The organism is Pseudomonas kilonensis, from assembly GCF_001269885.1.
Classification (GTDB): Bacteria; Pseudomonadota; Gammaproteobacteria; order Pseudomonadales; family Pseudomonadaceae; genus Aquipseudomonas; species Aquipseudomonas kilonensis.
The window spans coordinates 402,549-460,219 of record NZ_LHVH01000017.1 but is presented as its reverse complement, the minus strand read 5'-3'; the positions used below and the strand labels follow the sequence as shown (position 1 = coordinate 460,219).

At 61.1% G+C, this 57,671-nt stretch carries 53 protein-coding genes (1 of these 53 only partly in view); 15 read left to right on the top strand and 38 right to left on the bottom strand.

The window, feature by feature from the left end:
- Positions 1-347: 347 nt before the first annotated feature.
- From AD662_RS08670 to mtnA, 12 genes are all read right to left on the bottom strand, one after another.
- Positions 348-1,418 carry an LPS O-antigen chain length determinant protein WzzB gene (locus AD662_RS08670; RefSeq protein ID WP_053186634.1) on the bottom strand — a complete coding sequence of 357 codons (1,071 nt, stop codon included), beginning with the start codon at positions 1,416-1,418 and terminating at the stop codon, positions 348-350.
- Positions 1,419-1,612: 194 nt separating this feature from the next.
- Complete coding sequence (locus AD662_RS08665) at positions 1,613-1,837, bottom strand: lipopolysaccharide assembly protein LapA domain-containing protein (RefSeq protein WP_018602966.1); 225 nt, start codon at positions 1,835-1,837, stop codon at positions 1,613-1,615.
- Between the two features lie 26 nt (positions 1,838-1,863).
- Positions 1,864-2,160 carry an integration host factor subunit beta gene (gene ihfB, locus AD662_RS08660; RefSeq protein ID WP_003199243.1) on the bottom strand — a complete coding sequence of 99 codons (297 nt, stop codon included), beginning with the start codon at positions 2,158-2,160 and terminating at the stop codon, positions 1,864-1,866.
- A gap of 136 nt (positions 2,161-2,296) precedes the next feature.
- Positions 2,297-2,575 carry a hypothetical protein gene (locus AD662_RS08655; RefSeq protein WP_018602958.1) on the bottom strand — a complete coding sequence of 93 codons (279 nt, stop codon included), beginning with the start codon at positions 2,573-2,575 and terminating at the stop codon, positions 2,297-2,299.
- Positions 2,576-2,805: 230 nt separating this feature from the next.
- Positions 2,806-4,500, bottom strand: a complete 1,695-nt coding sequence (gene rpsA, locus AD662_RS08650; RefSeq protein WP_014337228.1) for a 30S ribosomal protein S1 — start codon at positions 4,498-4,500, stop codon at positions 2,806-2,808.
- A gap of 120 nt (positions 4,501-4,620) precedes the next feature.
- The gene (gene cmk, locus AD662_RS08645; RefSeq protein WP_014337227.1) at positions 4,621-5,310 is read right to left on the bottom strand and encodes a (d)CMP kinase; all 690 of its coding nucleotides are present in this window, start codon (positions 5,308-5,310) and stop codon (positions 4,621-4,623) included.
- Positions 5,307-7,514, bottom strand: coding sequence for a bifunctional prephenate dehydrogenase/3-phosphoshikimate 1-carboxyvinyltransferase (locus tag AD662_RS08640; protein ID WP_053186631.1), 2,208 nt, complete (start codon positions 7,512-7,514; stop codon positions 5,307-5,309). Before AD662_RS08640 ends, cmk begins: the two co-directional genes overlap by 4 nt.
- Before the next feature lie 28 nt (positions 7,515-7,542).
- Positions 7,543-8,655: a histidinol-phosphate transaminase gene (gene hisC / locus AD662_RS08635; protein WP_018602951.1), complete on the bottom strand. Its 1,113-nt coding sequence runs from the start codon at positions 8,653-8,655 to the stop codon at positions 7,543-7,545.
- A 13-nt stretch (positions 8,656-8,668) separates the two neighbouring features.
- Entirely contained in the window at positions 8,669-9,763 is a 1,095-nt protein-coding gene (gene pheA / locus AD662_RS08630; RefSeq protein ID WP_014337224.1) for a prephenate dehydratase, read from the bottom strand.
- The gene (gene serC, locus AD662_RS08625; protein ID WP_053186628.1) at positions 9,763-10,848 is read right to left on the bottom strand and encodes a 3-phosphoserine/phosphohydroxythreonine transaminase; all 1,086 of its coding nucleotides are present in this window, start codon (positions 10,846-10,848) and stop codon (positions 9,763-9,765) included. The genes pheA and serC overlap by 1 nt, the downstream gene beginning before the upstream one ends.
- 307 nt (positions 10,849-11,155) lie before the next feature.
- Entirely contained in the window at positions 11,156-13,825 is a 2,670-nt protein-coding gene (gyrA, locus tag AD662_RS08620; RefSeq protein WP_018602945.1) for a DNA gyrase subunit A, read from the bottom strand.
- A 446-nt stretch (positions 13,826-14,271) separates the two neighbouring features.
- Positions 14,272-15,348: an S-methyl-5-thioribose-1-phosphate isomerase gene (gene mtnA, locus AD662_RS08615; RefSeq protein ID WP_053186625.1), complete on the bottom strand. Its 1,077-nt coding sequence runs from the start codon at positions 15,346-15,348 to the stop codon at positions 14,272-14,274.
- Between the two features lie 106 nt (positions 15,349-15,454).
- Between mtnA and AD662_RS08610 the strand changes: the two genes are divergently transcribed.
- The 5 genes from AD662_RS08610 (at position 15,455) to AD662_RS08590 (ending at position 20,425) form a co-directional block, all read left to right on the top strand.
- On the top strand, positions 15,455-16,786 hold the full coding sequence (locus tag AD662_RS08610; RefSeq protein WP_053186615.1) for a TRZ/ATZ family hydrolase: 1,332 nt from the start codon (positions 15,455-15,457) through the stop codon (positions 16,784-16,786).
- Positions 16,787-16,847: 61 nt separating this feature from the next.
- Complete coding sequence (gene ubiG, locus AD662_RS08605) at positions 16,848-17,546, top strand: bifunctional 2-polyprenyl-6-hydroxyphenol methylase/3-demethylubiquinol 3-O-methyltransferase UbiG (RefSeq protein WP_018602940.1); 699 nt, start codon at positions 16,848-16,850, stop codon at positions 17,544-17,546.
- A gap of 4 nt (positions 17,547-17,550) precedes the next feature.
- A complete protein-coding gene (gene mupP, locus AD662_RS08600; protein ID WP_053186613.1) occupies positions 17,551-18,222 on the top strand; it encodes an N-acetylmuramic acid 6-phosphate phosphatase MupP in 672 nt (223 codons plus the stop codon).
- Positions 18,223-18,403: 181 nt separating this feature from the next.
- Positions 18,404-19,144, top strand: coding sequence for a YciK family oxidoreductase (locus tag AD662_RS08595; protein WP_018602937.1), 741 nt, complete (start codon positions 18,404-18,406; stop codon positions 19,142-19,144).
- Between the two features lie 354 nt (positions 19,145-19,498).
- Entirely contained in the window at positions 19,499-20,425 is a 927-nt protein-coding gene (locus AD662_RS08590; RefSeq protein ID WP_018602935.1) for a GGDEF domain-containing protein, read from the top strand.
- A gap of 284 nt (positions 20,426-20,709) precedes the next feature.
- On the opposite strand, the gene AD662_RS08585 is transcribed toward AD662_RS08590, so the two are convergent.
- The 7 genes from AD662_RS08585 to AD662_RS08555 all read right to left on the bottom strand — a co-directional run bounded on the left by AD662_RS08585 (position 20,710) and on the right by AD662_RS08555 (position 28,770).
- Entirely contained in the window at positions 20,710-21,480 is a 771-nt protein-coding gene (locus AD662_RS08585) for an iron-containing redox enzyme family protein (protein WP_371915888.1), read from the bottom strand.
- 77 nt (positions 21,481-21,557) lie between these two features.
- The gene (locus AD662_RS08580) at positions 21,558-24,017 is read right to left on the bottom strand and encodes an EAL domain-containing protein (protein ID WP_053186610.1); all 2,460 of its coding nucleotides are present in this window, start codon (positions 24,015-24,017) and stop codon (positions 21,558-21,560) included.
- A gap of 190 nt (positions 24,018-24,207) precedes the next feature.
- Positions 24,208-26,034, bottom strand: coding sequence for an ABC transporter ATP-binding protein (locus AD662_RS08575; RefSeq protein ID WP_053186607.1), 1,827 nt, complete (start codon positions 26,032-26,034; stop codon positions 24,208-24,210).
- Positions 26,027-26,629, bottom strand: a complete 603-nt coding sequence (locus tag AD662_RS08570; protein ID WP_174553541.1) for a DsbA family protein — start codon at positions 26,627-26,629, stop codon at positions 26,027-26,029. The genes AD662_RS08575 and AD662_RS08570 overlap by 8 nt, the downstream gene beginning before the upstream one ends.
- A 36-nt stretch (positions 26,630-26,665) precedes the next feature.
- Positions 26,666-27,607: an oxygen-dependent tRNA uridine(34) hydroxylase TrhO gene (gene trhO / locus AD662_RS08565; protein WP_018602926.1), complete on the bottom strand. Its 942-nt coding sequence runs from the start codon at positions 27,605-27,607 to the stop codon at positions 26,666-26,668.
- A 332-nt stretch (positions 27,608-27,939) separates the two neighbouring features.
- A complete protein-coding gene (locus tag AD662_RS08560; protein ID WP_014337210.1) occupies positions 27,940-28,239 on the bottom strand; it encodes a BolA family protein in 300 nt (99 codons plus the stop codon).
- Between the two features lie 12 nt (positions 28,240-28,251).
- Positions 28,252-28,770, bottom strand: coding sequence for a DUF2059 domain-containing protein (locus AD662_RS08555; protein WP_018602923.1), 519 nt, complete (start codon positions 28,768-28,770; stop codon positions 28,252-28,254).
- A 202-nt stretch (positions 28,771-28,972) separates the two neighbouring features.
- On the opposite strand from AD662_RS08555, the gene AD662_RS08550 reads away from it, so the two are divergent.
- Positions 28,973-30,367 (top strand): class II fumarate hydratase, encoded by a 1,395-nt coding sequence (locus AD662_RS08550; RefSeq protein ID WP_014337208.1) that lies wholly within the window; start codon positions 28,973-28,975, stop codon positions 30,365-30,367.
- Between the two features lie 108 nt (positions 30,368-30,475).
- Here the strand turns inward: AD662_RS08550 and AD662_RS08545 are convergent, their stop codons facing one another.
- Positions 30,476-31,438, bottom strand: a complete 963-nt coding sequence (locus AD662_RS08545; RefSeq protein WP_053186603.1) for a DMT family transporter — start codon at positions 31,436-31,438, stop codon at positions 30,476-30,478.
- 190 nt (positions 31,439-31,628) lie between these two features.
- On the opposite strand from AD662_RS08545, the gene AD662_RS08540 reads away from it, so the two are divergent.
- Entirely contained in the window at positions 31,629-31,826 is a 198-nt protein-coding gene (locus AD662_RS08540) for a DUF6316 family protein (protein ID WP_018602915.1), read from the top strand.
- 191 nt (positions 31,827-32,017) lie between these two features.
- On the opposite strand, the gene AD662_RS08535 is transcribed toward AD662_RS08540, so the two are convergent.
- Together AD662_RS08535 and pap are read right to left on the bottom strand one after the other, a co-directional pair.
- Positions 32,018-33,202 (bottom strand): thiolase family protein, encoded by a 1,185-nt coding sequence (locus AD662_RS08535; protein WP_018602913.1) that lies wholly within the window; start codon positions 33,200-33,202, stop codon positions 32,018-32,020.
- Positions 33,203-33,305: 103 nt separating this feature from the next.
- On the bottom strand, positions 33,306-34,823 hold the full coding sequence (gene pap / locus AD662_RS08530) for a polyphosphate:AMP phosphotransferase (protein WP_018602911.1): 1,518 nt from the start codon (positions 34,821-34,823) through the stop codon (positions 33,306-33,308).
- A 229-nt stretch (positions 34,824-35,052) separates the two neighbouring features.
- Between pap and mnmC the strand changes: the two genes are divergently transcribed.
- The 5 genes from mnmC to AD662_RS08505 all read left to right on the top strand — a co-directional run bounded on the left by mnmC (position 35,053) and on the right by AD662_RS08505 (position 42,696).
- Positions 35,053-37,035 carry a bifunctional tRNA (5-methylaminomethyl-2-thiouridine)(34)-methyltransferase MnmC2/FAD-dependent 5-carboxymethylaminomethyl-2-thiouridine(34) oxidoreductase MnmC1 gene (gene mnmC, locus AD662_RS08525; RefSeq protein ID WP_053186601.1) on the top strand — a complete coding sequence of 661 codons (1,983 nt, stop codon included), beginning with the start codon at positions 35,053-35,055 and terminating at the stop codon, positions 37,033-37,035.
- A 284-nt stretch (positions 37,036-37,319) separates the two neighbouring features.
- Complete coding sequence (locus AD662_RS08520) at positions 37,320-39,092, top strand: N-acetylglutaminylglutamine amidotransferase (protein ID WP_046063010.1); 1,773 nt, start codon at positions 37,320-37,322, stop codon at positions 39,090-39,092.
- Positions 39,093-39,095: 3 nt separating this feature from the next.
- Positions 39,096-40,841, top strand: a complete 1,746-nt coding sequence (gene ngg, locus AD662_RS08515) for an N-acetylglutaminylglutamine synthetase (protein WP_053186590.1) — start codon at positions 39,096-39,098, stop codon at positions 40,839-40,841.
- A 206-nt stretch (positions 40,842-41,047) separates the two neighbouring features.
- Positions 41,048-42,238, top strand: a complete 1,191-nt coding sequence (locus AD662_RS08510) for an osmoprotectant NAGGN system M42 family peptidase (protein WP_053186586.1) — start codon at positions 41,048-41,050, stop codon at positions 42,236-42,238.
- A 230-nt stretch (positions 42,239-42,468) separates the two neighbouring features.
- Entirely contained in the window at positions 42,469-42,696 is a 228-nt protein-coding gene (locus tag AD662_RS08505) for a YheU family protein (RefSeq protein WP_003199186.1), read from the top strand.
- Here AD662_RS08505 and csrA read toward each other — a convergent pair.
- From csrA to AD662_RS08490, 3 genes are all read right to left on the bottom strand, one after another.
- Positions 42,685-42,885: a carbon storage regulator CsrA gene (csrA, locus tag AD662_RS08500; RefSeq protein WP_018606525.1), complete on the bottom strand. Its 201-nt coding sequence runs from the start codon at positions 42,883-42,885 to the stop codon at positions 42,685-42,687. The genes AD662_RS08505 and csrA overlap by 12 nt on opposite strands.
- Before the next feature lie 151 nt (positions 42,886-43,036).
- The gene (locus tag AD662_RS08495) at positions 43,037-43,369 is read right to left on the bottom strand and encodes a YnfA family protein (protein ID WP_024618193.1); all 333 of its coding nucleotides are present in this window, start codon (positions 43,367-43,369) and stop codon (positions 43,037-43,039) included.
- A 57-nt stretch (positions 43,370-43,426) separates the two neighbouring features.
- Entirely contained in the window at positions 43,427-44,242 is an 816-nt protein-coding gene (locus AD662_RS08490; protein WP_018606529.1) for an SDR family oxidoreductase, read from the bottom strand.
- A 230-nt stretch (positions 44,243-44,472) separates the two neighbouring features.
- Between AD662_RS08490 and AD662_RS28275 the strand changes: the two genes are divergently transcribed.
- The gene (locus tag AD662_RS28275) at positions 44,473-44,625 is read left to right on the top strand and encodes a DUF3309 family protein (RefSeq protein ID WP_018606531.1); all 153 of its coding nucleotides are present in this window, start codon (positions 44,473-44,475) and stop codon (positions 44,623-44,625) included.
- Between the two features lie 64 nt (positions 44,626-44,689).
- On the opposite strand, the gene AD662_RS08485 is transcribed toward AD662_RS28275, so the two are convergent.
- The 11 genes from AD662_RS08485 to ccmA all read right to left on the bottom strand — a co-directional run bounded on the left by AD662_RS08485 (position 44,690) and on the right by ccmA (position 54,556).
- Entirely contained in the window at positions 44,690-46,783 is a 2,094-nt protein-coding gene (locus tag AD662_RS08485) for an LTA synthase family protein (protein ID WP_053186583.1), read from the bottom strand.
- A gap of 385 nt (positions 46,784-47,168) precedes the next feature.
- Positions 47,169-47,576, bottom strand: coding sequence for a hypothetical protein (locus AD662_RS08480; RefSeq protein WP_018606535.1), 408 nt, complete (start codon positions 47,574-47,576; stop codon positions 47,169-47,171).
- Positions 47,577-47,590: 14 nt separating this feature from the next.
- A complete protein-coding gene (gene ccmI / locus AD662_RS08475; RefSeq protein WP_053186580.1) occupies positions 47,591-48,793 on the bottom strand; it encodes a c-type cytochrome biogenesis protein CcmI in 1,203 nt (400 codons plus the stop codon).
- Positions 48,786-49,259 carry a cytochrome c-type biogenesis protein gene (locus tag AD662_RS08470; protein WP_018606539.1) on the bottom strand — a complete coding sequence of 158 codons (474 nt, stop codon included), beginning with the start codon at positions 49,257-49,259 and terminating at the stop codon, positions 48,786-48,788. Before AD662_RS08470 ends, ccmI begins: the two co-directional genes overlap by 8 nt.
- Positions 49,256-49,792 carry a DsbE family thiol:disulfide interchange protein gene (locus tag AD662_RS08465; RefSeq protein WP_053178514.1) on the bottom strand — a complete coding sequence of 179 codons (537 nt, stop codon included), beginning with the start codon at positions 49,790-49,792 and terminating at the stop codon, positions 49,256-49,258. Before AD662_RS08465 ends, AD662_RS08470 begins: the two co-directional genes overlap by 4 nt.
- Entirely contained in the window at positions 49,789-51,777 is a 1,989-nt protein-coding gene (locus AD662_RS08460; protein ID WP_024618188.1) for a heme lyase CcmF/NrfE family subunit, read from the bottom strand. The genes AD662_RS08465 and AD662_RS08460 overlap by 4 nt, the downstream gene beginning before the upstream one ends.
- A 3-nt stretch (positions 51,778-51,780) precedes the next feature.
- On the bottom strand, positions 51,781-52,236 hold the full coding sequence (gene ccmE, locus AD662_RS08455) for a cytochrome c maturation protein CcmE (RefSeq protein WP_014337191.1): 456 nt from the start codon (positions 52,234-52,236) through the stop codon (positions 51,781-51,783).
- Positions 52,233-52,409, bottom strand: a complete 177-nt coding sequence (gene ccmD, locus AD662_RS08450) for a heme exporter protein CcmD (protein ID WP_014337190.1) — start codon at positions 52,407-52,409, stop codon at positions 52,233-52,235. The genes ccmE and ccmD overlap by 4 nt, the downstream gene beginning before the upstream one ends.
- Complete coding sequence (locus AD662_RS08445) at positions 52,406-53,161, bottom strand: heme ABC transporter permease (protein ID WP_053186577.1); 756 nt, start codon at positions 53,159-53,161, stop codon at positions 52,406-52,408. The genes ccmD and AD662_RS08445 overlap by 4 nt, the downstream gene beginning before the upstream one ends.
- Before the next feature lie 94 nt (positions 53,162-53,255).
- Positions 53,256-53,924 carry a heme exporter protein CcmB gene (ccmB, locus tag AD662_RS08440; RefSeq protein WP_003199151.1) on the bottom strand — a complete coding sequence of 223 codons (669 nt, stop codon included), beginning with the start codon at positions 53,922-53,924 and terminating at the stop codon, positions 53,256-53,258.
- Positions 53,921-54,556 (bottom strand): cytochrome c biogenesis heme-transporting ATPase CcmA, encoded by a 636-nt coding sequence (ccmA, locus tag AD662_RS08435; RefSeq protein ID WP_024618187.1) that lies wholly within the window; start codon positions 54,554-54,556, stop codon positions 53,921-53,923. Before ccmA ends, ccmB begins: the two co-directional genes overlap by 4 nt.
- 198 nt (positions 54,557-54,754) lie before the next feature.
- Between ccmA and fliK the strand changes: the two genes are divergently transcribed.
- A complete protein-coding gene (gene fliK, locus AD662_RS08430) occupies positions 54,755-56,326 on the top strand; it encodes a flagellar hook-length control protein FliK (protein ID WP_053186574.1) in 1,572 nt (523 codons plus the stop codon).
- On the top strand, positions 56,323-56,652 hold the full coding sequence (locus AD662_RS08425; RefSeq protein ID WP_003199146.1) for an EscU/YscU/HrcU family type III secretion system export apparatus switch protein: 330 nt from the start codon (positions 56,323-56,325) through the stop codon (positions 56,650-56,652). The genes fliK and AD662_RS08425 overlap by 4 nt, the downstream gene beginning before the upstream one ends.
- A gap of 331 nt (positions 56,653-56,983) precedes the next feature.
- Here AD662_RS08425 and AD662_RS08420 read toward each other — a convergent pair whose 3' ends face one another.
- Together AD662_RS08420 and AD662_RS08415 are read right to left on the bottom strand one after the other, a co-directional pair.
- A complete protein-coding gene (locus tag AD662_RS08420) occupies positions 56,984-57,379 on the bottom strand; it encodes a DUF2802 domain-containing protein (RefSeq protein ID WP_003183966.1) in 396 nt (131 codons plus the stop codon).
- Between the two features lies 1 nt (position 57,380).
- On the bottom strand, positions 57,381-57,671 hold the 3' portion of the coding sequence (locus AD662_RS08415) for a chemotaxis protein CheW (protein WP_003199144.1). Its footprint extends 195 nt past the window's final position; the window shows 291 of its 486 coding nt (coding positions 196-486); the start codon falls outside the window, past its right edge; the stop codon is at positions 57,381-57,383.

Genomic DNA, 57,671 nt, shown 5'->3' with positions numbered 1-57,671 from the left:
TGGCCACGCGTGAGGGCCTCCCAGGGCAATGGTTACCATAGCCGGAGCCCTCTTTAGCTGGACATTCATCCTTCTTTGATTCAAAGCATTACCGCCGAGCGACCAAAAAAACCGCACTCCAAACTCGGCGTAAGGCGATAAGCCGGTTCGTGACACCAAAAAAATATCAACCAGTAACGCGGAGCTATCAATTGCCAACCCTGACGCGGGGAGCTTTCCTTGAGCATAAGAAAGCCTGTCTGAACTGGGAAATACCCAACACAGACAGGCTCAATAGAAACCAATCAGAGCACTGTTTAACCATGAGCTATAACTATCAATCATGATTTATGCGGATGAAATGGCATCTAACCGCGACTAACTTCCCTACTCCGTTGATCTTCTTGATTGCGCTTAAATACATACCGGACCAAGGCTACAAATCCACCCGATAGAAGCCCAGCCAAAACCCCCAACACCAAGATTAAGCCCTTTCTAGGCCTTATCGGACTCTCCGGTACCTCAACACCACCATCCTGTCGGTACACCGAAACGCGCTCAGAGTCAATATTCAACTTACGATAAAAGTTATAACGCATCTGAAAACTCCGCAAATCCGATATAAACGCGTCATCAGAAGCCCTCGCTTCCAGGGCACCGACTTCAGCAGCCAACGCCTTGCTGCCCCTCTGATAATCCATCTTATTACCGGTATCTACAGTAATATCCACAGCTGCAGAAGAGTTTATGGTTGGCGTAGTCAAGCCAATCGCCTCGGCAATTTTCAGTGCTTCACGCAGTTGCTGAATCCGATCCTCGCGTATCCGCTGCGCGGTCTCACGTAAGCTAATAATGCGCTGCTCAAGGTTGCGAGCTCTTACGGAAGCTTCGGTCGTTACGTTCTTGATCAGCTCCGACTCGGCCGCCTCGCTGGCGCGCGCCACATAGGTCTTTACCCACTCGGTAGCCTTTATTGGATCGCCGCTTTGGACAGTCACAGAGAAACGGTCCGGCGTGTCCTTACCCGGCCCCTTGACTACCAGCTCCCGTGAGAATCGTTCATATAAACGGTCAAGAGCTCCCTTTCGCTGGGCTTCATCAAGCGACGGGAGATAAATTTCATTGAAAAAGTTTTGGCGAAGAGATTCACCTTGCAGATTACGAGCAAATACATCGTATACATGCTTGATAGAATAAGTTTCGAGCTCGTTACTTTTTCCACGACCATAGTTCAACTCAGCAATCTCATTCTGAGTGGGCGGCATGATGAAAAGCTTTGCCTCATAGACGGGCTTGCTGAGAAACGCGTAAGCGGCAGCCCCAGCAGTGACCAACAGGGCAATGACTAAAATTAGCCATTTTTGAATCCAAAGTTCACGAGCAAGGGCTATCAGATCGATTTCATCCTCACCGTACGCTGCAGTATGATTATCCCGCATGGATAACCTCGCTTCCTTTCCTTAACATTGCGCTGATAGGCACACTGGATACGTTAAAAGGCAAGACAGGCCAAACCCCGAAAGACACAGCAGAAAACTGAACTAAGTTAAATTCGAACAAAACGCCCCCCCATAGTCAGAACAAAGTTATTGGCCGTGATCCTTACACCAAGACTACTGGGCTCACACATCCATTATTTCGGCCGTCTACGCATACCTAGAAACCACGCAAGCGACGGCCCGACTACCATACCAGCGAGAAGCGCCAGGATCACAAACACCGAGACAGGAAGCTGCGGAGCTGACCAGCCCAGAAACAGCAGTGCCACTGGCTGGTTGTTTTCAAGCACGAACAGGACGATAGCTGAAGCCACGAGCAACGCAAGTACGACAAGGGCCAGGCGTTTAAAGTTCCGCATGAGAATTCCTTTGTTTTGGCGCTCCGTCAGAGCTCATCCCCCTCCTCCTCATTCACCCGATCCCTAAGCTCTTTACCCGGCTTGAAATGAGGAACGAACTTCCCATCAAGACTGACGGACTGACCCGTTTTGGGATTGCGCCCCACCCGCGGAGCGCGGTAATGCAGGGAAAAGCTGCCGAAACCACGGATTTCGATACGATCTCCCGTAGCCAGGCATTGGGACATTTGTTCAAGCATGGTCTTGATGGCCAGCTCCACATCCTTGGATGAGAGTAGCCCTTGATGGGTGACAATTCGTTCGATCAACTCCGACTTCGTCATATTTTTCCCTTCTTTTTCAAGCAGCTAGGAAAATCGCTTGAAAAGGTTTTAGCATGACCGGAGGGATTTGAACAGCCCAAGTATTGACATTCTTCCTGACTCCCCTACCACCTCTTTCCGCGCAAGCAGGGAGATGCTATCGACAGATGACCAGCATCGTTCGAGTCACATAGCCAGCCGGATTGAAACCAAAGGGGTACCAATCTTCGTCCTTCGCGTCGTCGGATCGGGTAATCACCTTGTAGCCAGCACCTTTACACTCCCTTGCAGCTCTCTTATGGCACTTCTCCCAGCCGGAACCCAATCCCGAGCAGTCGACCTCGATACCGCTGACACCACGCACTGCGTGGGTCTTGGCGCTTGTAGAGCAACCCGCCAGCATCAGGACGACCAACACCAGAAAGAACTTGTTCATTCAGATCCTTTAGGTAGAGAGCCTGGACCCATTACGCACACAAGCCGGAACTCCCTTGGATAGATTATTGATCTGCTTCATAAAAGAGACACTCCGGTTGAGGGGTTGGTTTCGTAGCATCTCGAATGGTCGCACTTTGGCGGCGCTTATGGGAGTCGGAAAAATCTGAAAATATCGCAGGCACAAAAAAGGGCGACCGAAGTCGCCCTTTTTCTATGGTCTGACAGAACTCAGTTCTGTTTTTCCATTTGTGCACGCAGCAGGTCGCCCAGAGTGGTAGGACCAGCAGCAATGTCAGAGGTAGCTGGCTTGTCGCGCAGGCTCTGGATTGCTTCTTTCTCTTCAGCATCGTCTTTCGACTTGATGGAGAGCTGGATTACGCGGCTCTTGCGGTCAACGCTGATGATCTTGGCTTCTACTTCTTCGCCTTCTTTCAGAACGTTGCGCGCGTCTTCAACGCGGTCACGGCTGATTTCGGAGGCTTTCAGAGTCGCTTCGATATCGTCGGCCAAGGTGATGATGGCGCCTTTGGCGTCAACTTCTTTCACGATGCCCTTAACGATTGCGCCTTTGTCGTTCTCTTGAACGTACTCGGAGAACGGATCGCTTTCCAGTTGCTTGATACCCAGGGAGATGCGCTCGCGCTCTGGGTCAACCGACAGGATAACGGTGTCCAGCTCGTCGCCCTTCTTGAAACGACGTACGGCTTCTTCGCCCACTTCGTTCCAGGAGATGTCGGACAGGTGAACCAGGCCGTCGATGCCGCCGTCCAGACCAATGAAGATACCGAAATCGGTGATCGACTTGATGGTGCCGGAGATTTTATCGCCCTTGTTGAACTGGCCAGAGAAGTCTTCCCATGGGTTGGACTTGCACTGCTTGATGCCGAGGGAGATACGACGACGCTCTTCGTCGATGTCCAGAACCATGACTTCCACTTCGTCGCCGACTTGTACGACTTTCGAAGGGTGGATGTTCTTGTTGGTCCAGTCCATTTCGGAAACGTGTACCAGGCCTTCAACGCCTTCTTCCAGCTCAGCGAAGCAGCCGTAGTCGGTGAGGTTGGTAACACGAGCGGTGACGCGGGTGCTTTCTGGGTAACGGGCTTTGATAGCGACCCATGGATCTTCACCCAGTTGCTTGAGGCCCAGGGAAACACGATTGCGCTCGCGATCGTACTTCAGAACCTTGACATCGATCTCGTCGCCAACGTTGACGATTTCCGAAGGATGCTTGATACGCTTCCAGGCCATGTCGGTGATGTGCAGCAGGCCATCGACGCCACCCAGATCGACGAATGCGCCGTAATCGGTGAGGTTTTTGACAATACCCTTGACCTGCTGGCCTTCCTGCAGCGATTCCAGCAGAGCTTCACGCTCGGCGGAGTTCTCGGCTTCCAGGACACTGCGACGGGAAACGACAACGTTGTTGCGCTTCTGGTCCAGCTTGATGACCTTGAATTCCAGCTCTTTGCCTTCCAGGTGCGTGGTATCGCGCACTGGACGGACGTCAACCAGGGAACCTGGCAGGAACGCACGGATGCCGTTAACGTCGACAGTGAAGCCGCCTTTAACCTTACCGTTGATAACGCCCTTGACCACTTCCTCAGCTGCGAAAGCCGCTTCCAGAACGATCCAGCATTCAGCGCGCTTGGCTTTTTCACGGGACAGCTTGGTTTCACCAAAGCCATCTTCAACCGAGTCCAGCGCAACGTGAACTTCGTCACCGACGTTGATGTTCAGTTCGCCAGCGTCGTTGTAGAACTGCTCAAGCGGGATGAGTGCTTCAGACTTCAGACCAGCGTGAACGGTTACCCAGCGAGCTTGGTAATCGATATCAACGATAACACCGGTGATGATGGAGCCTGCCTGAAGGTTCAGGGTTTTCAGGCTTTCTTCAAAGAGTTCCGCAAAGCTTTCGCTCATTTTAATTCCTGTTGATTAGGGCGAAGAATACGCCCGCCTCCACATCCCAGACGATGTGGGTTAGTTTCATATAAAAGAAGCATCGCAGGACTATGACTGGTCCCCTGCGAAGCTTCCTGGTCACCCGGCGATATCGCGAATGGCGATCTCGCTCATGATGCGTTGCAGCACCTGATCGATGGACAACTCCGTGGAATCCAGCTGTATCGCGTCGGCCGCCGGCTTGAGCGGGGCTACTGCGCGCTGGGTGTCACGCTCATCGCGTGCACGGATCTCATCTAGCAGACTCGACAGACTAACATCCTCGCCCTTGCCCTTCAACTGCAAATATCGACGACGCGCCCTCTCCTCCGCACTGGCGGTGAGGAAAATCTTCAACGGTGCATCGGGGAAAACCACCGTACCCATGTCGCGACCGTCAGCCACCAGCCCCGGCGGCTCCTGGAAGGCGCGCTGGCGCTGCAGCAAGGCTTCGCGCACTGCCGGCAGCGCGGCGACCTGGGAGGCCCCGGCACCCACGCTTTCGGTACGAATGACGTCGCTGACCTCATCGCCTTCCAGAATGATGCGCTGGAGCTGACCGTCGGTCGCCGCAATGAATTGCACGTCCAGATGAGCGGCCAGTGCCTTGAGCAGTTCTTCGTTGGTCAGGTCGACGCCGTGGTTGGCGGCGGCGAACGCCAGCAGACGGTACAAGGCACCCGAATCAAGCAGGTTCCAGCCCAATTGCCTGGCCAGGATCCCGGCGACGGTGCCCTTGCCCGAACCGCTTGGGCCATCGATGGTGATGACCGGTGCCTTGATATTCACGACTGTGCCTCTTGCGCTACTCGGATACCGACCTGTGCACACAGCGCCAGGAAGTTCGGGAACGACGTCGCGACGTTGGCGCAATCATGGATGCGAATCGGCGCGCTGGCGCGCAAAGACGCCACACTGAAGGCCATGGCGATACGGTGATCACCGTGACCATGGACTTCGCCGCCGCCGATCTGGCCGCCGTCGATGATGATGCCGTCTGGCGTCGGCTGGCACTTGACGCCAAGGGCGAGCAAGCCATCTGCCATCACCTGGATGCGATCCGATTCCTTGACCCGCAGTTCTTCGGCGCCCGTCAGTACGGTGCGCCCTTCTGCACAGGCGGCCGCCACGAACAGCACCGGGAACTCGTCGATGGCCAGCGGAACCAGCGCCTCCGGAATCTCGATACCCTTGAGTTTAGCTGCTCGTACGCGCAGGTCCGCCACGGGTTCGCCGCCGACTTCACGCTGGTTTTCCAGGGTGATGTCAGCGCCCATCAAGCGCAGGATGTCGATCACGCCGGTACGGGTCGGGTTGATGCCGACGTGCTCGAGCACCAGGTCGGAACCTTCGGCGATCGAGGCGGCCACCAGGAAGAACGCCGACGACGAGATGTCGCCCGGCACTTCAATGTGAGTAGCAGTCAGCTTGTTGCCGGACTCGACGGACGCCGTGGCACCATCGACCGTGACCGGGTAGCCGAAGCCGCGCAGCATGCGCTCGGTGTGGTCGCGGGTCGGGGCCGGTTCGGTGACGGTGGTCTTGCCTTCGGCGTAGAGACCCGCCAGCAGCAGGCAGGATTTCACCTGGGCGCTAGCCATCGGCATGGTGTAGGTCAGGCCCTTGAGCTTGTTGCCACCACGGATGATCATCGGTGGACGACCGTCGGCGGCAGTCTCGATGACCGCGCCCATTTCCCGCAACGGGTTGGCGACGCGATTCATCGGGCGCTTGGACAGCGAGGCGTCACCGGTCAGGGTGCTGTCGAAGTCCTGCGCGGCCAGCAGGCCGGACAACAGGCGCATCGAGGTCCCGGAGTTACCCAGGTAGATTGGCCCCGGGGCAGGCTTGAGACCATGCAGGCCGACACCATGGATGGTCACGCGACCGTGGTGCGGACCTTCGATGACCACCCCCATGTCGCGAAACGCTTGCAGCGTCGCCAGGGCGTCTTCGCCCTCGAGGAAACCTTCCACCTCGGTCACGCCGTCGGCCAGGGAGCCGAGCATGATCGAACGGTGGGAAATCGATTTATCGCCCGGTACACGAATACGCCCGCTCAGGGAGCCACCAGGTTGTGCCAGGAAAATCAGATCGTTGGAGTTCATAGCGTCCACATAGGCCCGACGGGCCAGGATTTTACTGAAATGCTCGCGGGCCACCCTGGCGCGTGTGAAAACGCCCAGCAATTGGTGCCCGTCCCCTGCATCGACCGCGTCGCGCAAGGCGTCGAGGTCGCTGCGAAATGTATCGAGTGTGCGCAAGACAGCTTCGCGGTTGGCGAGGAAGATGTCGTGCCACATGACCGGGTCGCTTCCAGCGATTCTCGTGAAATCGCGGAAACCGCCGGCAGCGTAACGGAAGATCTCAAGATTTTCATTGCGTTTGGCCAACGAATCCACCAGGCCGAACGCCAACAGGTGCGGCAAGTGGCTGGTAGCCGCCAACACTTCATCGTGACGCTCGACCTGCATGTGCTCGACATCGGCGCCCAGTTCGCGCCACAAACGGTCCACCACCGCCAGCGCGGCTGGATCCGTCTGGTCCAGCGGCGTGAGGATCACTTTGTGGCGACGAAACAGTTCGGCGTTGGAGGCTTCCACCCCGCTCTGCTCGGAACCGGCAATCGGATGGCCGGGCACGAAACGCGCCGGCATCCCGCCGAAGGCCTCGGTGGCCGCACGTACGACATTGCCCTTGGCGCTGCCGACGTCGGTCAGGATCGCTTGCCCCAGACTCATGGTGGCCAGGCGCGCCAGCAGTTTTTCCATGGCCAGGATCGGCACCGCCAGTTGGATCACGTCCGCGCCCTGGCAAGCGATCGCCAGGTCATCCTCGCAGCGATCGACCACCCCCAGCTCCACGGCCAGCTTGCGCGACTGCGGATCCAGGTCGACGCCGACCACCTCGCGGCACAGGCCGCTTTCACGCAAGCCCTTGGCAAACGAACCGCCAATCAACCCCAGGCCGACCACCACCAGGCGACCGATCATAGGGGCAGCAGGTTGCAGCGAAGTGACATCAACCACGAGCCAGAACCTTGCTCAACGCCTCAAGGAAACGGCTGTTCTCCGCTGGCAGGCCGATGGTGATGCGCAGGTGGTTCGGCATGCCGTAGTTGGCCACCGGGCGCACGATCACGCCTTCGCGCAGCAGCCCCTGGTACACCGGCGCGGCGACACGCCCCAGGTCGACGCAGATGAAGTTGCCCTTGGATGGAATCCAGCTCAGACCCAGCTCCCGGAACCCCACTTCCAACTGCTGCATGCCGGCCGCGTTGAGGCGACGGCTTTCAGCCAGGTAGGCCTCATCCTGCAATGCGGCGCAGGCGGCTGCCAGGGCGAAGCTGTTGACGTTGAACGGCTGGCGCACGCGGTTCAGCACATCGGCCACCACGGCGGTGGACAGGCCGTAACCAACCCGCAGCGAGGCCAGGCCGTAGGCTTTCGAGAACGTGCGCGAAACCAGCAGGTTCGGGTAGGCCGCGAGGAAATCCAGGCCATCGGGCAAATCGCTGCCTTCGGCATACTCGATGTAAGCCTCGTCCAACACCACCAGCACGTGCGCGGGCACGTCTTGCAGGAAGTCGTCCAAGGCCTGGGCGTCGAACCAGGTGCCAGTCGGATTGTTCGGGTTGGCGATGAAAACTACGCGGGTGTTGGCGTCGATGGCAGCCAGCATGGCCGGCAGATCGTGCCCCCAGTTCTTGGCGGGAACCACATGGGCATCGGCGCCGACGGCCTGGGTCGCGATCGGGTAGACCGCAAACGCGTGCTCGCTGAACACGGCGTTGAGACCTGGTGCCAGGTACGCGCGCGCCACCAACTCAAGAATGTCGTTGGAGCCATTGCCCAGCGTCACTTGGTTGAGCTCGACACCACAGCGCTCGGCCAGCAGGCTTTTCAGCGCAAACCCATTGCCATCGGGGTAACGGGTCAGCTCGGCCAGTTCGTCGCGGATCGCCGCCAGCGCCTTGGGGCTCGCGCCCAACGGGTTTTCGTTGCTCGCCAACTTGACGATGCTGGCCGGATCCAGGTCCAGCTCGCGGGCCAGTTCGTCCACGGGCTTGCCCGGAACGTAAGGCGAGAGTTGTTGCACGCCTGGCTGAGCCAGAGCGAGGAAGTTGCCACTCATTTGCTATCCGCCCTTAAAGAACTGCCTTGGGGTAGGAACCCAGCACCTTGAGTGCCACTGCTTCCTGACTGATTTTCTCCAGCACACCTTTTACCAGCGGATCGCGGTGGTGGCCGACAAAATCGATGAAGAACACGTAGGTCCATTTACCGCTGCGCGACGGACGGGTCTCGATCCGCGTCAGGTCGATACCGTTGTCGTGGAACGGCACCAGCAGTTCATGGAGCGCACCGGGCTTGTTGCTCATGGAGACGATGATCGACGTCTTGTCGTCGCCGGTCGGCGGTACTTCCTGGCTGCCGATCATCAGGAACCGCGTGGAGTTGTCCGGGCGATCCTCGATTTTCTCGGCCAGGCGAGTCAGCCCGTAGAGGCCGGCCGCCATATCGCCAGCGATCGCCGCCGAGTTCCACTCACCCTTGACCCGCTTGGCCGCTTCGGCGTTGCTCGATACCGCCACGCGCTCGACATTCGGGTAATGGGCGTCCAGCCACTTGCGGCACTGGGCCAACGACTGGGCGTGGGAATAGATCCGGCTGATGCTGTCGGTCTTGGTGTTCTCGCCGACCAGCAGGTGATGGTGGATGCGCAGCTCGACTTCGCCGCAGATCACCATGTCATGCTCGAGGAAGCTGTCCAGCGTGTGATTGACCGCGCCTTCGGTGGAGTTTTCCACCGGCACCACGCCAAAATTCACCGCGCCGGCGGCGACTTCACGGAAGACTTCGTCGATGGCAGCCATCGGCTTGCTGATCACGGCGTGACCGAAGTGCTTCATGGCCGCTGCCTGGGTGAAGGTGCCTTCCGGGCCCAGGTAGGCGATTTTCAGCGGCTGCTCGAGCGCCAGGCACGACGACATGATTTCGCGGAACAAGCGCGCCATCTCTTCGTTGCCCAGCGGCCCCTTGTTGCGCTCCATGACACGCTTGAGCACCTGAGCTTCACGCTCAGGACGATAGAACACCGGCACTTCGCCTTCGGCCAGGGAGGCCATCTTCACCCGGGCGACTTCCTGGGCGCAGCGCGCGCGCTCGCTGATCAGCTCCAGGACCTTTTCGTCCAGGGCATCGATGCGCAGGCGCAGCGCCTTGAGTTCTTGCTCAGACATCAGCCATGTTCCTTCTCGAACTCTGCCATGTAGGCGATCAACGCATTGACGGCGTTGATGTCGACGGCGTTGTAGATGGAGGCACGCATGCCACCGACCGAACGGTGGCCCTTGAGGTTCAGCAGGCCACGCTCGTCGGCACCGACCAGGAACGGCTTGTCCAGACGGTCGTCGGCCAGGCGGAACGGCACGTTCATCCACGAACGATCGGTCTTGTTGATCGGGTTGCTGTAGAGACCGCTGGCGTCGATGAAGTCATACAGCGTGCGCTGCTTCACTTCGTTGAGCTTGCCAATGGCTTCGACACCGCCCTGCTCTTTCAGCCATTCGAACACCAGGCCGGACAGGTACCAGGCCAGGGTCGGCGGGGTGTTGTACATCGAGCCGTTGTCAGCCGCGACCTTGTAGTTGAGCATGGTCGGGCACAGGGAACGGGCACGCCCCAGCAGGTCTTCACGGATGATGTTGACCAGAATGCCGCTTGGGCCGATGTTTTTCTGGGCGCCGGCGTAGATCATGCCGAAACGGGAGATATCCACAGGGCGCGAGAGAATGTCCGAGGACATGTCGGCCACCAATGGCACGTCGCCAGTTTCCGGGATCCAGTTGAATTCCAGGCCACCGATGGTTTCGTTCGGCGCGTAGTGAACGTAGGCCGCGTCCTTGGACAGGCTCCATTCGTTCTGGCCGGGAATCGCGAAATAATCGTAGGGCTTGGCGGTGGCAGCCACGTTGACGTGACCGTAGCGCGAAGCTTCTTCGATGGCTTTCTGCGACCAGATACCGGTATCGATGTAGTCGGCCTTGCCACTTTCCGGCAGCAGGTTCAACGGGATCTGGGCGAACTGCTGGCTGGCGCCGCCCTGCAGGAACAGCACCTTGTAATTGGACGGGATGTTCAGCAGATCACGCAGGTCCTGCTCGGCCTTGGTGGCAATGGATACGAACTCATCGCTGCGATGGCTCATTTCCATGACCGACAGGCCCTTGCCGTGCCAGTCGAGAAGTTCACCCTGGGCACGCTTCAGGACCGCCTCAGGAAGCGCCGCCGGGCCGGCACAGAAGTTATAGGCTCTCTTGCTCACATCCAATCTCGCTCTGATCTGGTGGTTCACGCAATTAATACGGTATCAGGTGGTGCGCATTGTGGACCTAGGGCGAGAGAGCAAAGGTGTGGGAGCAAGGCTTGCCCGCGATAGCAGACTGTCATCCAACATTGATGTTGACTGGTCTACCGCCATCGCGGGCAAGCCTTGCTCCCACACAAGCCTTGCTCCCACAAGCCTTGCTCCCACACAAGCCTTGTTCTCACAAAGCTGCAATTTGATACGAAATTTCAAACGAGACAAACAACAAGGGGGCGAATCTTCATCCGCCCCCCCGCGTGTCCGCTTAGTCCTGCGGTTCTTCTTCGTCTGCGGCAGCGTCGAGCGGTTGGTCGCCGGTCACGTCGTCGACATCGGCACCCAGGGTGCCGTCGAATGCCGTGCCTTCGCCTTCCTCGCCTTCCAGCTCCTCGCCTTCGACTTCCGATGGCTCCTGCACCCGCTCAAGCCCTACCAGCGTTTCATCGCTGGCCAGCTTGATCAGCGTCACGCCCTGGGTGTTACGGCCCAGGCTCGACACTTCGGCGACTCGCGTACGCACCAGGGTGCCCTGGTCGGAGATCAACATGATCTCCTCGCCATCGAGCACCTGGACAGCGCCGACCAGACGACCGTTACGGTCGTTGCTGACCATGGCGATCACACCTTGGCCGCCACGCTTGTACTCAGGGAACTCGCTGATGGCCGTGCGCTTGCCATAACCACGCGCCGAAGCGGTGAGGATCTGGCTGCCTTCTTCGGGGATCAGCATGGAAATCAGCTTCTGGCCTTCCGGCAGGCGCATGCCGCGCACACCACGGGCGGTACGGCCCATGGCACGCACGTCGGATTCCTTGAAGCGAGTGACCTTGCCACCGTCGGAGAACAGCATGACCTCACGCTCGCCGTCGGTGATGGCGGCGGAAATCAGCACGTCGCCTTCGTCCAGCTCCAGGGCGATCAGGCCGACGCTGCGCTGGCGACTGAAGGATTCCAGCGGGGTCTTCTTCACGGTGCCGTTGGCGGTCGCCATGAAGATGTAGTGACCTTCGGTGTATTCCTCCACCGGCAGCATGGTGGTGATGTATTCACCATCGTCCAGCGGCAACAGGTTGACCAGCGGACGACCACGTGCGGCACGGGAGGCTTCCGGGATCTCGTAGGTCTTGAGCCAGTACACCTTGCCTTTGCTGGAGAACAGCAGCAGCGTGGTGTGGCTGTTGGCGACCAGCAGGTGAGCGATGTAGTCCTCGTCCTTGACGCCGGTCGCCGACTTGCCTTTGCCGCCGCGACGCTGGGCCTGGTAGGCGGCCAGCGGCTGGGTCTTGGCGTAGCCGCCGTGGGAAATGGTCACCACGCGCTCTTCTTCCGGGATCATGTCACCCAGGGTCAGGTCCAGGCGCGCATCGAGGATCTCGGTGCGGCGCACGTCGCCGTATTCGGCGCGGATCACTTCCAGCTCTTCGCGGATCACTTCCATCAGGCGCGTGGCGCTGTTGAGGATGCGGATCAGCTCGCCGATCTGGTTGAGGATCTCCTGGTACTCGGCCAGCAGCTTCTCGTGCTCCAGGCCGGTCAGGCGGTGCAGGCGCAGTTCCAGGATGGCTTGCGCCTGTTCCGGGGACAGGAAGTACTTGCCTTCGCGCAGGCCGTATTGCGGGTCGAGGTTCTCCGGGCGGCACGAGTCGGCGCCAGCGCGCTCGACCATTGCCACCACCGCGGAGGACTCCCAAGGGGTGCTGATCAGCGCTTCCTTGGCTTCCGACGGCGTTGGCGAGGCCTTGATCAAGGCGATCACCGGGTCGATGTTCGACAGGGCAACGGCCTGGCCTTCGAGAATGTGACCACGCTCGCGAGCCTTGCGCAGTTCGAACACGGTACGGCGGGTGACCACTTCGCGGCGGTGACGGACGAAGGCTTCCAGCAGGTCCTTGAGGTTCAGGATCCGCGGACGGCCGTCGATCAGCGCAACGATGTTGATGCCGAACACGCTTTGCAGTTGGGTCTGGGCGTAGAGGTTGTTGAGGATCACCTCAGGCACTTCGCCACGACGCAGCTCGATCACGACGCGCATGCCGTCCTTGTCGGACTCGTCACGCAGCTCGGTGATGCCTTCGAGCTTCTTCTCTTTCACCAGCTCGGCGATCTTCTCGATCAGGCGAGCCTTGTTCAGCTGGTACGGCAGCTCGGTGATGACGATCTGCTGGCGGCCACCCACCTTGTCGATGTCTTCGACGGTGGAGCGGGCGCGCATGTAAATGCGGCCACGGCCGGTGCGGTAGGCTTCGATGATGCCGGCGCGACCGTTGATGATCGCAGCGGTCGGGAAGTCCGGACCCGGGATGTATTGCATCAGCTCATCGACGGTCAGCTCGGGATTGTCGATGAGGGCCAGGCAACCGTCGATGACTTCACCGAGGTTGTGCGGCGGGATGTTGGTCGCCATGCCCACGGCAATACCGCTGGAGCCGTTGACGAGCAGGTTCGGGATACGGGTCGGCATGACCGCCGGGATCATTTCGGTGCCGTCGTAGTTCGGCACCCAGTCCACGGTTTCCTTGTGCAGGTCGGCCAGCAGTTCGTGGGCCAACTTGGTCATGCGCACTTCGGTGTATCGCATGGCTGCGGCGTTGTCGCCGTCCACGGAACCGAAGTTGCCCTGGCCGTCTACCAGCAGGTAGCGCAAGGAGAATGGCTGCGCCATACGAACGATGGTGTCGTACACGGCAGTGTCGCCGTGGGGGTGATACTTACCGATCACGTCGCCGACGACACGGGCAGATTTCTTGTACGGCTTGTTGAAGTCGTTGCCCAGCTCGCTCATCGCGAACAACACGCGCCGGTGCACGGGCTTCAAGCCATCGCGCGCATCCGGCAGCGCCCGCCCGACGATTACGCTCATTGCGTAGTCGAGGTAGGACTGTTTCAGCTCGTCTTCGATATTGACCGGGAGGATTTCTTTGGCCAGTTCGCCCATGAGAAGCCTGATTCCTTTTTCTGGTGAAACCTCGTCACATCCAGATGGGACGAACGAAGCTCGCCGCTGCAGAACAAGTGCCGTGCAGCGACTTACGACAAATCAACGAGTTATGCCATGGATCTGCGCAGTAAAGGCCACCTCGCGAGGCAGCCTTGGAAACCGCCGGATGTTATCACAAGAGCCGCCACGCACCTATCCCCCAGACGCGCATGGTGCGTAGTTAGTTGACCGGTGACAGGCTGATATGGGATCAGAGGGGCTTAGGAGCGCTGCGGATGGAGAATCAGGGGCCAAATGCAAGGAATTTATTGCCTTTAAGGGCCCATTCGCGAGCAAGCCCGCTCCCACAGGGGATTTTTGTGTGCCTGAGATATCAGCCACAACACATTCCACTGTGGGAGCGGGCTTGCTCGCGAAGGCAATGGATCAGGCAGCCCCAATCTTCAATGCAACCGCTTGCGACACATCAACTGCGCCAGCTTGGCGGTGTCCGGGCGCTCGATGATGCCCTTTTCCGTGACGATGACGTCGATCAGGTCCGCCGGGGTGACATCGAATACCGGGTTGAAGGCGTCCACATCTGCGCCGAGCCACTTGCCGCCGATCTCCAGCAGTTCGCGCCCGCCGCGCTCCTCGACCGGGATGTCATCACCACTGGCCAGACTCATGTCGATGGTCGAGCTCGGCGCCACCACCATGAAGCGCACGCCATGGTGCATGGCACAGACCGCCAGTTGATAGGTGCCGATCTTGTTCCCCACGTCACCATTGGCGGCGATGCAATCGGCACCGACGACCACCCAGGTCACACCTTTGGTCTTCATGATGTGGGCAGCGGCGGAGTCGGCGTTGAGGGTCACCGGGATGCCCTCGCGGGCCAGCTCCCACGCTGTCAATCGCGAGCCTTGCAGCCATGGACGGGTTTCGTCGGCATAGACGCGCTCCACCATGCCTTCAATATACGCGCCACGGATGACGCCCAAGGCCGTGCCAAAGCCACCGGTCGCCAGGGCACCCGTGTTGCAATGGGTCAGGATGGCCTGGGCATTGCCCTGGTGCTTGCGGATCAGGTCGACGCCCAACTGAGCCATGGTCAGGTTGGCTTCGCGGTCACTCTCGTGGATCGCGATGGCTTCAGCCTCAAGCACCGCCAGCGGCTCGGCGTGTTCCTTCAAGCGCCCCAACCGGTCGCGCATCCGATCCAGCGCCCAGAAGAGGTTTGCCGCCGTCGGCCGAGCCTCGGCCAGCAAGGTAAAATCCGCCTCCAGCGCCGCTTGCCAGTCACCGCCTTCGACCATCCTGGCCCGCGCTGCCAGCACGACACCATAGGCCGCACTGATGCCGATGATCGGTGCGCCGCGCACTGCCATCGAGCCAATGGCCTCGGCCACATCGGCGGCACGGGTGCAGGCGATCCAGCTTTCCTCGAACGGCAAGACACGCTGATCCAGCAGGTACAGGACGCCATCGCGCCAATCGATGGCCTTCACCTTCTCCGCAGCCAATAGTCGATCGCGCATCCTTCACCCCGTACTCATGAACAAAAGCCGCCGATTATAGCGATCCCTCCGCGAAGACGCTCGGGTATACTTCGCCATCCTTTATACCCCATGGAACCGTTCCACGATGCCCAAGCCTGCCGTTGCGCTCGACTTATTATTGCTGCCGACCTGGTTGGTGCCTGTCGAACCCGCCGGTGTAGTGCTCAAGGATCATGGTCTGGGCATTCGCGACGGTTGCATCGTGTTCATCGGCCCACGGGCAGAAGCCCTGAAGTGTGATGCCGCCCACGTCCGTGAACTGCCCGGCATGCTGCTCAGCCCCGGCCTGATCAACGCCCACGGCCACGCGGCCATGACCCTGTTCCGCGGCCTGGCCGACGACCTGCCCTTGATGACCTGGCTGGAACAGCACATCTGGCCGGCCGAGGCCAAATGGGTCGATGAAGATTTCGTGCGCGATGGCACCGACCTGGCAATCGCCGAGCAGATCAAGGGCGGCATCACCTGCTTCTCCGACATGTATTTCTACCCCAAGATCGCCAGCGAGTGTGTTCACGACAGCGGTATTCGTGCACAAATCGCGATTCCGATCCTCGACTTCCCGATCCCCGGTGCCGCCAGCGCCGACGAAGCCATTCGTCAGGGCATCGAGTTGTTTGGCGACCTCAAGCACCACCCGCGGATCAAAGTCGCATTCGGCCCGCACGCACCCTACACCGTGGGCGACGAGAACCTGGAGAAAATCCGCGTGATCGCCGAGGAACTGGACGCGGCCATTCATATGCACGTTCACGAAACCGCCTTCGAAGTGCAGCAGGCTGTGGATAACACCGCTGAGCGACCAATGGCTCGCCTGGGACGCCTTGGCCTGCTGGGGCCACGCTTTCAGGCCGTGCACATGACTCAAATCAGCGACGAAGACCAGGCCTTGCTGGTAGAAAGCAATTGCAGCGTGATCCACTGCCCGGAATCGAACCTGAAACTGGCCAGTGGTTTCTGCCCGGTGGAGCGCCTGTGGCAGGCCGGTGTCAATGTCGCCCTAGGCACCGACGGTGCGGCGAGCAACAACGACCTGGATCTGCTCGGCGAAACCCGCACCGCTGCCCTGCTGGCCAAGGCCGTCGCCGGTTCGGCCACGGCTCTGGATGCCCATCGGGCGCTGCGCATGGCCACGCTCAATGGCGCCCGGGCGCTGGGCATCGAAGCGACAGTCGGTTCGCTGGAAGTCGGCAAGGCCGCCGACCTGGTGGCCTTCGATCTGTCGGGCCTGGCCCAGCAGCCGATCTACGACCCGGTGTCGCAACTGATTTATGCCACCGGGCGCGATTGCGTAAAACACCTGTGGGTGGGCGGCAAGCCGCTATTGGAAGATGGCCGACTGACCCGCATGGACGAATCAAGACTGATCGCCACGGCCCAGGCCTGGGGTCGCCGCATCAGCGGCCACAACGAATGACCACGCCCCTTGAGCCGCGGCTCGGGGCACCTGATTTTTCAAGCTTTTCGAGGATCTGCACATGAGCAACGTCGACCACGCCGAAATCGCCAAATTCGAAGCCCTGGCCCATCGCTGGTGGGACCGTGAAAGCGAATTCAAACCGCTGCACGACATCAACCCGCTGCGGGTCAACTGGATTGACGAACGGGTCAACCTGGCTGGCAAGAAGGTGCTCGACGTCGGTTGTGGCGGCGGCATTCTCAGCGAAGCCATGGCCCAGCGCGGGGCGACGGTGATGGGTATCGACATGGGCGAAGCGCCACTGGCGGTTGCACAACTGCATCAACTGGAGTCGGGCGTCAGCGTGGAATACCGGCAGATCACCGCCGAAGGCCTGGCCGAAGAAATGCCTGGTCAATTCGACGTGGTCACCTGCCTGGAAATGCTCGAGCACGTGCCGGACCCGTCCTCGGTCATCCGTGCTTGCTTTCGCATGGTCAAGCCGGGCGGGCAGGTGTTTTTTTCCACCATCAACCGCAATCCGAAGGCCTACCTGTTCGCCATCATCGGCGCCGAATACATCATGAAGCTGTTGCCGCGCGGCACTCACGACTTCAAGAAATTCATCCGCCCTTCCGAACTGGGCGCCTGGAGCCGTGCGGCCGGGCTGACCGTCAAGGACATCATTGGCCTGACCTACAACCCGCTGACCAAGCACTACAAGCTGGCCGCCGACGTTGACGTCAACTACATGATCCAGACCCTGCGCGAGGAGTAAGTCGATGCGTCTCAAAGCGGTTCTTTTCGACATGGACGGCACGCTGCTCGACACCGCGCCGGACTTCATCGCCATCTGCCAGGCCATGCGCGCCGACCGTGGCTTGCCACCGATGAACGCCCAGCACATTCGCGACGAGATTTCCGGCGGCGCCCGGGCGATGGTCGCGGTGACCTTTTCCATAGACCCGGAATCACCGGGGTTCGAGGAACTGCGCCAGGAATTCCTCGACCGCTACCTCAAGGATTGCGCGGTCCACAGCCACCTGTTCGACGGCATGGCCGAGGTGCTGGCCGATATCGAAGCGGCCAACCTGATCTGGGGCGTGGTCACCAACAAGCCGGTGCGTTTTGCCGAACCGATCATGCAGCAACTGGGCCTGGCCGAACGCTCGAAAGTGCTGATCTGCCCTGACCACGTGAAAAACAGCAAGCCAGACCCGGAACCGCTGACCCTGGCGTGCAAGCTGCTCGACCTGGACCCGGCCAGCGTGCTGTTCGTGGGTGATGACCTGCGGGACATCGAGTCCGGTCGCAGCGCCGGCACCAGGACGTGTGCGGTGACCTACGGCTACATCCACCCGGACGATAACCCCCGGCACTGGGGCGCGGATGTGGTGATCGATCACCCCTCGGCGTTGCGCGAGGTGCTGGATAACGCGTTGTGCAGTTGCTGATGTGACTGTTGTTGCAGTGAAGGGAGTGATGTGGGAGCAAGGCTTGCCCGCGATGAAGGCGATGCGGTCTTTCAGGAATCGAGGCGCCTGTTTCGCGAGCAAGCTTTGCTCCCACATTGCGGAGATAAATCTCCTCGCCACAACAGCTTCTGCCAACCGATTGATTTGTTGAGGTTCTTTTATGTTTGATTATTCCGCCCGCCCCGACCTGCTCAATGGCCGGGTGATCCTGGTCACCGGCGCCGGTCGCGGGATCGGTGCCGCTGCGGCGAAAGCCTACGCCGCCCACGGTGCCACCGTGCTGCTGCTGGGCAAGACCGAAGCCAACCTGACCCAGGTCTACGATGAAATCGAAGCGGCCGGTCATCCGCAGCCGGCGGTGATCCCGTTCAACCTCGAAACCGCGCTGCCTCATCAGTACGATGAACTGGCGGCGATGATCGAAACCGAGTTCGGTCATCTGGACGGCCTGCTGCACAACGCCTCGATCATCGGCCCGCGTACGCCGCTGGAGCAGTTGTCCGGTGAGAATTTCATGCGGGTGATGCACGTCAACGTCAACGCGATGTTCATGCTCACCAGCACCTTGCTGCCCCTGCTCAAGCTGTCCCAGGATGCGTCCGTGGTGTTCACCTCCAGCAGCGTCGGGCGCAAGGGCCGGGCGTACTGGGGCGCCTACGGCGTGTCCAAGTTCGCCACCGAGGGGCTGATGCAGACCCTGGCCGACGAAGTCGACACCGTTGCCGCCGTGCGCGCCAACAGCATCAACCCCGGCGCCACCCGCACCAGCATGCGCGCCCAGGCCTACCCGGGGGAAAACCCGCTCAACAATCCGACGCCCGAGGAGATCATGCCGGTCTACCTGTACCTCATGGGCCCGGACAGCACCGGCGTCAATGGCCAGGCGTTCAACGCGCAATAATGAGCCCGACCGGTGTCGCGACGATTTCCCGTCGCGACACCGGCCCAAGTCGATGCCCAACGAGGCGAACCGCCAACTCCACGTCGCCGAGTCTGCCATAACTTGCTGACAAGCTATTGATTTACAATCGGTTTTTATAGAAGTGAACCGAATGGCACGACTTTCGCTCTAAATATCCTCAAACACGCCATGTTCGGCGGGTAACGGACATCGAGACGAGATTTATGCCTGACAGGGAAAGCGGACTAAACTTAGCTCAATGGTCCTACGGGACTGAAGGACCAGTACGACGCGCAGCCCAAAGCCGCCACACCCAACCTGCCAGGACAGATTTAGCTTAGGGGCTAACGCCATATGAAAACGCCCACCCAGATCAACGCGATTGACTTCGACAGCGCCAAATTGCAGCGTCTGGGTCTTGGCCAGCCATCGCCGCTCGCGGCACGCTCCGTCAGTCTTTCGCAATTGCGCCAGCAACTGAGCCAGCAATTGCAGACCAGCCTGGAGCCACAGCGCATCCTTGGCCTGTTTTTCCGGGAAATCCAGCGGCTGGTACCCCTGGATGCGTTGGCCTATCAGCATAAGGCCAGTGACCTGCGCCTGGAGTTCGGACAACGCGGGCATCACACCCTCAGCTATAACCTCAGCCATGAAGGCGAACACCTGGGTGAACTGGTATTCCGTCGCAACCAACGCTTCACCGAGCCGGAACAGAGCGACCTTGAATCCATCATGTCGACGCTGCTGTACCCTCTGCGCAACGCGCTGCTCTACCGCGCCGCCACCCAAAGCGCCCTGCGCGATCCGCTGACCGGTACCGGCAACCGCATCGCCATGGACCAGACGCTGATGCGTGAAATCGACATGGCCAAGCGTCATTCCCAACCCTTGTCAGTGCTGATGCTCGACATCGACCATTTCAAGCGCATCAACGATAGCCATGGTCATGGCGTTGGCGATGAAGTGCTCAAGGCCGTGGCCGAGTCGATCAAGAGCCAACTGCGCAACGTGGACATGGTGTTCAGGTTCGGCGGTGAAGAATTTCTGATCCTGCTGGCCAATACCAGCCGGGATGCTGCAGCCATGGTCGGTGAACGGCTGCGCTACGCCGCCCAGGCCCAGGATTATTTCGCCGCGAGCACAAGGATCGAGCTGACGGTCAGCCTGGGGTGCGCCACCCTGCTACCGGGGGAATCATCGGAAAGCCTGCTGCGCAGGGCCGACAGCGCGCTATACGTGGCCAAGCGCGAAGGCCGTAACCGACTGGCAATGGCCGGCTGAAGCAACGAAAGAATATAAGAACACCGACATCTTTGTGGGAGCGGGCTTGCTCGCGAAAGCGGTGGGTCAGCCTATGAATATGTTGAATGCACCGAAGCCTTCGCGAGCAAGCCCGCTCCCACAAGGTCTTGCAGCGACCACAAGCCAGCATTCACCCAAAAACAACTGTGGGAGCGAGCCTGCTCGCGATAGCGGCTTTGCAGTCAACCTCCCCGTCGACTGTCAGACCGCTTCGCGAGCAGGCTCGCTCCCACATGGGTTGTGGCTATCTGTTGGGGTAGAAATCAGCTCTCCGCCAGTGCCAGGCGCTCGCGGGTGGATGAAGACTTGCTTACCGTCTCCGAGTGCTCCAGTTGCATGCAACGCTCCAGGAACAGGTACATATAGTCATAGCTCTTGCACACGGCCTGGCGCAGCTCCGTTTGCAGGGTCTTGCTTGGGTTCATCCCCGCCAGCGTACAGATGATTTCCAGCGCTTCCCAAGGATGGGCATCGTCGTACTGGGCATGCATCTTCAGCCATTTCATCGCCCGCTTGCGGTCTTCCTCGGCGAAAGCGGCCGCGTAGACACCGCTGGAACACACCAGCGCCGACCACTCTCCCGTGGCCCCCTCAATGGCATAGTTGGTCGCGGCAATGGCCACGATCAGCGAATCCGAGGAACTGGTGTGCCAGCACCAGTGGCTCAAGGCATGCAGCTCAGGCGGCACATGCTGGGCTTGCAGGTCTTCCAGGGTCACGCCATGGGCGGCGCTCCAATTGACCCAGTAGTCGGCATGGTTGAGTTCGACACGAATGTTGCGCATCAGCCAGCGACGCGCCATGTCCTCGCCGGGGTGGCGGGCAAAGCGGGTCTTGGTGAGGTTCTGTGCCATGTATAAAGCGAACTGTTCGACGACCGGCCAACCACCAATGAGGTAGTGGCGCATGGTCCTGGCGCTGAGCTTGTTGTCGCGCATGCGCTGATACAGTTCGTGTTCGACAACCCGGCGCTTGCTCTCGCTGCAATCGGTAATGAGCTGCTGTGCCCATTTCGGATAGCTCGTGGCGTCCATGAGCGGGCCTGTTCGGTTGAATATGTCGATCACTGTCGGGCTCCTTTTGATTGTGATTTTCCAGATCAACAAGAGGTTCAGCGGAACGTGCCGGGGGCCTTGAATAACAACGGCTGGGGCCTGGCCGGCCGACATTGCAACGTGTCACAGGTAAACAATTGCGGGCGTTCGATCACATACCCCTGAGCGTAATCCACCCCTATTTCCAGCAATGCCTGCTCGATCTGGGCGGTTTCAACAAACTCGGCAATCGTGCGCTTACCCATGACGTGGCCGATGTGATTGATCACTTCGACCATTGCACGGTTAATCGGGTCGTCCAGCATATCCTTTACGAAACTCCCGTCGATCTTCAGGAAGTCTACAGGTAAATGTTTCAGGTAAGCGAATGAAGACATTCCGGCGCAAAAGTCATCCAGCGAGAAGTAGCATCCCAAGCCCTTGAGTTCATTGATAAAGCGAATTGCACTGCCCAAATTCGAAATAGCGCTGGTTTCTGTAATTTCAAAACAAATCATTTCTGGCGGAATCGAATAAGCCGCGAACTGTTTACGCAAAAAGTCGAGGAACGCTTGATCTCCGATCGTTGTGCCTGACAGATTGATCGCACACATCGCCATGGGCCCCGGTCGCGAATCATTCAGGCACTGGCGGATGATCTTGAAGACATTCTCCACCACCCAACGGTCCAGGGAGGTCATCAGGCCATAGCGTTCCGCTGCGGGAATGAAGCTGTCCGGCAGGATCATCCGCCCGGCTTCGTCATGCAGGCGCAACAGGATTTCAATGTGTCCACCGCCATGATCGCCCGGGCCCAGCGCGGCGATTTCCTGGGCGTAGAGGCAGAAGCGGTTTTCCTCCAGGGCCATGTGCAGGCGCTGGACCCAGGCCATCTCGCCAAAGCGCAGGGACAGCTCCGAGTCGTCGGCATGATAGACCTGGACCCGGTTGCGGCCCTTTTCCTTGGCCATGTAGCAAGCCATGTCGGCAGCCCGCAGGGACGCCTCCAGGGTCGTCGGCGTCTGGGCGATATGCACCAGGCCGATACTGACGGTGGTCACGAACGGCCGGCCCTTCCAGACAAAGTGAAGGTTCTGCACGGTCTGGCGCAGCCCTTCGGCGATTTTTTCCGCCGCGTCCGGCGAGCAGTTCTCCAGCAGGATCCCGAACTCATCCCCGCCCAGCCGGGCCAGGGTGTCGTTTTCCCGCAGCCCTGATTGCAACAAGGCGCAGATATGCCGCAGCAATTCGTCGCCTGCTGCATGGCCGCAGGTATCGTTGACCAGCTTGAACTGGTCCAGGTCGAGAAACATCAAGGCATGGCGCCCGAACTGGCGAGTGAGGTTGTGCAAGGCCTGCTCGAGGCGATACTCGAACTCCCGACGGTTGGCCAGGCCAGTCAGGGCGTCATGGGTGGCCTGCCACGACAGGTTGGCGATGTATTGGCGTTCCTGGGTCATGTCATGCAACACCAGCACCGCGCCGCTGACCTTGCCGGCATGGCGGATCGGCGCGCCCACCAGGGTGACCGACACGGTGCTGCCATCCAGGCGCTGGATCAGTTTCGAATGTTCGCTGGCGGCGCTGAGCCGGCCGCTGAGGATGTGCTCGATCAGGGTCAGCCCCTCAGTCTGGGCGTTGTCATCGAGCAAATTGAACAGCGCGGCCAGGGGCAAGCCCGAGGCGTGCTCGGCCTTCCAGTGGGTCATCGCTTCGGCAGCGGGGTTCATGTAGGCGATGGCCCCTTCGACGTCGGTGGTGATGACCCCGTCGCCAATGGATTGCAGGGTGATCTGCGCCCGCTCTTTCTCCATCTGCAGCGCATTGGCAAACACCTGCCGCTGGGCCAGCAGTTTATGGGTCCGCAACAACGCCAGGACGATCAGCCCCAGGGCGGTGGCGAAATTGGTCACCAGCAAAAGCCGCAGAATGAACCGCGAGCCCTCGCCCAGTGCGTCGCTGAATGCCTTGGCGGCCGGGGTGACGGAATCGTTGATCGCAAAGATCTGGGCCTTCCAGCCGCGGATATCCACCTCCGTCGCCTGGCCTGCGGTAATGCTGCTGTGCATCTGCCGGGCGACGCTATCCAGCTCGATCAGGTAGCCGTCGCCCACCGTCCAGAGATCGATGGCTTCTTCCAGGTAACTGAAGTGACGGAAATTGAGGTACAACCAGATCACGCTGGACACGTCGTCAGGATGGTTGCCGCCTTTGAGAATCCCGACCCGTGCCGCTTCCAGGTCCGGCGGTTCGCGGTCCAGCGCCACCCGTAGTTCATGGCCGCCTTCAGGTACGGCGATGGCTTGCTGGTACTTGCGGAAAATCGCCTCGTCGCGGCTGTCGGCGTAGAGGTTGAGGTAATAGATGGCGTCTTTCTGGCCCTTGGACCAGAGACTCTCCCCCGCCACGTAGCCGCGAACGGCGGACAGCACGTAAAGGCTGACGCCGCCAAGCAATGCCTGAAAGAGCACGACGGCGATAAAGGGCCAGACGATGCCCAGCAGCCGTGGTGTTGCGAGAGTCTGCTTTTGCTTCATGAGGTCCCTTGCACAGGTATTGCTGGACGAACACCCGCCAGAATTCCGCTCCTGACTCAATAGCCTAGGCTAGTTTTCACCCCTTCGAATGAATGGATGAACAGATCGACAGGCTTTGCGTGGAATTCGGAAAGATCGGCGTGTTTGCCTGCTTTTTTTCCGATACTAAGCGCAGAAAAACTCGGGAAACTCAAGGCTGCTGTATCTGTTGCAAATGACCGTAGAGTCGAGCGTAGAGGCCTCCTTCGGCAATCAACTGCAAATGGTCACCGTCCTCAGCGATTTGCCCTGCGTCGAACACCAATACCCGATCGGCCTGCTTCACCGCCGAGAGCCGGTGGGCGATGATCAGCGTAGTGCGTGCGCTCAAAAAGCGCGCCAGTGCCTGGTGAAGGTTGTACTCGGTGGCAGCGTCCAGTGCCGAGGTGGCTTCGTCGAGAATCACCACCCGTGGGTCGGCCAGTACCATGCGGGCGATGGCCAGCCGTTGACGCTGCCCGCCCGACAGCCGCACCCCGGAACGTCCAACGACGCTCTCCAGGCCCTGGGGCAGCGCCCGTACGGTAGCATCGAGCTGGGCGATTTCCAGTGCTCGCCAGCAGTCGTCGTCACTGCACTCACGGCCCATGGCGAGATTGGCCCGCACCGTGTCGTTGAACAGCGCCGGATGTTGCAACACCACTGCAACATTCTCGCGGATGGTCTCCAGGCCGATCTCCTGCTGCGTGGCGCCGCCGAAACGAATGCTGCCCGATTGTGGCGTGTAGAGCCCCAGTAACAACTGCATCAGGGTGCTCTTGCCGCCGCCGCTGGCACCAACAATGGCGACTTTCTCGCCCGGCGAGATGGACAAGTTCAACTGGTTGAGCACCAGCTCCTCGCCGTAACCGAAACTCAACCCCTGGATATCGATGCCCACGGTGTCACGGCCCTTGAACGGATCGACGCCGCCCGTGTACTGCGGCTCGTCGGCCCGGGCCAGCAGTTCATTGATTCGACTCAAGGCGCCGCCGGCAGCGTAATAGGCGTACTGCAAGTTCAACAGTTGCTCGACCGGCCCGATCATGAACCAGAGGTAGCTGAACACCGCCAGCATCTGGCCGATGGACAGGTCGGAGAACACCACGGTGAGCATGGCCGCTGCGCGAAAAATATCGATGCCGAACTGAAACAGCAAACCACTGGCGCGGTTCGAGGCGTCGGTTTTCCACTGCGAACTCACGGCGTAATCACGGACCTCCTTGGCACGCATCCCCAAACGACCAAGGAAATAACCCTGGCGGTTACCGGCGCGCACTTCCTGGATGGCATCCAGGGTTTCGGTCAAGGCCTGGGTGAAGCGTGAGGTGCTGTCGTTCTCCAGTTTCTTGAGGTGCTTGACCCGCTTGCCCAACTGCACCGTGGCATAGATCACCAGCGGGTTGAACAGCAGGATCAGCAGCGCCAGCTCCCAGTGCATCCACACCAGGATCCCGGCGGTGCCCACCAGGGTCAACATCGCCACCAGGAAACGGCTGAGGGTTTCGCCGATGAATTTGTCGAGGGTGTCCAGGTCAGTGACCAGGTGGGCCGCCACGGTGCCACTGCCCAGGCTTTCGTACTCGCCCAGGGAAATTCGCTTGAGCCGTTCGATCAAGCGGATGCGAATGCGATAGACGATGTCCTTGGCCAACCGGGCGAACAAGCGCGCCTGCAGCACGTTGAACAGCAATGCGCCACAGCGCAGGGCCAGGGTCACCAGCAACATCAGCCCAATGTAGCCAGCCGCGCGCTGCCACTGCGTGGGCAATGCCTGGTTCATGACTTTCAGGGCCGCATCGCCATGCCCCAGCAGCACTTCATCCACCAGCAGCGGTAACAGCAACGGGATCGGCACGCTGCACAGTGTCGCCAGCACGGCCACACCGTTGGCGATCCACAGGGCTTTTTTATGCTTGAGGGCCAGTCGACGGATTTGTGCCCAGCTCAACCGGTCGATGCGCTGCGAAGCCGATGTATCTGGCGGCCAGTCAGGCACAGGCCGCGCGCTCCAGCCAGCGGCCAAGCAAAGGCGACAGTTGGCTCAGGGGCTGGTAACCGTTGGTCAGCAAGGCCAACTGGCCATCACGCTCGGCCAACAGTGTGGGGAACCCGGCAATGCCCAAGTCCTGTACCCAGGTGAAATCCGCAGCGGTGGCCGCATGTTGATCGGCGCGGTCGAAGGCCGCAGCGAATTCGATGCGTGGCAGCCCGGCCTGTTCGGCCAGCTCCACCAGCACGCTGGCGTGAGTGACGTCACGGCCTTGCACATAAAAAGCCTGCTGGATCAGCTTCACCAGCTTCCAGGCCAGGTCTGGAGCCAGGCTGCGGGCCGTCACCAGTGCCCGGCAGGCAGGCTCGGTGTCATAGACGAAACCGTCCGGCAACGCGCCTTCAAGCTTGAAGGGCTGGCCGGTGGCCTGGGTGACCGCCTGCCAGTGTTCAAGAATGTAGCGCCGGGTGGTCGGCTCCAGCGCCGAACCGCTGCCGGTGCGCAAACCGCCCACCACCAGGTGCAACTCCACCCCTGCGGCCTGCGCCTGCTCTACCAACGCCTCGGCCACCGGCGCAAAGCCCCAGCACCAGGAACACATCGGGTCCATCACATAGAGCAGGCGTGACGCCATGGTTCAAGCCTCGGAAGATGTTTGCTTGTAGTTGTAGCCGATCGGGTGCGGCATGTTGCGCGCCTTGGCCAACTCGATCTGCTTCTGCCGGTCGATGGCGCTGCGACGGGTCTTCTCGCTCAGTTTATCCCAGCAGTGCGGGCAGCTGATGCCAGGCACATAGTGCTCCGAGGCGCGGTCTTCTACGCTTACCGGGGTACGACAAGCGTGACATTGATCGTAGTCCCCTTCGCTGAGGTCGTGGCGAACAGTTACGCGGTTGTCGAACACGAAGCAGTCGCCGCGCCACTTGGTTTCTTCCTGAGGGACCTCTTCGAGGTATTTCAGGATGCCGCCCTTGAGGTGATAAACCTCGTCGAAACCCTGGCCGAGCATGTAGCTGGAAGCTTTTTCACAACGAATGCCGCCGGTGCAGAACATCGCGACTTTCTTGTGCCTGGCCGGGTCGAAGTTGGCCTTGATGTACTCGGGGAACTCACGAAAGCTGGTGGTCTTGGGGTCAATGGCGCCTTCGAAGGTGCCAATGGACACTTCGTAATCGTTGCGGGTGTCGATCAACAACACTTCCGGATCGCTGATCAGCGCGTTCCAATCCTGTGGTTCGACATAGGTGCCGACCTGCTTGTTCGGGTCCACGCCTTCGACGCCGAGGGTGACGATTTCTTTCTTGAGCTTGACCTTGGTGCGGTAGAACGGCTGCTCATCGCAGTACGACTCTTTATGGTCGATGTCGATCATGCGCGGATCGTTCTTGAGCCAGGCCAGCAGGCCGTCGATGCCTTCGCGAGTGCCGGAGACCGTACCGTTGATGCCTTCGTCGGCGATCAGCAAGGTGCCTTTGATGCTGTTGTCGAGCATGGCCTTGAGCAAGGGCTCACGCAGTTCGACGTAATCTTCAAGAGTGACGAACTTATACAGTGCCGCCACGACAATGGGTTGTGCCATGGGTGTTTCTCCAGGTGGCTACCCTCGTAAAGGGTGAACCGGATGCGAAAAAAAACGCGCCGGGTGAGCGGCGCGTTACGGATTCTAACAAAAAACAGGGGGGTTGCAGACAGCGATTGCTGTGGACAACAGTGCCGTGAGGATCACGCTGTGAGAGCAAGACCCTGTGGGAGCAAAGTTTGCTCGCGATGCAGACACCTCGGTTTTTGAGAGACCGCATCAACTTCATCGCGAGCAAGCTTTGCTCCCACAGGGGCTCACTCCCACAGAGCCTTGCTCCCACAGGGCTTTGCTCCCACAGATTCAAGACTTTGCCATCCACCGCAGCCCAATCAGTGCTTGCTGCCACCGGCACACGTCGGCGAAGCCGGGGCCGCGTCGATCTGCGCCCATTCTTCGGGGGTGTAGGTGTGCAGCGCCAACGCATGGAACTCACCCATCAGCTCGCCCAGCGTGCCGTAGACCTTCTGGTGACGCTTGACGCGATTGAGCCCTTCGAACTGCTGGCTGACCACCACGGCCTTGAAGTGGGTCTGCAGGCCACGGCTGTGCATGTGGCTTTCATCCAGCACTTGCAAGTGCTCGGGCTGCAGGAGCCCGAGTGTCGATTCGATGCGTTGTTGCATGCTCATACCAGGCTCCGCTTACGGCTTTTTCTTGGCTGGGGCGGCTTTTGGCTCGAGCTCGGCCGTCATGTCCGCGAGCAGTTTGTTGACCACCGGGACCGCGCTTTCAAGCTTGGCCTGGGTCAGTTGGGCCGATTGCTGGGTCAACTGCGGCATTTTCTCGAGGACTTTCTTGCCCAATGGCGATTGGTAGAAAGCGACCAGGTCCTTGAGCTCCGATTCGCTGAAGTTGCTGGTGTAGAGCTTGACCATGTCCGGCTTGAGCTTGTTCCAGCCGATGGCTTGGTCCAGCGCGGCATTGGCCTTGGCCTGGTAGGTTTCCAGGGTGGCTTTTTTCGACTCAGGGGCCTTGGTCTGTTCAAAGCGCTGGGCAAACATCTGCTGCACTTGCATGTACACCGGAGTGCCCAGTTTGTCAGCGTGCGCCAGGGTCAGGAACGCTTCGGCGCTGGCGTTGTGGCTGGCGGTATCGGCGAAAACAGGGCCGCTGGCACACACCAGAGCAACTGCGGTACAGATGGCACGAAGACGGGTCATCGAGTTTCCTTTCATTACAGGCGAGGTAAAACCCCAAGGGCGACCATTCTGCGCCTAAAAAACGCCGGGCCTCAACCCCGGAGCTTGTCGGGTCCGATTGACGGGCCGAACCCACCGCTCCTGGATTGAGGAATGATTGAGGGAACCGGAACCGCCCATCTGGGCCTAAACTGCGCATTCAGCCCTTAAGGAGTTTGACCCGATGAGCCGTATCGAAACCGACAGCCTTGGCCAGGTTGAAGTCCCGGACGATGCCTACTGGGGCGCCCAGACGCAGCGTTCCATGATCAATTTCGCCATTGGCAACGAACGCATGCCGCTGTCGGTGTTGCACGCCTTGGCACTGATCAAGAAAGCCGCCGCGCGGGTCAATGATCGCAATGGCGACCTCCCCGTCGACATCGCCCGCCTGATCGAACAGGCCGCCGACGAAGTGCTGGCCGGCCAGCATGACGACCAGTTCCCGCTGGTGGTCTGGCAGACCGGCAGCGGAACCCAGAGCAACATGAACGTCAACGAGGTGATCGCCGGGCGCGCCAACGAACTGGCCGGCAACCCGCGCGGCGGCAAGAGCCCGGTGCACCCCAACGACCACGTCAACCGCTCGCAGAGCTCCAACGACTGCTTCCCCACCGCGATGCACATTGCCGCCGCCCAGGCCGTCCACCAGCAATTGCTCCCGGCCATCAGCGAGCTGTCCGGCGGCCTGGCGGAACTGGCGGCGCGCCACATGAAACTGGTCAAGACCGGCCGCACCCACATGATGGATGCCACGCCGATCACCTTTGGCCAGGAATTGTCGGCGTTCATTGCTCAACTCGATTACGCCGAACGAGCGATCCGCGCCGCGCTGCCCGCAGTCTGCGAACTGGCCCAGGGTGGCACGGCGGTCGGCACCGGGCTCAATTCACCGCATGGTTTCGGCGAAGCGATTGCCGCTGAACTGGCGGCGCTGTCGGGCCTGCCGTTCGTCACCGCACCGAACAAGTTTGCCGCGCTGGCCGGCCATGAACCCCTGACGTCCCTGTCCGGCGCGCTGAAAACCCTCGCCGTGACCTTGATGAAGATCGCCAACGACCTGCGCCTGCTGGGCTCCGGACCCCGGGCCGGGTTCGCCGAGGTGAAACTGCCAGCCAACGAACCGGGCAGCTCCATCATGCCCGGCAAGGTCAACCCGACCCAGTGCGAAGCCTTGTCGATGCTGGCCTGCCAGGTCATGGGCAACGACGTGACCATCGGTTTTGCCGCCAGCCAGGGGCATTTGCAGTTGAACGTGTTCAAACCAGTGATCATCCACAACCTGCTGCAATCGATTCGCCTGCTGGCCGACGGCTGCAGCAACTTCCAACAGCACTGCATCGCCGGGCTCGAGCCGGATGCCGAGCAGATGGCCGCGCACCTGGAACGTGGGTTGATGCTGGTGACGGCGCTGAACCCGCACATCGGCTACGACAAGTCTGCAGAAATCGCCAAGAAAGCCTACGGCGAAGGGCTAACCCTGCGTGAGGCGGCGCTGCAACTGGGGTACCTGACCGATGAAGAGTTCGATGCCTGGGTGCGGCCGGAGAATATGCTGGAGGCGGGTAGCCAGGGTTAAACGCCATCCCCCCTGTGGGAGCGAGCCTGCTCGCGATGAGGCCGGCAGGCTCGACATCTCTATTGCCTGTCAGGCCGCCATCGCGAGCAGGCTCGCTCCCACAGCGGGCTAACGCCCGACAGCCAAACGCTCGTGCCGGGCCCTGAGCCCGGCGATCAGCGACGGGCCCAGGGCAACCAGCGCCGACCCCAGCACCACCAGCACCGCCCCGCCATACCCCAGCAGATTGATCTGCTCGGCATGGACATAATCAGGCCACCACCAAGCCGCCATCGCCACTGCGGCGAACGTCACCAGCGGCGTGATCGCCAGCGTCGCGCTGACACGCGAAGCTTCCCAATGGGCCAAGGCTTCGGCAAACGCGCCATAGGCAATCAGCGTGTTGAGGCAGCATGCGAGCAACAGCCAGCCTTGCAACGGGCTCAATTGCAGCGCCTCCAACGGATGCACCCAGGGCGTGAGCAGCAACGCGCAGAACAGGTAGATCACCATCATCACCTGCAACGAATTCCACACCGTCAACAATTGCTTCTGGCCCAGGGCATAAAACGTCCAGACCGTCGACGCCAACAACACCATCAAGACCCCGGCGGTGTAGTCGCTCAGGGACGTCAGCAACTCGCCCAGGCGCTGGTTGAAGAACAGCGCGAAACCGATCAGCAGCACCAGCAGGCCGATGCCCTGCCCCACACTGAACCGCTCCTTGAACACGAACAGGCTGGCGACCAGCAACATGATCGGCCCCATCTGCACCACCAATTGCGCGGTGCCGGGGCTCAGGCGGTTCAGGCCCATCAGGTAAAACACGTAGTTGCCCACCAGCCCGAGCACCGCCATCGCCACCAGCCAGCCGCCGCGTGGGCCAAGGACCTTGCAACTGGGCAGGCGCCGGGTGGCCGCCAAATAGATGAACAACAAACCGCCGGACACCATCAAGCGAAACCAGGTCACGGTGACCGGGTCCATCACTTGCAGCACTTGCTTGAGCTTGATCGGCAGGATTCCCCAGAGCAGGGCAGTCAGCAGGGCGAGGAACAGACCGTAGACCCAGCGACCGGACGATATGTGCATACAACCCTCGAAGCCCAAGACAAAGGACGTTCATTCTAGGCGTCTATTGCGTCACGACACAGGGACAGTTGGGCAGAGGCCGCCCATGGGATTGTAGGGGTCGTAGCCGTCGATCGGCTGGACAGGCGGGAATCAGGGACAACACATATGCTCATTTTAAACAGACCTCGCTGTACTCTGGAGACCCGACATGCTTGGAAAACGCGCCTTGGATCCTGCCCCTACGACTATTTTTCGCAGTGATCGGATCTGCCGGGTTAACGGCGAGTTTTATTTCAATACACGTGAGGGCACCCAGGAGGGTCCGTTCGCCACCCGCGAGGCGGCAGAAATGGAGATCGAAGCGTATATCCAGCGGATGCAGCAGCTGACTCAGGTTGCCAGCTAAACACTCTCACGGCTGGCGCAGCTCCTTGTGGCGAGGGGATTTACCTGTGGGAGAAACGCCCTGTGGGAGCAAAGCTTGCTCGCGATGCAGACACCTCGGTTTGAGAGACCGCATCAACTTCATCGCGGGCAAGCCTTGCTCCCACAGAGATAAATCCCCTCGCCATAAATAATCCCCTCGTCAGCGCCCGGTTATCTCACCGCCTCAAACAACCCCGTAGCCCCCATCCCGCCGCCCACGCACATGGTCACGATGCCGTAGCGCAGGTTGCGCCGCTGCAGCTCGCGCACCAGATGCCCCACTTGCCGCGAGCCGGTCATGCCGAATGGATGGCCGATGGAGATCGAGCCGCCGTTGACGTTGTACTTTTCGGGATCGATTTCCAGCCGGTTGCGGCTGTACAGACACTGGGAAGCAAACGCCTCGTTGAGTTCCCACAGGTCGATATCGGCGATCTGCAAGCCCTTGGCCTTGAGCAGCTTGGGCACTGAAAACACCGGGCCGATGCCCATCTCGTCCGGCTCGCAACCGGCCACGGTGAAGCCGCGAAAAAACGCCTTGGGCTTGAGCCCCAGCGCTAAGGCTTTTTCCAGGCTCATCACCAAGGTCATCGAGGCCCCGTCGGACAACTGCGACGAGTTACCCGCCGTAACCGAACCGTCTTCGGCGAACACCGGTTTCAGGCCTGCCAGGCTTTCGTAGGTGGTGTCCGGGCGATTGCAATCGTCGCGATCGACCACACCGTCGAGGATCTGCACAGCGCCAGTGTTCTTGTCCTCGACCCGGTACTTGACCGCCATCGGGATGATTTCGTCATCGAACAACCCGGCCGCCTGGGCCTTCGCGGTGCGTTGCTGGCTCTGCAAGGCGTAGCGGTCCTGCTCCTCGCGGCTGACCTGGTAACGACGGGCAACGATCTCGGCCGTCTGGCCCATGGGGAAATAGATCCCGGGCACCTGCTCCTTGAGCAGCGGGTTGATCAGGTTGTCGGTGTTGACGCTTTTCATCGTCAGGCTGATGGATTCCACGCCGCCCGCCACGATGATGTCGCTGCAACCGGAAGCGATCTGGTTGGCGGCGATGGCAATGGCTTGCAGGCCCGAGGAGCAGAAACGGTTGAGGGTCATGCCGGCCGTGCCGATGCCCAATTGCGAGAGCACCGCCACGTTGCGCCCGAGGTTGTAGCCCTGGGCACCTTCATTGGACCCGGCTCCGACGATGCAGTCCTCGACACTGGCCGGGTTGATGTCGTTGCGCGCCAGCAAGGCATCGACACAATGGGCCGCCATGTCGTCTGGACGGGTCATGTTGAACTTGCCGCGAAAGGACTTGGCCAGGCCGGTCCGTACGCTGTCGACGATCACCACTTCACGCATGGCTGTACCTCATTGTTGTAGTCGGTTGAGAGTGAATCGAGCATAAATCCACTGCATAACCGACTGCGACAATCATTCACCCCGCGTATGCGCCCCCATCGCCCTAGCCCTTCTTGTTCTTGCGAGCCTGCTTTGCAGTCCGCTCGAAAGCTGCCTCCAGCGCCTGGTTGAGGGTGCGCAACACCTTGACCCGCGCCCAGCGCTTGTCGTTGGCTTCCACCAATGTCCAAGGGGAAATCTCGGTGCTGGTGCGGTCGACCATGTCGCACACCGCCGCGCGGTAGGCGTCCCACTTGTCGCGGTTGCGCCAGTCATCCTCGGTGATCTTGAAGCGCTTGAACGGAATCTCCTCACGCTCCTGGAAACGCTCCAGCTGGGTTTCCTTGTCGATGGCCAGCCAGAACTTGACCACCACCACGCCGGCATCGGCGATCTGTTCCTCGAAGTCGTTGATTTCACCGTAGGCCCGCAGCCAGTCGGCCTGGCTGCAAAACCCTTCGACCCGCTCCACCAGCACCCGGCCGTACCAGGAGCGGTCGAACATGGTGAACTTGCCCCGCGCGGGAATATGCCGCCAGAACCGCCACATGTAGGGGTGGGCGCGCTCTTCTTCAGTGGGCGCGGCAATCGGCACGATGCTGTATTGGCGCGGGTCCAGGGCCGCCGCAACCCGTCGGATCGCCCCGCCCTTGCCTGCCGCGTCATTGCCTTCGAACACCGCCACCAAGGCATGCTGGCGCATGCGTTTATCCCGCAGCAGGCCGGCGAACCGCGCCTGCTCGGTGATCAGTTGCTCTTCGTAGTCGGCCTTGTCCAGGCAGCGAGTCATGTCCAGGCTGTCGAGCAGCGTGACCTGGCCGTCCAGCGCAGGCAACGGCGCCACGTTGACCTTTTGCGGCTTGATCTTCGACCGGTCCAGGGCCTGTCGCAAGCCGTCGAGCAGGATCCGCCCGACGGTGAGGCTGCGATAACAGCTGTCCATGCCTTCGATGACATGCCACGGCGCGTAATCGCGACTGGTGCGGCGCAGCACACGCTCGCCGTATTTGACGAACTTGTCGTAGGTCTGGGACTGCTGCCAGTCCAGCGGGCTGATGCGCCAGCTGTGCAGCGGGTCATCCTTGAGCCCCTTGAGCCGGGCCTTCATCTGTTTCTTGGAGAGGTGGAACCAGAATTTGAAGATCAGCGCGCCTTCATCGCAAAGCATTTTCTCCAGGCGCTCGGCACCGGCAATCGCCTGGTCGAGCCGCGGGTCCTTGAACTCGCCATGGACCCGGCCCTGCAGCATCTGGCTGTACCAGTTGCCGAAGAAAATCCCCATGCGCCCCTTGGCCGGCAGCATCCGCCAGTAGCGCCATGCCGGAGGCCGCGCCAGTTCCTCGTCGGTCTGTTGGTCGAAGGTGCGCACTTCGATCAGCCGCGGGTCCATCCACTCGTTGAGCAACTTCACCGTCTCGCCCTTGCCCGCGCCTTCGACGCCGTTGATCAACACGATGACCGGAAACCGGCCCTGCTGCTGCAACTCGAATTGCGCCTCCAGCAGCGCTTCACGCAGGGCCGGCACCTCGGCCTCAAAGGTGTCTTTATCGATGACATGACCGATTTCAGCGGATTCAAACATGGGCAGCTCCTTCCAAGGATGGCTCAAGACTAGCGGATTGGACGCGGCCCGGCGTAGTGATCGTTCCAACGCTCCGCGTGGGAATGAAGCCAGGGACGCTCCGCGTCCCAAAAAAGCCGAACGCGGAGCGTCCGTAGAGGCATTCCCACGCGGAGCGTTGGAACGATCGACAAGCAGACGAGGTAATCCAATCGGCTAGAATGGCCGCTCAGTTTTGACCGAGCCAGCCATGACGCCCATCCAGCAACACGCCCAACTCGACTGGGATGATCAGGGTCGCCCGCGTTCGCGGGTGTTCGACGATGTGTATTTTTCCGACCAGTCGGGGCTGGAAGAAACCCGTTATGTATTCCTTGAGCAGAACAACCTGGCCGAGCGTTTCGCGACCCTGGCCGATGATGGGCGGCTGGTGATCGGCGAAACCGGATTTGGCACCGGCTTGAATTTCCTCTGCGCCTGGCAACTGTTCGAACAGTGTGCACCGGCAGGCGCTCGTCTGCATTTTGTCAGTGTCGAGAAGTACCCCTTGAGCCCCGAGGACCTGCGCCGAGCGCTGGCCTTGTGGCCGCAACTGAGCCTTCAGGCGGAGCAATTGCTTGAGCAGTACGTGGCGATCCATCAGGGTTTCCAGCGCCTGGTCTTGGCGGACGGACGGGTGACGCTGACCCTGTTGATCGGCGATGCCCTGGAGCAGTTGCCGCAACTGGACGGGCAGATCGACGCCTGGTTCCTCGACGGTTTTGCGCCGGCCAGGAACCCCGAGATGTGGACCGCCGAGCTGTTCGCCGAACTGGCCCGGCTGGCCGCGCCCGACGCCACCCTCAGCACCTTCACCAGCACCGGTTGGGTCCGGCGCTTGCTGAACGCGGCAGGCTTCAAGATGAAGCGCACGCCGGGCATCGGCCATAAGTGGGAAATCCTGCGCGGTGTGTTTCTTGGCTGGCCGGAGCAGACGCCGGCGCCGTCTGCAGCAAAACCCTGGTACGCCCGCCCCGTGCTGCCAACCGGCGAACGCCGGGCCCTGGTGATCGGTGGCGGCCTGGCCGGTTGTGCCAGTGCCGCGAGTCTCGCCGCGCGTGGCTGGCAGGTGACGCTGCTGGAGCGTCATGCCGGGTTGGCCGAGGAAGCTTCCGGCAACCCCCAGGGCGTGCTGTACCTCAAGCTGTCAGCCCACGGCACCGCGTTATCGCAGATGATCCTCAGCGGCTTCGGCTACACCCGGCGTGTGCTGGAGCAACTGCAACGCGGCATTGACTGGGACGCCTGCGGCGTCTTGCAATTGGCCTTCAACAGCAAGGAAGCCGAGCGTCAGGCGCAACTGGCCGAGGCGTTCCCGAGGGATTTACTGCATACCCTCGATCAGTCCGAGGCCCAGCTTCGGTCCGGCATCGGCCTGGCCTGTGGCGGCCTGTTTTACCCCGAGGGCGGCTGGGTGCATCCGCCGGCGTTGTGTCGCTGGCAAGCCTCGGGCACGACGATTGACGTGCAGCACCATCATGAAGTGTTGTCACTGCGCCGCGTGGACGGCCAATGGCAGGCATGGGACGGCGAACGCTGCCTGGCCAGCGCTCCGGTGGCGATCCTCGCCAGCGCCGCCGAAATCAAACGTTTCGAACCGGCCGCCGACTTGCCGCTCAAGCGCATTCGCGGGCAAATCACCCGACTGCCGCAAACCAGCCGCAGCCAGAGCCTGGCGACCGTGGTGTGCGCCGAAGGCTATGTGGCTCCGCCGCGACTGGGCGAGCACACCCTGGGCGCCAGTTTCGATTTCAACAGCGACGACCTGACGCCCACGGTCGCCGAGCACGCCGGCAACCTGCAGATGCTCGAAGAAATCTCCCAAGACCTGGTGGACCGCCTGAACGCTGGCAGCCTGGACCCGGAACACCTCGAAGGTCGCGCGGCGTTCCGTTGCACCAGCCCGGACTACCTGCCGATTGTCGGACCGTTGGCGGACCGCCAGGCCTTTACCGAGGCCTATGCGGCCCTCGGCAAGGACGCCCGCCAGGTGCCGGACACTGCCTGCCCGTGGCTCGACGGCCTGTACATCAACAGCGGCCACGGCTCCCGCGGCCTGATCACCGCCCCGCTGTCGGGCGAACTGATCGCCGCCTGGCTGGACAACGAACCCCTGCCCCTGCCCCGCAGCGTGGCCGAAGCCTGCCATCCGAACCGGTTCGCGTTGCGGGCATTGATTCGGGGTAAGGCCTAACACCGATTATTGACCCGCCACTAACCCTGTGGGAGCTGAGCTTGCTCGCGATGGCGTTGGATCAGCCTACTTAGATGCCGACTGATCCACCGCCATCGCGAGCAAGCTCAGCTCCCACAGGTTCGCTTATCTTTGAAATCCCGTGGCAGACTAGCCCCCTACCCCGCCGGCTTATAACGCATCGATCTAAAACTCACAGCAATCCCTCCGGTCAGTTTCAGGGTACCCGCCCTTTTGGCGGGTGCGGCTTGACCCCTCCCCAACGGAAAAACCGGTAAGGACTTATGTGCGGATTAGCTGGAGAGTTACGTTTCGATCAACAACCTGCGGACCTTGCGGCCGTAGAGCGAATCACCCATCACCTGGCCCCTCGCGGCCCCGACGCCTGGGGTTTTCATAGCCAGGGGCCGATTGCCCTGGGCCATCGGCGCCTGAAAATCATGGACCTGTCGGACGGCTCGGCCCAGCCGATGATCGACAACCAACTGGGCCTGTCCCTGGCCTTCAACGGCGCGATCTACAACTACCCGGAACTGCGCAGCGAACTCGAAGGCCTGGGCTACAGCTTCTATTCCGGTGGTGACACCGAAGTGCTGCTCAAGGGCTACCACGCCTGGGGCGAAGCGCTGCTGCCCAAGCTCAACGGCATGTTCGCCTTCGCCATCTGGGAGCGCGATGCCAAGCGGCTGTTCATCGCCCGCGACCGCCTCGGCGTCAAGCCGCTGTACCTGTCACGCACCGGCCAGCGGCTGCGTTTCGCCTCGGCGTTGCCGGCGCTGCTCAAGGGCGGCGACATCAACCCGATGCTCGACCCGGTGGCTCTCAACCATTACCTGAATTTCCACGCGGTGGTCCCGGCGCCCCGCACCTTGCTGGCCGGTGTTGAAAAACTGCCGCCCGCCACCTGGATGCGCATCGAAGCCGACGGCAGCACCGAGCAGAAAACCTGGTGGACCCTGCCCTACGGCCCTCGAGCCGACGAACAGCACCTGAACCTGGAAGACTGGATCGATCGCGTGCTCGACAGCACCCGTGAAGCGGTCGCCATTCGCCAACGCGCCGCCGTGGATGTCGGCGTACTGCTTTCCGGTGGCGTGGATTCGAGCATGCTCGTGGGCCTGCTGCGGGAAGTCGGTGTAGAGGACCTGTCGACCTTCTCTATCGGTTTCCAGGATGCTGGCGGCGAGCGCGGTGACGAGTTCCAGTATTCGGACCTGATCGCCAAGCACTACGGCACCCGCCACCACCAACTGCGTATCGACGAAAAAGAGATCATCGAGCAACTGCCGGCAGCGTTCCGTGCCATGAGCGAACCGATGGTCAGCCACGACTGCATCGCCTTCTACCTGCTGTCGCGGGAAGTGGCCAAGCACTGCAAAGTGGTGCAAAGCGGCCAGGGCGCCGACGAGCTGTTCGCCGGTTACCACTGGTACCCGCAGGTCGATGGCGCCAGCGATCCGTACGCGGCCTATCGCGCCGCGTTCTTCGACCGCAGCTACGAAGAATATGCCGCCACCGTGCAGCCCAAATGGCTGACGGCCAACGACGCGGCCGGTGACTTCGTCAAAGAACATTTCGCCCAGCCCGGGGCCGATGCGGCGGTAGACAAGGCCCTGCGCCTGGACAGCACCGTGATGCTGGTGGACGACCCGGTCAAGCGTGTCGACAACATGACCATGGCCTGGGGCCTGGAAGCGCGCACGCCCTTCCTGGACTACCGCCTGGTGGAACTCTCGGCGCGGGTCCCAGCGAAGTTCAAGCTGCCCGATGGCGGCAAGCAGGTGCTCAAGGAAGCCGCCCGGCGGGTGATCCCCGGCGAGGTGATCGACCGCAAGAAAGGCTATTTCCCGGTGCCAGGCCTCAAGCACCTGGAAGGCAACACCCTGGCCTGGGTTCGCGAGCTGCTGCTGGACCCGAGCCAGGACCGCGGCCTGTTCAACCCGGCCATGCTCGACCGCCTGCTGACCGACCCCAACGGCCAGCTCACGCCATTGCGCGGCTCGCGGCTGTGGCAACTGGCGGCGCTGAACCTGTGGCTCAGCGAGCAAGGAATCTGATCGATGAAACCTCACGCAACCGTTCACAACCAACGCCTCTTGCGCGGCCAGGCGCCCTCCTACGAACGCCTGCAGGCACGCCTGGCCGAAGACGGCAGCGAATTGGGCGCCGACCCGATCGCGGTGCATTGCGGCTGGGGCCGACTGTTGATCGGCCATACCTTCCCGGACCCGGCAAGCCTGGCCCAGGAACTGCTCAACGAACAACCCGGCGAACGCGACATTGCCTTGTACGTGGCCGCGCCCCAGCAAGTACTGGGGCTGGAACCGGCACAACTGTTCCTCGATCCGTCCGACACCTTGCGCCTGTGGTTCAGCGACTATCGCCCGTCCACCCGGGTGTTTCGCGGTTTCCGGATTCGCCGGGCCCAGAGCGAGACCGACTGGCAGGCCATCAACCAGCTCTACCAGGCCCGGGGCATGTTGCCCATCGACCCGCTGCGCCTGACCCCGCGCCATGAGGGCGGCCCGGTCTACTGGCTGGCCGAAGATGACGACACCGGTGCGGTGATCGGCAGCGTCATGGGCCTGAATCACCAGAAGGCCTTCAACGACCCGGAAAACGGGTGCAGCCTCTGGTGCCTGGCCGTGGACCCGCAATGTCCGCGGCCCGGTGTTGGCGAAGTGCTGGTGCGTCATCTCATCGAGCATTTCATGAGCCGTGGCTTGAGTTACCTCGACCTGTCGGTGTTACACGACAATCGCCTGGCGAAGAACCTCTACGCCAAACTCGGCTTTCGCAATCTTTCGACCTTCGCCATCAAACGCAAGAACGGCATTAACCAGCCGTTGTTCCTGGGGCCAGGCCCCGAAGCGCAGTTCAATCCTTATGCGCGAATAATTGTCGAAGAAGCTCACCGCCGAGGCATTGACGTGCAGGTGGACGATGCCGAGGCCGGCTTGTTTACCCTGGTCCATGGCAGCCGCCGGGTCCGATGCCGCGAATCCTTGAGCGACCTGACCAGCGCCATCAGCATGACGCTGTGCCAGAACAAAAGCCTGACGCACAAAGTGCTGAAAAACGCCGGCCTGAACCTGCCGGCCCAACAGTTGGCGGGCAATGCCGATGACAACCTGGCGTTTCTCGACGAGCACGAACGGGTGGTGGTCAAGCCGCTGGACGGTGAACAGGGCCAAGGCGTGGCGGTGGATCTGCGCACCATCGAGGAGGTACAGAACGCCATCGAAGCGGCCCGGCAGTTCGATAGCCAGGTCTTGCTGGAAAGTTTCCACGAGGGGCTGGACCTGCGCATCCTGGTGATCGGTTTTGAAGTGGTGGCGGCGGCGATCCGGCGCCCGGCGGAGGTGATCGGCGATGGCCGGCACACCATCGGTGCGTTGATCGAAGCCCAGAGCCGCCGACGGCAAGCGGCCACGGGCGGCGAAAGCAAAATCCCGATGGATGCCGAGACCCTGCGCACGCTCAGCGCGGCGGGGTTCGACTACGACAGCGTGCTACCCGCTGGGGAACACCTGTTCGTACGGCGTACGGCGAACCTGCATACCGGCGGCGTGCTGGAGGATGTCACCGGCATCCTGCATCCGACCCTCGCTGATGCGGCGGTACGCGCCGCACGGGCGCTGGACATCCCCATGGTCGGCCTCGACCTGTTGGTGCCGGCGGCCGAGCAACCCGAGTACGTGTTCATCGAAGCCAACGAACGCGCAGGCCTGGCCAACCACGAACCACAACCCACCGCCGAGCGCTTTGTGGATTTGTTGTTTCCCCATAGCCAGCCGGTGGCTTAGCCCTGCTTCTGTGGCCAGAGATTGCTCGCGCTGGACTCTGTAGGAGCTGGCGAAGCCTGCGATCTTTTGATCTTTCACCTGGGACTCAAGTGTTTGGGGAAAGATCGCAGCCTCGCTTCGCTCGACAGCTCCTACAGAGCCCAGCGGGAGCAATCTCTGGCCACAAGGTTTCCCTATTTCAACTTAATGTTCCGTGAGGAGTTTCCATGATCAGCAAAATTCCCGAACCGGATCTCGAATACCTGCAAAAGGTCCTGCTGGAGATGCTCGCCATTCCCAGCCCTACCGGCTTTACCGACACCATCGTGCGCTACGTCGCCGAGCGGCTCGAAGAGCTGGGTATCGCTTTTGAAATGACCCGCCGTGGCACGATCCGCGCCACGCTCAAGGGGCGCAAGAGCAGCCCCGACCGGGCCGTGTCGGCGCACCTGGATACCATCGGTGCCTCGGTGCGGGCCATCAAGGACAACGGCCGCCTGACCCTGGCGCCGGTGGGTTGCTGGTCCAGCCGTTTTGCCGAAGGCAGCCGGGTCAGCCTGTTCACCGACACCGGCGTGATCCGTGGCAGCGTGCTGCCGTTGATGGCATCCGGGCACGCGTTCAATACCGCCGTGGATGAACTGTCCATCAGTTGGGACCACATCGAGCTGCGCCTGGACGCTTATTGCGCCACCCGCGCCGATTGCGAAACCCTGGGGGTGGGCATCGGCGATTACGTCGCCTTCGATCCCTTGCCGGAATTCACCGAAAGTGGCCATATCAGCGCCCGGCACCTGGACGACAAGGCTGGGGTCGCGGCGTTGCTGGCGGCGCTCAAGGCGATTGTCGACAGCGGTGAAGAACTGCTGATCGATTGTCACCCACTGTTCACCATCACCGAGGAAACCGGCAGCGGTGCGGCCGCCGCACTGCCCTGGGATGTCAGCGAATTCGTCGGCATCGACATCGCGCCCGTCGCCCCTGGCCAACACTCAAGCGAACATGCAGTCAGCGTGGCGATGCAGGACTCCGGAGGCCCTTACGACTATCACCTGTCGCGACACTTGCTGAAACTGGCCAAGGAAAACGACGTACCGGCACGCCGCGACCTGTTCCGCTACTACTTCAGCGATGCCCATTCAGCCATTACCGCCGGCCACGACATTCGCACCGCCCTGCTCGCCTTCGGCTGCGACGCCACCCATGGCTACGAACGCACCCACATCGACAGCCTGGCCGCCCTCAGTCGCCTGCTCGGCGCCTACATCCTCAGCCCGCCGGTGTTCGCCAGCGACGCGCAACCGGCCCAAGGCTCGCTGGACCGCTTCAGTCATCAGATCGAACACGATACCCAGATGGAAAGTGATACTCGGGTGCCATCGGTGGATAGCTTGGTGGGGCAGCGCTCCGATAACTGATCCAGCTCGCGATACCGGCTGACAGCATGACTCCCTCGGAACACACACAATCCAATTGTGGGAGCGGGCTTGCTCGCGAAAGCGTTGGGTCAGTCAGCATAAGTGCTGAATGTACCGCCGCTTTCGCGAGCAAGCCCGCTCCCACAAGGATTTGCAATGGCCATAAAACCAGGCTAGCCGCAAAAGCCCATTGGCCGTAGCATCGCCCCATTGTCTAGCCGAGGTACTCCATGCTCATCCCCCACGACCAACTCGAAGTCGACACGCTCACCCGCCTGATCGAGGACTTCGTGACCCGCGACGGCACCGACAATGGTGACGACACGCCCCTGGAAACCCGGGTTCTACGGGTCAGGCAAGCCCTGACCAAAGGCCAGGCGTTGATCGTCTTCGACCCCGAAAGCGAACAGTGCCAACTGATGCTCAAGCACGACGTGCCCAAGCACCTATTCGACTGAACAGGCCTTGCGAGTGGCCTGGGCCTTTTTCCTCTGGATCTTGTCGTAGATTTCGGAGCGATGGACATCGACGTGCCGTGGCGCTTCCACGCCAAAACGCACGGTACCGCCGCTGACCGACAGCACACGGACGGAAATATCGTCACCGATGGAAATCAACTCACCTACAGCGCGGCTTAATACAAGCATGGTTCTTGTCCTTAAGAATGTCTGGACCCTGACCATGCCCGGCCTGTTTCCCGTTCTCAAGACACCCAAGAGAATTCAGTAAGGCCCTACAAGCAAAGTTCTCGTGACTGACGGAAATTTCCTGCAAAACCCTGTCGGATCGCCGGTTATTTCAGGGTGCCGAGAACCGCGGACCGAATAGAATCACACTCGCCCCCAACACGCAGAGCGCCACGCCAATCCAGTCGGACCCCAGTGGTCGCACTCGCTCGACCATCGCCAGCCAGCCGATCGAGGCAACGATATAGATGCCGCCATAGGCGGCGTAGGCGCGCCCGGCATACGTCGCTTCGATGCGGGTCAGCAACAGGGCGAACAACGTGAGGCTGAGCAACGCCGGAACGATCCACCAGGCGCTCTTGCCCTGGCGCAACCACATCCAGAAGGCGTAGCAGCCCGCGATCTCAAACAGCGCGGCGAGAAAAAACCACAGGTAATTGAGCATGCAAATGTCCATCAGGAAGGCCGAATGGCGCCATCCTGAGGACATCGGGCACCCAGGTCAATTGAGGTTTTGCCGGGCCTTGGCGCGCATCTTGTCGGCCATGACGGTCATTTCGTCGTACAGCAACTGCGGATTCTTCTGCTTGAGCGCCCAAGCCATGCGTCCCTGTTCGTGGGGCAGGATCATGAACTGGCCCTGGGCGACCTGCTGGTAGATGTAGTCGGCAATATCCGTGGCGCTGATCGGTGAGCTTTCCAGCAACTTGCCAACCTGGGCCTTCATGGCCGGGGTCGGGCCGCGGAAGGAGTCCAGCAGATTGGTCTGGAAGAACGACGGACACACCACGTGTACACCGATCTCCTGCTGCGCCAGTTCCACCAGCAGGCTTTCCGACAACGCCACGACGCCAGCCTTGGCTACGTTGTAGTTGCTCATGGCCGGCCCCTGCATCAGGGCTGCCATGGAGGCGATGTTGATGATCTTGCCGCGGCTTTTTTCCAATAGCGGCAGGAACGCCTTGCAGCCCTTGACCACCCCCATGAGGTTGATCGCGATCTGCCAGTCCCAATCCTCCAGCGAGAGTTCACTGAAGAAGCCGCCCGAGGCCACGCCGGCATTGTTGACGATGATATCGATGCCCCCGAGCTTCTCTTCGCAGGCCTGGGCGAACGCAGTCAATTGACTGTAGTCGCGCACATCGCAGCGCTGGATGAAGCCGTCGCCACCGGCGGCGCGCACGAGTTTGAGGGTTTCCACAAGGCCTGGCTCGCTGACATCCGACAAGGCCAGGCGCCAGCCTTCGCGAGCCCAGCGCAGCGCGATTTCGCGACCCAGGCCAGAGCCGGCACCAGTGATCATCATGCGATTTTGCATAGCAAACAGCCTTGTTGTTCCGGGAGAGATAGGCCGAGTGTAGCGAAGGCGTTCGACGGACCAAGCTCCATCAGATTGCTGAATGGCAAGGGCAAACCGTAGACGTATAAAAACTTTGAATTTTCTACAAAGCGCTACGGTCAGATTTATTAAGCCGCCCGGATTTAACGCATGCGCGCTGGCAGTTGAAAGTTGTATCACTCCAGAACTGACCAATAAGGAAATCTACAATGGGCACAATTCTCATCATTATCCTGATTCTCCTGCTGATCGGTGGTCTTCCGGTCTTCCCGCACTCCAGAAGTTGGGGTTACGGCCCGTCCGGTATCATCGGTGTCGTGTTGGTGGTGCTGTTGATCCTGCTATTACTGGGCAAAATATAAACCACTAAGTAAGTGCCAAAAAAAAGAGGCCTTTTCAGGCCTCTTTTTTATGCTCGCCGTTTTATCAGTCCGGTTTGCCGTCAACGACGCCAGCGGTGTTATCCAGCAGGCTCTTGGTCGCGGTTTGCAGGAAAGCTTCGAGCTTGAGTTTCATCTCGGCAGCGTCAGATGCATTCTGGATAATTTGCTCATGCGGTTTGGCGCCCAGCTCATAGCGATACATCTTCGGCGCCATTTCCTTTTCCTTCGGAAGCATCAGGACGGTGTCACCATGGATAATCGCGGTGGTCTGATCACTGCCTGACGGCTTGATCACACCAAAACCGGGATCGCCTTGCGGCAGGTTCAGAAGATCACGGCCCCAGCACTGGTTACGCACCTGCCCACCGATACGGCCCATGATGGTCGGCACGATGTCGACTTGAGTGCCCACGGTGTGGCTAAGCTGGCCGAATTTTTCCTGGACGCCCGGGCCGATCAAGAGCATCGGCACGTGGAAACGGCCCAGGTCCATCTCGGTGATCTGGCGTTCGTTGCCAAAGCCATGGTCGCCGACCACCACGAACAGCGTTTCCTTGAAGTAAGGCTCTTTACGCGCCTTCTCGAAGAACTGGCCCAGCGCCCAGTCGGAATAGCGCATGGCGGTCAGGTGTTCGTTCAGGCTGCCACGGTCGGTGACCCGCTCGACCGGCAACGGCGTCGGCAACGCATAAGGGGTGTGGTTGGACAGGGTTTGCAGCAAGGCATAGAACGGCTTGCCGTTTTCCCGCGCCTTGAGCTCGATCAGGCCTCGGTCGAACATGTCCTGGTCGGACACGCCCCAGGTCGGATCGGAGAACACCGGGTTCACGAAGTCGTTACGCCCGATGAACGTGGTCATGCCCTGGCTGCCGAAGAAACCCGACTGGTTGTCCCAGGCGAAATCGCCGTTGTAGACGTACACATCGTCGTAGTTACGAGCGCTGAGCAGTTGCGGCAGCCCCGACAGCTTGTGGCTGCCTTCCGGCGTCTGCATCAGGTATTCGAAACCCGGCAGGTTCGGGAAGCACGCCATGGTGGCGAACATGCCTTGGTGGGTGTGGGTACCGTTGGAGAAGAAACGGTCGAACAACAGGCCTTCCTTGGACAGTTTGTCCAGGTAAGGCGTGATGTTGCCCGGCGCGCCCAGGGCTCCCACCGAGTGACCGGCCATGCTTTCCATGAGGATCACGACCACGTTCTTGATCGGCAGGGTTTTGTCCGCCGGCGGCGTGTAGTCGCGGCGCACGGCGGCTGTCGCGGTGTCCACCAGTTTATCGTCAGGCATCACCAGCATGTCGCGCACGGTCTGCTGTGCCAGCGGTTGCTCAAGGGTGGCTTTCCAGATGTTGTCACGGTCTTCGGACATCCGGCTCTTGGCCGCGGCCACCAGCGACAAGGTGCCGTTGAGGCCCAACTGGTTGGCGAAGTTCGAATCGGTGGTGTAGACGTCGCCCCAGCGCAGGGGCGGCCCTTGGCGCAAGGTGCCACGCGCAGCGGCCACGGCCACCAGCAGGCAAACCATGAACACCGCGACCCGCCCATACCACGGGGCGATCTGGCGGGTGCCGATGGTGCCGCCACTGAACGGCCCACGGGGACGCGTGGCGCGGTCGGCGCCCTTGAACGCCAGGCTGAGGACGATGGTGCCGCCGACCCAGGCCAGCAAGTAGCGCACCACCGGGAAACCGTACCAGAGCATGCTCATCACGGTTTTCGGGTCTTCCTTCACATACTGGAAGACCAGGCCGTTGAGGCGCTGGTGGAATTCACGGTAGAAATCCATCTCCATCAAGCCCAGGAACAGCGCGATGCTGGAAGTGACAGTCAGCCAGAAACGAAAGAACCCACGGGCCGCCATGGCCCTTGCGCTGAACAACGCCAGCAGCAACGGGATGCAGAGGTAGACCACCAGGCGCAAGTCCAAACGCAGGCCGTTGACGAAGGCTTCAACGAAGGTCGAAGCCGGCGTGTCGAGGATCATCTCGCGGTTATAGACCAGCAGCGCCAAGCGCAGCAGGCTGAACATGACCATCATCACCAAGGCACAAAGCAACGTGTAGGCCAGGTGCGATTTGACGGTCGGTTGCAGCAGGCGATGCGTAGTACGCTGCTGACTAAGGGCGTCCGGGATTGCCATGTCGTTTAAGGACCCTATCGGAATTGGAGTGACAAGAAGAAACAACGGCGCGCCCTCTGTTGACCAAAGCCAGGCCTCGGGGCGTGTGCAAATGTGCACAAACGGCTATCGCATTGCCATTAAATAACCGGTGGCGATATGAGCGCAGGGGATTGTCCGCAAGACGTGGTGAAAATTTCGTTCAAAGAATATTCAGAAACACAAAAAGCCCAGCCTGCTGATGCGGATGAGCCGAACACTATTGTGACAAGGGGATTGATTTATCTGTGGGAGCAAAGCTTGCTCGCGATAAAGGCGATGCGGTCTTTCAGAAATCGAGGCGCCTGTTTCGCGAGCAAGCTGTGCTCCCACAGATGCCCCCCTTTGGCTCCAGGGTTCCCGGCGCTTAGTGGAATTGGCGCCCCAAGCCCGCCGGCACGCCTTCGATGGTGGTGTCTTCCCATGGGCCATTCGGGCTGACGGAACGGCTCCAACCGTTGTTCCAGCGATAATAGGTACGCTGGCGATAGAACGTGTTCGTCTGGTTGTCCAGCACATAGACCCCAAGCTTGGCGTCCCAGTGGCTATTGCCACCTGGCGGCGGAGCGAAGCTGGCAGAGGTGCGCGGCAGTGGTTTGGCCGGTTTGTTCGGGATGGCAGGCTTGAGCGGCGGTTTGGACGGGGCCGGTTTGGTGGTCGGGGTCGACGGTGGGATCGGTGGCAGCGGCGCCGAGGGCTCCGACGGACGCTGGACCGCACAAGCGCTCAGGCCCATGACGAGCGTGAGCAGGGTGATACGAGCGATGGCGGTCATGGTGCGAATTCCTGTTATTTGTCCGGGCTGTCGATGGTCAGTTGTTGCGGCGCCGTGGTGCTGCTCGCCAGGGGCTGGCTGCGGCCGATCCACTCACCGGCGGTCGGCTGACCGGCCCGGGAGATGCGCGCCACCAGTTGGACTTCGGGGAAGTTCGACAGTTTCAACTGCGGCATCATTGCGTCCGCGTCACCCAGTTCTACCGTGACCGGCAGATCGGCGACCGTCAGGCGCTTGGCGGCCAGCGGCGCCGGCGGGCCGGAAACGGCGCGAGCGAAGATGAACACGCTGTCGCCCGGTTGCACCTTGGCCTTGAGTGCCGGCGCCAGGTCGACGCGCACCTTGAGCAATGCCGCAGCCTTGGTCACCGGCGCCTGGGCGACCTTGCCGCCGCTGGCTTGCAGCTTCTCGGTGGCGCGGGTGATGCCGCCCTGCAGCGCTTCACGGGACTTGTCACCCTCCGGCAGTTCCACCAGCAGACGCCCCCAGTAATTGATCGCGTCCTGATAGCGTTCACCTTCAAAGGCAGCAATGCCCAACAGGCCGAGGCTGGTGACTTCCTTCGGATCGAGCTTCAACGCTTCGTCGGTCAGGGCCTGGAGTTTGTCCGACCATTTCTTGCCATCGGCAAAATATTGCGCCTGGGCCCATTGGCCCAGCAGTTCGGGTTGACGACCGGCCACCGCCACGGTGCGCTCGAAGAGCTTCGCCGCGTCGGCGGGTCGATCCTGGGCCATGTAGGTACGGCCGAGAAAATACAGGCCCTCGGCGTTATCCGGCTGCGCCGCCACCGCACGCTCCAGGCGCTGGGTCATCTCTTCCATCGACTGCGGCGCCTGGGCGAACTCACGGGTCAACTCGACCTTGTCGCTGGCGCCGAAATGCAGGTACAGCGCCAGGCCCAGCACCGGCACCAGCACGGCGGCGAGCAACGGCAACGGCTTGCCCAACCGGGATTCGCGCGGCGCATCGGCACCCTCGGTGTCGGCGAGCAGTTCACGGGCGGCTTCGGCGCGACCGGTGTCCAGTTGCGCGGCGTTGAGCACGCCCTCCTCCCGCTCGGTCTGCAATTCGGCGACGCGTTCCTGATACAACGCCACGTTGAGCGCGGTACGGTCCTCCTCCAACTGGGCGCGGCGACCACGCAGTACAGGGATCAACAGAAAACTCAGGGCAACCAGAAGAAGCAGACCTGCGGCGAGCCAGAAATCAATCATGCTTGGTTTTATCCAACAGTTGGTCGAGGCGCTGGCGCTCTTCGACAGAAAGCGTGTCCGGGGCGGCCGTGCGCTGGACCCGGCGCCGACGGACGATCACTGCAATGACCACGAAACCGCCAAGCAACAGCCCGGCAGGGCCGAACCAGAGCAGCGCGGTCTTGGAGGACAGGGCGGGGTTGTAACGCACGAACTCACCGTAGCGATCGACCATGAAATCGATGATCTGCTGGTTGTCCTTGCCCTCGCCGAGCATGCGGAAGATTTCCTTGCGCAAGTCGGCGGCAATCGGCGCGTTGGAGTCGGCGATGTCCTGGTTCTGGCACTTGGGGCAGCGCAGTTCCTTGGTCAGTTCGCGAAACCGCTCGCGCTCGCCGTCGTTGGCGAATTCGTAGGTGTCGATGGCGGCATGGGCCACACCGGCCAGGCTCAAACCGAGGATGGCAGCGGCTAACCAGCGCTTCATGGCTTGGCCTCGTCCACCAGTGCCTGATATTTGGCAGCCAGTTTCTCGCGCCAGACCTGTTCGTCGATCACGCCGACGAACTTGTCGCGGATGATGCCCTTGGCATCGATGAAGAAGGTTTCCGGCGCCCCGTAGACACCCAGGTTCAGGCCCAGGGAGCCGTCTTCGTCGCGGATGTCCAGCTGATACGGGTTATGGAACTCGGCCAGCCACTTCAAGGCGTCGGCGTTGACGTCCTTGTAGTTGACGCCGTAGATCACCACGCCGTTCTGGGCCAGCTTGTTCAGCACCGGGTGTTCAACCCGGCAGGAAATGCACCAGGTGCCCCATACGTTGACCAGGGCCGGCTTGCCCAGCAGGTCGGCGCGGGTCAGGGTCCTGTCACCTTGCACCGAAGGCAGGGAAAACTCCGGGAACGGCTTACCGATCATCGCCGAGGGCAACGCGGTCGGATTCAGGTACAGCCCACGATACAAAAACACCGCCATCAACAGGAACAATGCCAGCGGCACCAACATCAACCAACGTTTCATGCAGTGGCTCCCGTCACGCCCAAGGCTTCACGCACCCGGGTTTTCACTTTGACTCGATAACGACGATCCAGCGCCGCCAGCACCCCACCCAGGCCGGTGAGCAAGCCACCGAACCAGATCCAGCGTACGAACGGCTTGACGTGGACCCGCACCGCCCACGCGCCGTCGCCCAGGGACTCACCCAGCGCCACGTAGAGATCGCGGGTGAAACCGGCATCGATCCCGGCTTCGGTCATGACCGAGTTCTGCACGGTGTAGAGACGTTTTTCCGGGTGCAGCACAGTGATTTCCTGGCCGTTGCGGATGACCCGCACGGTGCCTTTGTCGGACGTGAAGTTCGGGCCCTCGAAATGTTTGGCACCCTCGAAAACGAACTGATAACCGGCCAGATCCATGGACTCTCCCGGCGCCAGGCGCAGGTCGCGCTCGGCGCTGTTCTGGCTGGACAGCACCACACCCAGGGCGCAGACGGCGATGCCCAGGTGGGCGATCTGCATGCCCCAGTAACTGCGGGTCAGGGTCGGCAGGCCCTTGATCAGGCCTTTGTGCCGGGTCTTGTCGAAGATGTCCCGCACACCCGCCAGCAACACCCAGGCCGCCAGCACAAACGTCGCCAGCACCGCCCAGTTGAAGTCGCCATACGCCACGCCGGCCACCACGGCCAGAGCGGCCGTGCCCAGCAGCACCGGGGTCAACATGCCCAGCAGCCACTTGACCGGAGTGTCTTTCCAGCGCACCAGCATGCCGATGGCCATCACCACCATCAGGATCGCCATCAGCGGGATGAACAGCGCATTGAAGTACGGCGGCCCGACCGACAGCTTGGCGCCGGACAGCGCGTCGAGCACCAGCGGGTACAACGTTCCCAGCAGGATCATCGACGCGGCCACCACCAACACCAGGTTGTTGCCCAGCAGCAGGGTTTCCCGCGACCAGAGGTTGAAGCCGACCTGGCTCTTGACCACTGGCGCACGCAGGGCGAACAACGTCAGCGAGCCGCCGACCACGAACATCAGGAACATCAGGATGAACACGCCACGTTCAGGGTCCGAGGCGAAGGCGTGCACCGACGTCAGCACGCCGGAACGCACCAGGAACGTCCCCAGCAGGCTCAGCGAGAACGCCGCGATGGCCAGCAGCACCGTCCAGCTCTTGAACACACCGCGTTTTTCCGTGACGGCCAGGGAGTGGATCAGCGCCGTGCCCACCAACCAGGGCATGAACGAGGCGTTTTCCACCGGGTCCCAGAACCACCAGCCGCCCCAGCCGAGTTCGTAGTAGGCCCACCACGAACCGAGGGTGATGCCGATGCCGAGGAAGGCCCAGGCGACGATGGTCCATGGACGCGACCAGCGCGCCCATGCGGCATCGAGACGACCACCGAGCAACGCGGCGATGGCGAAAGCGAAGGCCACGGAGAAGCCGACGTAGCCCATGTAGAGCATCGGCGGGTGAACGATCAGGCCGATGTCTTGCAGCAATGGGTTGAGGTCGCGGCCATCCGTCGGCATCTGCGGCAGGATGCGCTCGAACGGGTTGGAGGTGACGATCAAAAACAGCAGGAAACCGGTGCTGATCATGCCCATCACCGCCAGGACCCGCGCCAGCATCACTTGCGGCAACTGTCGGGAGAACACCGAGACGGCGAAGGTCCAGCCGGCGAGGATCAACGCCCAAAGCAACAGCGAGCCTTCGTGGGCGCCCCACACGGCGCTGAACTTGTAGTACCAGGGCAAGGCGCTGTTGGAGTTGCTGGCGACGTACTCCACGGAAAAGTCATCGGCCATGAACGCATAGGTCAGGCAACCGAAGGCAAACAACATGAAGGCGAACTGCCCCCACGCCGCCGGCTGGGCCAGGCTCATCCACAAGCGGTCGCCGCGCCAGGCTCCGAGCAAGGGCACCACGGCCTGTACCAGGGAGAAACACAGGGCCAGGATCATCGCCAGGTGGCCCAATTCGGGAATAAAGATGCCGGTCGTCATCGATCAGCCCTCCTTCACGGGAGCGGGCGCCGACTGGCCGCTGTCTTTCAGGGCCTTGGTCACTTCCGGCGGCATGTATTTTTCGTCGTGCTTGGCCAGCACTTCATCGGCCACCACCACGCCGTCGGCATTGAGCTTGCCCAGGGCGACGATGCCCTGCCCTTCGCGGAACAGGTCCGGAAGGATCCCGCGATAGGTGATGGTCACGGTCTTGCTGAAGTCGGTGACGTTGAACTTCACGTCCAGCGAATCCCCGGAACGCACCAGCGAACCTTTTTCCACCATGCCGCCGGCGCGGATACGCGTGTCTTTCGGCGCTTCGCCGTTGGCGATCTGGGTCGGGGTATAGAACAGGTTGATGTTCTGCTGCAAGGCGCTCAGGGCCAGGGCGACTGCGGCACCGACACCCACCAGGATCGCAAGAATGATGATAAGACGTTTTTTGCGCAGCGGATTCACTGACCGTTCTCCCGGCGCAGACGACGCGCCTCTTGTTGCAGATACCGCTTGCGGGCCAGGATCGGCACCGCCACGTTGAGGACTACCACTGCCAGGCAAATGCCATAGGCTGACCAGACATACAGGCCATGATGGCCCATGGCGAGGAAATCGCCGAATGAAGCGAAACTCATCGAGCGGCCTCCAGGCTGTTCTGTACTTCGGCCTTCACCCAACTGGCCCGGGACTCGCGCTTGAGCACTTCCAGGCGCATGCGCAGCAACAGCACCGCGCCGAAGAAACAGTAGAAACCCAGCACAGTCAGCAACAGCGGCAGCCACATTTCGACGGGCATCGCCGGTTTTTCGGTGAGGGTGAAGGTCGCGCCCTGGTGCAGGGTGTTCCACCACTCCACCGAGTACTTGATGATCGGGATGTTGATCACACCGACAATCGCCAGCACGGCGCAGGCCTTGGCGGCACTGTCACGATTGCTGATGGCGTTGCCCAGCGCAATAAGACCGAAGTACAGGAACAGCAGGATCAACATCGACGTCAGTCGCGCATCCCAGACCCACCACGAACCCCAGGTCGGTTTGCCCCAGATAGCCCCGGTGACCAGCGCCACGGCGGTCATCCAGGCGCCAATGGGGGCGGCGCATTGCAGGGCAACGTCGGCCAGCTTCATCTTCCACACCAGCCCGACCACACCGCACACCGCCAGCATCACGTAGACGGACTGGGCCAGCATCGCCGTGGGCACGTGGATGTAGATGATGCGGAAGCTGTTGCCTTGCTGGTAGTCCGGCGGTGCGAAGGCCAGGCCCCAGACTACGCCAAAACCAATCAGCACCAACGCAGCAATGCTCAACCATGGGAGCAGTTTGCCGCTGATGCCGTAGAACCATTTGGGTGAGCCGAGCTTGTGAAACCAGGTCCAGTTCATTGCTGTTTCCATCACGGTTGCGGCTCGCCATCGCGAACCGCCGGGTCAGCCTTTACTTCCGAAGAAGTGGTCAGTTTTTGACCTGGCCTCGTTATTATTCGCCGACGCTGATTTTCAGGCCAGCGGCTATTGCAAAGGGTGTCAGGGTTATCGCCAGGGCGGTCAGGCTCCCAAGCCACAGCAGATAACCGGTCGCGGGCATCCCTTGCAAGGCCGCTTGCAAGGCACCACTGCCCAGGATCAAGACTGGGATATACAACGGCAGGATCAGCAGCGCCAGCAACAGGCCGCCGCGCTTCAAACCCACCGTCAATGCCGCGCCCACCGCACCGAGCAGGCTCAGCACCGGCGTGCCCAGCAGCAGCGACACCAGCAGCACCGGCATGCACGCGCCGGGCAGCCCCAGCATCATCGCCAGCAACGGCGAGAGCAGCACCAGCGCCAGCCCGGAAAAAACCCAGTGTGCCAGTACCTTGGCCAAAACCAGAAGGGCCAGGGGGTGCGACGAAAGGACCCACTGCTCCAGTGAACCGTCTTCGAAATCACTGCGGAAAAGCCCGTCCAGCGAGAGCAGGACCGATAAAAGCGCGGCCACCCAGACCAGCCCCGGAGACAAGGTTTGCAACAATTGAGTCTCCGGACCGACCGCCAACGGGAACAGCGCGATGACGATCGCGAAGAACACCAGCGGATTGGCCAGTTCGGCCGGACGACGGAACAGCAGGCGCGCCTCGCGGGCAAGCAACAGGCCAAACACACTCATACGGCCCAGTTCCCCAGATCAATGTTGCGATAACCGGCCGGCATTCGCGCCAGCGTGTGGTGGGTGGTCAAGAGCACCATGCCGCCGTTTTCACAGTGCCGGGCCAGGTGTTCCTCGAGCTGCGCGACGCCCTGCTTGTCCAGGGCGGTGAATGGTTCGTCGAGAATCCACAACGGAGGGCTGTCCAAGTACAGCCGGGCCAGGGCCACGCGGCGTTGCTGGCCGGCGGACAGGGTGTGGCTCGGCACGTCTTCGAAGCCGCGCAGCCCTACCGCCGCCAACGCCTGCCAGATCGCCTCGCGGCCGGCCGGCGTATGCAATGCGCAGAGCCAACTGAGGTTTTCTTCGGGGGTCAGCAAGTCCTTGATGCCGGCGGCATGGCCGATCCAGAGCAGGTTGCGGGCCAGTTCGCTGCGCTGGCTGTGCAAAGGTTGGCCATTGAGCAACACCTGGCCTGCGGTGGGCTGCATCAATCCGGCCAACAGGCGCAGCAGGCTGGTCTTGCCGCTGCCGTTGGGGCCACTGATTTGCACCATATCGCCACGCGAGAGTCTCAATTCGAGATTTTCGAAAAGCAGTCGCAAGTCTCGCTCACAGGCGAGGCCGACGGTTTGCAGGAGAGGATTGCTCAAGGGATCGCGGGCCTTATACGGTTCAAGTCGGCGGTGCAGCGGCCGTTAAAGAGGTGCAGCATAGATGCTTTGACGACCTGTTCCACAGAGCTGCGTCAAACAATTGCAAGGTTTTCGCCACTCCCTGAAAGACGGGCGGCATTATACATGTGATGCCCTACGCTAAAGAGGGCTTATTTTCCCAAGGTAAGACCGCAGATGACAGGCGACATGAACATCCTGCCGCTGCCCCAGGCCACGGCAACGACGCGTATGCCGGCGGTCAGTGGCGAGCTGCTCAAACTGCTGGTGCCGACCGAAGGCCTGATCAGCTCGGGCCAGACTGCCCAGGCCGAAGTGCTGTCACTCAAGCAGGCCGACCAGACTTTCCAGCTGCTGCTCAAGGTCACCCTGGAGAGCGGCCGCCAGACCACCGTGCAGGCCACCAGCACCCAGCCGCTCCCCCAGGGCACCAGTCTGGCCGTGACCCAGCCGTCCGCCAGCAACCTGGCGATTGCCGTGCAACAGGCCGTCGCCTCCAGCGTCGCCACCCTCACCCGAATCGACACCGCGCAGTTGCCGGTAGGCACCCTGCTGCAAGGCAAAGTGCTGACCAGTCAGGCGTTGCCGCAGCTGCCAGGGCAACCGTCGGTGTATCGATCGTTGGTAAGCTTGCTCAACACCGCCCAGGCGGGTAGCACCCTGGACATCGACAGCCCCCAACCGCTGCGCATCGGCACGCTGTTGAGCGCCCAGGTGCAAGATGCCCAGACGCTGAAGTTCGTTCCGCTGAGCAACCGCCAAGAGCAATTGGCGGTAAGCCAGCAACTGGTCACCCAAGTGAGTCGCCAAGGCTCGCTGGACAGCCTGATCAGCGCCCTGCAAAACCTGCCGGCCACTGACGACACCGGCACCGAGCTGCGCGCCGCGGTGACTCGTTTGCTGGCTGGCCTGCCGGATGTCCAGCAACTGAGCACACCCAAGGGTTTGGCCCAAGCCATGGTCGCCAGCGGCGTATTCCTGGAAAGCAAATTGCTCGCTGGGCAACCACCGAGCCTGGCGCCGGACATGAAAGGCGACCTGCTGAAACTGATCGCCCAACTGACACCGGCCCTGCCCGCCTCCACCAACCTCGGCGCCATCATTGCCGCCAATACGCTGGCCCAAGTCCTGCCGAGCTTCGTCCGCAGCGCCCTGGGGATGCTCGGCCAGGTCAGCGCCAAGCCGCAACCCACCAGCTTCCCCCTGCCCTCGCGCCAGATGAAAGGCCAGGACGAAGAAGGCGACCTCGAACACCTGCTGCGCCTGGCCGCTGCCGCCGTGTCACGCTTGCAAAGCCATCAATTGTCGAGCCTGGAGCAGACCGGCCTGACCGACGACGGTCGGCTGATGAGCACCTGGCAATTGGAAATCCCGATGCGCAACTTGCAGGACATCGTGCCGTTGCAGGTCAAGTTCCAGCGCGAGGAAACCCCGCCCCGGGAGCAGCCAAACGAGCGCAGGGAAGAACGCGAGCCGAAACAGCAGCTCTGGCGGGTGGAACTGGCATTCGACGTGGAACCGCTCGGCCCACTGCAGGTTCAGGCCCAGTTGCTCAGCGGCAGCCTCTCCAGCCAGTTGTGGGCCGAACGGCCGTACACCGCGAGCCTGATCGAAAGCAACCTGACAGCCTTGCGTGAGCGCCTGGTGACTTGTGGCCTGAACGTCGGCGACCTGGACTGCCACCTCGGCACCCCGCCCCAAGGCCCCAAGACTCGCCTGGAACAACGCTGGGTGGACGAAACCGCATGACAACCCACACCGAACCCCGCCAGGCCATTGCCCTCAAGTACGACGGCCACCACGCCCCGACCCTCACCGCCAAGGGCGACGAAGCCCTGGCTGAGGAAATCCTGCGCATCGCCCGGGAGAGTGAAGTACCGATCTATGAAAATGCCGAGCTGGTGAAGTTGCTGGCACGGATGGAATTGGGGGACAGCATCCCGGAGGAACTGTACCGCACGATTGCCGAGATCATTGCGTTCGCCTGGAACCTCAAGGGCAAGTTTCCCCAGGGCTACGACCCGAATGCGCCGAGTGTCGAAAAGGATGTGACCGACCGCGGCGACGATTATTAATCACAGCCACCTGGACTAATGCCTGTCAGTTAGGAGCAAACGGCATAATCCTGTGGGAGCAAAGCTTGCTCGCGATAGCGGCAGAGTCGCCAATATTGTTGTCGGCTGGCTTACCGCAATCGCGAGCAAGCTTTGCTCCCACAGGTTTGCTGTTTAACTGACAGGTATTAGCCACCTGGGCTGCGTTTTGGGTTGAAAATGATCAATCTGCAAGCCCCAGAAAAACCTGTGGGAGCGAGCCTGCTCGCGATGGGGCCCTGTCAGTCAATATTGAGAGACTGACACACCGCTATCGCGAGCAGGCTCCCACATTGGATTGGGGAGAATGCGTTCAGCCGCCCTTGTGCAGCTTGCTCATCAACTCCGCCTCGGCCTGGGTCAGGCCGCAGGCTTGGGTCAGTTCGTCGACGCTGGCGCCCATGCCCACCAGGCGGGCGGCCTGGGCGAAGGACAGGCTGGAGGGGTCGCGCTGTTCCAACTGGGCGAGTTTATCCGGCAACGGCGCGACCACGGCACGCAGCTCATGGAGCGCTTCGCCCATGCGCACGGTGCCGTTCTGGTAATCGTCGACGCGCTTGGCCAGGTCCTTGATGCGCTGGTCGCGCAACGCATCGCCCTGGGCCTGCTGAGCGGCGATCTGCCGCTGGCCACGTATGTACGCCAAGAACATCGCCAGCGTGCCTGCCCAGAAAAGGAACAGGACAATGACTGCTACCTCAAGAATCAAATCAGATACTCTCCAGTTCCGACCACTCTTCTTCGCTCATCATCTTGTCCAGTTCAACCAGAATCAACAACTCGTTGTTCTTGTTGCACACGCCCTGAATGAACTTGGCGGATTCTTCGTTACCCACGTTCGGCGCAGTCTCGATTTCCGACTGACGCAGGTAAACCACTTCGGCGACGCTGTCGACCATGATGCCAACCACTTGCTTGTCGGCTTCGATGATGACGATCCGGGTGTTGTCGCTGATCTCGGCATTCATCAGGCCGAAGCGCTGGCGGGTATCGATCACCGT

Bases quoted from the DNA above. Each gene is read 5' to 3' on its own strand.
- AD662_RS08640 (WP_053186631.1), bottom strand. From the start codon at position 7,514: ATGATCGGTCGCCTGGTGGTGGTCGGCCTGGGGTTGATTGGCGGTTCG.
- ccmD (WP_014337190.1), bottom strand. From the start codon at position 52,409: ATGAGTTTCGCTTCATTCGGCGATTTCCTCGCCATGGGCCATCATGGC.
- AD662_RS08595 (WP_018602937.1), top strand. From the start codon at position 18,404: ATGTTTGATTATTCCGCCCGCCCCGACCTGCTCAATGGCCGGGTGATC.
- AD662_RS08590 (WP_018602935.1), top strand. From the start codon at position 19,499: ATGAAAACGCCCACCCAGATCAACGCGATTGACTTCGACAGCGCCAAA.
- ccmB (WP_003199151.1), bottom strand. From the start codon at position 53,924: ATGAGTGTGTTTGGCCTGTTGCTTGCCCGCGAGGCGCGCCTGCTGTTC.
- ihfB (WP_003199243.1), bottom strand. From the start codon at position 2,160: ATGACGAAGTCGGAGTTGATCGAACGAATTGTCACCCATCAAGGGCTA.
- AD662_RS08460 (WP_024618188.1), bottom strand. From the start codon at position 51,777: ATGACGACCGGCATCTTTATTCCCGAATTGGGCCACCTGGCGATGATC.
- AD662_RS08520 (WP_046063010.1), top strand. From the start codon at position 37,320: ATGTGCGGATTAGCTGGAGAGTTACGTTTCGATCAACAACCTGCGGAC.
- AD662_RS08445 (WP_053186577.1), bottom strand. From the start codon at position 53,161: ATGAACTGGACCTGGTTTCACAAGCTCGGCTCACCCAAATGGTTCTAC.
- AD662_RS08540 (WP_018602915.1), top strand. From the start codon at position 31,629: ATGCTTGGAAAACGCGCCTTGGATCCTGCCCCTACGACTATTTTTCGC.
- AD662_RS08465 (WP_053178514.1), bottom strand. From the start codon at position 49,792: ATGAAACGTTGGTTGATGTTGGTGCCGCTGGCATTGTTCCTGTTGATG.
- AD662_RS08585 (WP_371915888.1), bottom strand. From the start codon at position 21,480: ATGGACGCCACGAGCTATCCGAAATGGGCACAGCAGCTCATTACCGAT.
- AD662_RS08550 (WP_014337208.1), top strand. From the start codon at position 28,973: ATGAGCCGTATCGAAACCGACAGCCTTGGCCAGGTTGAAGTCCCGGAC.
- AD662_RS08505 (WP_003199186.1), top strand. From the start codon at position 42,469: ATGCTCATCCCCCACGACCAACTCGAAGTCGACACGCTCACCCGCCTG.
- AD662_RS08510 (WP_053186586.1), top strand. From the start codon at position 41,048: ATGATCAGCAAAATTCCCGAACCGGATCTCGAATACCTGCAAAAGGTC.
- csrA (WP_018606525.1), bottom strand. From the start codon at position 42,885: ATGCTTGTATTAAGCCGCGCTGTAGGTGAGTTGATTTCCATCGGTGAC.
- AD662_RS08610 (WP_053186615.1), top strand. From the start codon at position 15,455: ATGCCCAAGCCTGCCGTTGCGCTCGACTTATTATTGCTGCCGACCTGG.
- mtnA (WP_053186625.1), bottom strand. From the start codon at position 15,348: ATGCGCGATCGACTATTGGCTGCGGAGAAGGTGAAGGCCATCGATTGG.
- hisC (WP_018602951.1), bottom strand. From the start codon at position 8,655: ATGAGTGGCAACTTCCTCGCTCTGGCTCAGCCAGGCGTGCAACAACTC.
- ccmI (WP_053186580.1), bottom strand. From the start codon at position 48,793: ATGATTGATTTCTGGCTCGCCGCAGGTCTGCTTCTTCTGGTTGCCCTG.
- AD662_RS08485 (WP_053186583.1), bottom strand. From the start codon at position 46,783: ATGGCAATCCCGGACGCCCTTAGTCAGCAGCGTACTACGCATCGCCTG.
- AD662_RS08490 (WP_018606529.1), bottom strand. From the start codon at position 44,242: ATGCAAAATCGCATGATGATCACTGGTGCCGGCTCTGGCCTGGGTCGC.
- fliK (WP_053186574.1), top strand. From the start codon at position 54,755: ATGACAGGCGACATGAACATCCTGCCGCTGCCCCAGGCCACGGCAACG.
- AD662_RS28275 (WP_018606531.1), top strand. From the start codon at position 44,473: ATGGGCACAATTCTCATCATTATCCTGATTCTCCTGCTGATCGGTGGT.
- pap (WP_018602911.1), bottom strand. From the start codon at position 34,823: ATGTTTGAATCCGCTGAAATCGGTCATGTCATCGATAAAGACACCTTT.
- AD662_RS08425 (WP_003199146.1), top strand. From the start codon at position 56,323: ATGACAACCCACACCGAACCCCGCCAGGCCATTGCCCTCAAGTACGAC.
- AD662_RS08545 (WP_053186603.1), bottom strand. From the start codon at position 31,438: ATGCACATATCGTCCGGTCGCTGGGTCTACGGTCTGTTCCTCGCCCTG.
- AD662_RS08665 (WP_018602966.1), bottom strand. From the start codon at position 1,837: ATGCGGAACTTTAAACGCCTGGCCCTTGTCGTACTTGCGTTGCTCGTG.
- AD662_RS08470 (WP_018606539.1), bottom strand. From the start codon at position 49,259: ATGAAGCGCTGGTTAGCCGCTGCCATCCTCGGTTTGAGCCTGGCCGGT.
- ubiG (WP_018602940.1), top strand. From the start codon at position 16,848: ATGAGCAACGTCGACCACGCCGAAATCGCCAAATTCGAAGCCCTGGCC.
- AD662_RS08570 (WP_174553541.1), bottom strand. From the start codon at position 26,629: ATGTGTTCCTGGTGCTGGGGCTTTGCGCCGGTGGCCGAGGCGTTGGTA.
- AD662_RS08480 (WP_018606535.1), bottom strand. From the start codon at position 47,576: ATGACCGCCATCGCTCGTATCACCCTGCTCACGCTCGTCATGGGCCTG.
- AD662_RS08535 (WP_018602913.1), bottom strand. From the start codon at position 33,202: ATGCGTGAAGTGGTGATCGTCGACAGCGTACGGACCGGCCTGGCCAAG.
- mupP (WP_053186613.1), top strand. From the start codon at position 17,551: ATGCGTCTCAAAGCGGTTCTTTTCGACATGGACGGCACGCTGCTCGAC.
- AD662_RS08670 (WP_053186634.1), bottom strand. From the start codon at position 1,418: ATGCGGGATAATCATACTGCAGCGTACGGTGAGGATGAAATCGATCTG.
- pheA (WP_014337224.1), bottom strand. From the start codon at position 9,763: ATGTCTGAGCAAGAACTCAAGGCGCTGCGCCTGCGCATCGATGCCCTG.
- ngg (WP_053186590.1), top strand. From the start codon at position 39,096: ATGAAACCTCACGCAACCGTTCACAACCAACGCCTCTTGCGCGGCCAG.
- AD662_RS08560 (WP_014337210.1), bottom strand. From the start codon at position 28,239: ATGAGCATGCAACAACGCATCGAATCGACACTCGGGCTCCTGCAGCCC.
- AD662_RS08655 (WP_018602958.1), bottom strand. From the start codon at position 2,575: ATGAACAAGTTCTTTCTGGTGTTGGTCGTCCTGATGCTGGCGGGTTGC.
- mnmC (WP_053186601.1), top strand. From the start codon at position 35,053: ATGACGCCCATCCAGCAACACGCCCAACTCGACTGGGATGATCAGGGT.
- trhO (WP_018602926.1), bottom strand. From the start codon at position 27,607: ATGGCACAACCCATTGTCGTGGCGGCACTGTATAAGTTCGTCACTCTT.
- gyrA (WP_018602945.1), bottom strand. From the start codon at position 13,825: ATGGGCGAACTGGCCAAAGAAATCCTCCCGGTCAATATCGAAGACGAG.
- AD662_RS08580 (WP_053186610.1), bottom strand. From the start codon at position 24,017: ATGAAGCAAAAGCAGACTCTCGCAACACCACGGCTGCTGGGCATCGTC.
- AD662_RS08495 (WP_024618193.1), bottom strand. From the start codon at position 43,369: ATGCTCAATTACCTGTGGTTTTTTCTCGCCGCGCTGTTTGAGATCGCG.
- rpsA (WP_014337228.1), bottom strand. From the start codon at position 4,500: ATGAGCGAAAGCTTTGCGGAACTCTTTGAAGAAAGCCTGAAAACCCTG.
- AD662_RS08555 (WP_018602923.1), bottom strand. From the start codon at position 28,770: ATGACCCGTCTTCGTGCCATCTGTACCGCAGTTGCTCTGGTGTGTGCC.